At 63.3% G+C, this 56,280-nt stretch carries 57 protein-coding genes and 1 pseudogene (1 of these 58 only partly in view); 37 read left to right on the top strand and 21 right to left on the bottom strand.

Annotated elements, in window-relative coordinates; translation table 11 throughout:
* Nucleotides 1-595 precede the first annotated feature (595 nt).
* From DM450_RS24875 to DM450_RS24780, 20 genes are read left to right on the top strand one after another with little or no spacing between them, the layout of a single operon-like run.
* Nucleotides 596-916: a hypothetical protein gene (locus DM450_RS24875; protein ID WP_008831576.1), complete on the top strand. Its 321-nt coding sequence runs from the start codon at nt 596-598 to the stop codon at nt 914-916.
* A gap of 55 nt (nt 917-971) precedes the next feature.
* A complete protein-coding gene (gene traL / locus DM450_RS24870) occupies nt 972-1,262 on the top strand; it encodes a type IV conjugative transfer system protein TraL (protein WP_142640059.1) in 291 nt (96 codons plus the stop codon).
* 1 nt (nt 1,263) lies between these two features.
* Nucleotides 1,264-1,836 carry a type IV conjugative transfer system protein TraE gene (locus DM450_RS24865; RefSeq protein ID WP_142640057.1) on the top strand — a complete coding sequence of 191 codons (573 nt, stop codon included), beginning with the start codon at nt 1,264-1,266 and terminating at the stop codon, nt 1,834-1,836.
* The gene (locus DM450_RS24860) at nt 1,833-2,645 is read left to right on the top strand and encodes a type-F conjugative transfer system secretin TraK (RefSeq protein WP_142640055.1); all 813 of its coding nucleotides are present in this window, start codon (nt 1,833-1,835) and stop codon (nt 2,643-2,645) included. The genes DM450_RS24865 and DM450_RS24860 overlap by 4 nt, the downstream gene beginning before the upstream one ends.
* Before the next feature lie 3 nt (nt 2,646-2,648).
* On the top strand, nt 2,649-3,974 hold the full coding sequence (locus tag DM450_RS24855; RefSeq protein ID WP_142640053.1) for a TraB/VirB10 family protein: 1,326 nt from the start codon (nt 2,649-2,651) through the stop codon (nt 3,972-3,974).
* Nucleotides 3,961-4,881: a DsbC family protein gene (locus tag DM450_RS24850; protein WP_142640050.1), complete on the top strand. Its 921-nt coding sequence runs from the start codon at nt 3,961-3,963 to the stop codon at nt 4,879-4,881. The genes DM450_RS24855 and DM450_RS24850 overlap by 14 nt, the downstream gene beginning before the upstream one ends.
* Nucleotides 4,881-5,861: a TraV family lipoprotein gene (locus tag DM450_RS24845; protein WP_159832316.1), complete on the top strand. Its 981-nt coding sequence runs from the start codon at nt 4,881-4,883 to the stop codon at nt 5,859-5,861. Before DM450_RS24850 ends, DM450_RS24845 begins: the two co-directional genes overlap by 1 nt.
* 2 nt (nt 5,862-5,863) lie before the next feature.
* Complete coding sequence (traC, locus tag DM450_RS24840; protein WP_374705221.1) at nt 5,864-8,431, top strand: type IV secretion system protein TraC; 2,568 nt, start codon at nt 5,864-5,866, stop codon at nt 8,429-8,431.
* Nucleotides 8,432-8,436: 5 nt separating this feature from the next.
* Entirely contained in the window at nt 8,437-8,802 is a 366-nt protein-coding gene (locus tag DM450_RS24835) for a hypothetical protein (RefSeq protein WP_142640045.1), read from the top strand.
* On the top strand, nt 8,799-9,494 hold the full coding sequence (locus DM450_RS24830) for a type-F conjugative transfer system protein TrbI (protein WP_374705219.1): 696 nt from the start codon (nt 8,799-8,801) through the stop codon (nt 9,492-9,494). The genes DM450_RS24835 and DM450_RS24830 overlap by 4 nt, the downstream gene beginning before the upstream one ends.
* On the top strand, nt 9,475-10,026 hold the full coding sequence (locus DM450_RS24825) for a S26 family signal peptidase (protein WP_142640043.1): 552 nt from the start codon (nt 9,475-9,477) through the stop codon (nt 10,024-10,026). The genes DM450_RS24830 and DM450_RS24825 overlap by 20 nt, the downstream gene beginning before the upstream one ends.
* The gene (gene traW / locus DM450_RS24820; protein ID WP_142640041.1) at nt 10,023-10,661 is read left to right on the top strand and encodes a type-F conjugative transfer system protein TraW; all 639 of its coding nucleotides are present in this window, start codon (nt 10,023-10,025) and stop codon (nt 10,659-10,661) included. Before DM450_RS24825 ends, traW begins: the two co-directional genes overlap by 4 nt.
* Nucleotides 10,661-10,939 (top strand): hypothetical protein, encoded by a 279-nt coding sequence (locus DM450_RS24815; RefSeq protein WP_142640039.1) that lies wholly within the window; start codon nt 10,661-10,663, stop codon nt 10,937-10,939. The genes traW and DM450_RS24815 overlap by 1 nt, the downstream gene beginning before the upstream one ends.
* A complete protein-coding gene (gene traU, locus DM450_RS24810) occupies nt 10,936-11,952 on the top strand; it encodes a conjugal transfer pilus assembly protein TraU (protein ID WP_142640037.1) in 1,017 nt (338 codons plus the stop codon). The genes DM450_RS24815 and traU overlap by 4 nt, the downstream gene beginning before the upstream one ends.
* 12 nt (nt 11,953-11,964) lie before the next feature.
* Nucleotides 11,965-12,714 carry a type-F conjugative transfer system pilin assembly protein TrbC gene (gene trbC / locus DM450_RS24805; protein ID WP_306439321.1) on the top strand — a complete coding sequence of 250 codons (750 nt, stop codon included), beginning with the start codon at nt 11,965-11,967 and terminating at the stop codon, nt 12,712-12,714.
* A gap of 1 nt (nt 12,715) precedes the next feature.
* The gene (locus DM450_RS24800) at nt 12,716-14,587 is read left to right on the top strand and encodes a conjugal transfer protein TraN (RefSeq protein WP_142640035.1); all 1,872 of its coding nucleotides are present in this window, start codon (nt 12,716-12,718) and stop codon (nt 14,585-14,587) included.
* Nucleotides 14,565-14,975, top strand: a complete 411-nt coding sequence (locus DM450_RS24795; protein ID WP_142640033.1) for a hypothetical protein — start codon at nt 14,565-14,567, stop codon at nt 14,973-14,975. Before DM450_RS24800 ends, DM450_RS24795 begins: the two co-directional genes overlap by 23 nt.
* A complete protein-coding gene (locus tag DM450_RS24790) occupies nt 14,962-15,837 on the top strand; it encodes a conjugal transfer protein TraF (protein WP_236549634.1) in 876 nt (291 codons plus the stop codon). The genes DM450_RS24795 and DM450_RS24790 overlap by 14 nt, the downstream gene beginning before the upstream one ends.
* Nucleotides 15,837-17,327, top strand: a complete 1,491-nt coding sequence (locus DM450_RS24785; RefSeq protein ID WP_409529381.1) for a conjugal transfer protein TraH — start codon at nt 15,837-15,839, stop codon at nt 17,325-17,327. The genes DM450_RS24790 and DM450_RS24785 overlap by 1 nt, the downstream gene beginning before the upstream one ends.
* A 15-nt stretch (nt 17,328-17,342) precedes the next feature.
* Nucleotides 17,343-19,772 carry a conjugal transfer protein TraG N-terminal domain-containing protein gene (locus tag DM450_RS24780; protein WP_142640031.1) on the top strand — a complete coding sequence of 810 codons (2,430 nt, stop codon included), beginning with the start codon at nt 17,343-17,345 and terminating at the stop codon, nt 19,770-19,772.
* Between the two features lie 38 nt (nt 19,773-19,810).
* Here the strand turns inward: DM450_RS24780 and DM450_RS24775 are convergent, their stop codons facing one another.
* On the bottom strand, nt 19,811-21,160 hold the full coding sequence (locus tag DM450_RS24775; RefSeq protein WP_013039775.1) for an IS1380-like element ISSp1 family transposase: 1,350 nt from the start codon (nt 21,158-21,160) through the stop codon (nt 19,811-19,813).
* 201 nt (nt 21,161-21,361) lie between these two features.
* On the opposite strand from DM450_RS24775, the gene DM450_RS24770 reads away from it, so the two are divergent.
* Nucleotides 21,362-22,444 carry an IS630 family transposase gene (locus DM450_RS24770; protein WP_142632508.1) on the top strand — a complete coding sequence of 361 codons (1,083 nt, stop codon included), beginning with the start codon at nt 21,362-21,364 and terminating at the stop codon, nt 22,442-22,444.
* 1 nt (nt 22,445) lies between these two features.
* The gene (locus DM450_RS24765) at nt 22,446-23,000 is read left to right on the top strand and encodes a hypothetical protein (RefSeq protein ID WP_142640029.1); all 555 of its coding nucleotides are present in this window, start codon (nt 22,446-22,448) and stop codon (nt 22,998-23,000) included.
* On the opposite strand, the gene DM450_RS24760 is transcribed toward DM450_RS24765, so the two are convergent.
* The 5 genes and pseudogenes from DM450_RS24760 to DM450_RS24735 form a co-directional block, all read right to left on the bottom strand.
* A complete protein-coding gene (locus tag DM450_RS24760) occupies nt 23,001-23,207 on the bottom strand; it encodes a hypothetical protein (RefSeq protein WP_133085199.1) in 207 nt (68 codons plus the stop codon).
* 530 nt (nt 23,208-23,737) lie between these two features.
* Nucleotides 23,738-24,466 carry an IS21-like element ISSsp4 family helper ATPase IstB gene (gene istB / locus DM450_RS24750; RefSeq protein WP_013831348.1) on the bottom strand — a complete coding sequence of 243 codons (729 nt, stop codon included), beginning with the start codon at nt 24,464-24,466 and terminating at the stop codon, nt 23,738-23,740.
* Nucleotides 24,453-25,967: an IS21 family transposase gene (gene istA, locus DM450_RS24745; RefSeq protein WP_142632652.1), complete on the bottom strand. Its 1,515-nt coding sequence runs from the start codon at nt 25,965-25,967 to the stop codon at nt 24,453-24,455. The genes istB and istA overlap by 14 nt, the downstream gene beginning before the upstream one ends.
* A gap of 76 nt (nt 25,968-26,043) precedes the next feature.
* The gene (locus DM450_RS24740; RefSeq protein ID WP_185928877.1) at nt 26,044-26,796 is read right to left on the bottom strand and encodes a serine hydrolase; all 753 of its coding nucleotides are present in this window, start codon (nt 26,794-26,796) and stop codon (nt 26,044-26,046) included.
* A gap of 767 nt (nt 26,797-27,563) precedes the next feature.
* A pseudogene (locus DM450_RS24735) lies at nt 27,564-27,719 on the bottom strand (Tn3 family transposase); the annotation flags it as partial.
* 797 nt (nt 27,720-28,516) lie between these two features.
* Between DM450_RS24735 and DM450_RS24725 the strand changes: the two are divergent.
* The 9 genes from DM450_RS24725 (at nt 28,517) to DM450_RS24685 (ending at nt 38,582) form a co-directional block, all read left to right on the top strand.
* Nucleotides 28,517-28,774 carry an EF-hand domain-containing protein gene (locus DM450_RS24725; RefSeq protein WP_133085133.1) on the top strand — a complete coding sequence of 86 codons (258 nt, stop codon included), beginning with the start codon at nt 28,517-28,519 and terminating at the stop codon, nt 28,772-28,774.
* A 119-nt stretch (nt 28,775-28,893) separates the two neighbouring features.
* A complete protein-coding gene (locus DM450_RS24720) occupies nt 28,894-29,616 on the top strand; it encodes a response regulator (protein WP_133085132.1) in 723 nt (240 codons plus the stop codon).
* 2 nt (nt 29,617-29,618) lie between these two features.
* On the top strand, nt 29,619-30,965 hold the full coding sequence (locus DM450_RS24715; protein ID WP_133085131.1) for an ATP-binding protein: 1,347 nt from the start codon (nt 29,619-29,621) through the stop codon (nt 30,963-30,965).
* A gap of 104 nt (nt 30,966-31,069) precedes the next feature.
* Nucleotides 31,070-31,621 carry an RcnB family protein gene (locus DM450_RS24710; RefSeq protein WP_133085130.1) on the top strand — a complete coding sequence of 184 codons (552 nt, stop codon included), beginning with the start codon at nt 31,070-31,072 and terminating at the stop codon, nt 31,619-31,621.
* A gap of 124 nt (nt 31,622-31,745) precedes the next feature.
* Nucleotides 31,746-32,519 (top strand): hypothetical protein, encoded by a 774-nt coding sequence (locus DM450_RS24705; protein ID WP_133085129.1) that lies wholly within the window; start codon nt 31,746-31,748, stop codon nt 32,517-32,519.
* A 121-nt stretch (nt 32,520-32,640) separates the two neighbouring features.
* Entirely contained in the window at nt 32,641-33,732 is a 1,092-nt protein-coding gene (locus DM450_RS24700) for an efflux RND transporter periplasmic adaptor subunit (protein WP_159832413.1), read from the top strand.
* A complete protein-coding gene (locus tag DM450_RS24695; RefSeq protein ID WP_133085127.1) occupies nt 33,729-36,842 on the top strand; it encodes an efflux RND transporter permease subunit in 3,114 nt (1,037 codons plus the stop codon). The genes DM450_RS24700 and DM450_RS24695 overlap by 4 nt, the downstream gene beginning before the upstream one ends.
* Entirely contained in the window at nt 36,839-38,200 is a 1,362-nt protein-coding gene (locus tag DM450_RS24690) for a TolC family outer membrane protein (protein WP_133085126.1), read from the top strand. The genes DM450_RS24695 and DM450_RS24690 overlap by 4 nt, the downstream gene beginning before the upstream one ends.
* A gap of 37 nt (nt 38,201-38,237) precedes the next feature.
* Nucleotides 38,238-38,582, top strand: coding sequence for a hypothetical protein (locus DM450_RS24685; RefSeq protein ID WP_133085125.1), 345 nt, complete (start codon nt 38,238-38,240; stop codon nt 38,580-38,582).
* Between the two features lie 449 nt (nt 38,583-39,031).
* On the opposite strand, the gene DM450_RS24680 is transcribed toward DM450_RS24685, so the two are convergent.
* Entirely contained in the window at nt 39,032-39,949 is a 918-nt protein-coding gene (locus tag DM450_RS24680) for a recombinase family protein (RefSeq protein WP_133085124.1), read from the bottom strand.
* Between the two features lie 469 nt (nt 39,950-40,418).
* Between DM450_RS24680 and DM450_RS26030 the strand changes: the two genes are divergently transcribed.
* A complete protein-coding gene (locus tag DM450_RS26030; RefSeq protein ID WP_185928876.1) occupies nt 40,419-41,024 on the top strand; it encodes a hypothetical protein in 606 nt (201 codons plus the stop codon).
* On the opposite strand, the gene DM450_RS24670 is transcribed toward DM450_RS26030, so the two are convergent.
* Nucleotides 40,912-42,063, bottom strand: coding sequence for a tyrosine-type recombinase/integrase (locus tag DM450_RS24670; RefSeq protein ID WP_142640073.1), 1,152 nt, complete (start codon nt 42,061-42,063; stop codon nt 40,912-40,914). The two genes, DM450_RS26030 and DM450_RS24670, sit on opposite strands and share 113 nt — an antisense overlap.
* A gap of 117 nt (nt 42,064-42,180) precedes the next feature.
* Here DM450_RS24670 and DM450_RS24665 point away from each other — a divergent pair, with 117 nt between their 5' ends.
* On the top strand, nt 42,181-42,636 hold the full coding sequence (locus DM450_RS24665; RefSeq protein ID WP_260610735.1) for a hypothetical protein: 456 nt from the start codon (nt 42,181-42,183) through the stop codon (nt 42,634-42,636).
* 37 nt (nt 42,637-42,673) lie between these two features.
* Here the strand turns inward: DM450_RS24665 and DM450_RS24660 are convergent, their stop codons facing one another.
* Nucleotides 42,674-43,822: a tyrosine-type recombinase/integrase gene (locus DM450_RS24660; RefSeq protein WP_142640025.1), complete on the bottom strand. Its 1,149-nt coding sequence runs from the start codon at nt 43,820-43,822 to the stop codon at nt 42,674-42,676.
* A gap of 213 nt (nt 43,823-44,035) precedes the next feature.
* On the opposite strand from DM450_RS24660, the gene DM450_RS24655 reads away from it, so the two are divergent.
* Entirely contained in the window at nt 44,036-45,019 is a 984-nt protein-coding gene (locus DM450_RS24655) for a hypothetical protein (protein ID WP_142640023.1), read from the top strand.
* Here DM450_RS24655 and DM450_RS24650 read toward each other — a convergent pair.
* The 3 genes from DM450_RS24650 to DM450_RS24640 are packed head-to-tail and all read right to left on the bottom strand — an operon-like array spanning nt 44,958 to nt 48,495.
* The gene (locus DM450_RS24650) at nt 44,958-46,013 is read right to left on the bottom strand and encodes a hypothetical protein (protein WP_142640020.1); all 1,056 of its coding nucleotides are present in this window, start codon (nt 46,011-46,013) and stop codon (nt 44,958-44,960) included. The genes DM450_RS24655 and DM450_RS24650 overlap by 62 nt on opposite strands.
* Complete coding sequence (locus tag DM450_RS24645) at nt 46,013-46,840, bottom strand: TniB family NTP-binding protein (protein ID WP_142640018.1); 828 nt, start codon at nt 46,838-46,840, stop codon at nt 46,013-46,015. The genes DM450_RS24650 and DM450_RS24645 overlap by 1 nt, the downstream gene beginning before the upstream one ends.
* A complete protein-coding gene (locus DM450_RS24640) occupies nt 46,828-48,495 on the bottom strand; it encodes a Mu transposase C-terminal domain-containing protein (RefSeq protein WP_260610733.1) in 1,668 nt (555 codons plus the stop codon). Before DM450_RS24640 ends, DM450_RS24645 begins: the two co-directional genes overlap by 13 nt.
* A 45-nt stretch (nt 48,496-48,540) precedes the next feature.
* On the opposite strand from DM450_RS24640, the gene DM450_RS24635 reads away from it, so the two are divergent.
* The 3 genes from DM450_RS24635 (at nt 48,541) to DM450_RS24625 (ending at nt 50,669) form a co-directional block, all read left to right on the top strand.
* Nucleotides 48,541-49,179, top strand: coding sequence for a helix-turn-helix domain-containing protein (locus tag DM450_RS24635; RefSeq protein ID WP_185928875.1), 639 nt, complete (start codon nt 48,541-48,543; stop codon nt 49,177-49,179).
* A 447-nt stretch (nt 49,180-49,626) separates the two neighbouring features.
* Entirely contained in the window at nt 49,627-50,298 is a 672-nt protein-coding gene (locus tag DM450_RS24630) for a ParA family protein (RefSeq protein WP_142640016.1), read from the top strand.
* Entirely contained in the window at nt 50,295-50,669 is a 375-nt protein-coding gene (locus DM450_RS24625) for a hypothetical protein (RefSeq protein ID WP_142640014.1), read from the top strand. The genes DM450_RS24630 and DM450_RS24625 overlap by 4 nt, the downstream gene beginning before the upstream one ends.
* Nucleotides 50,670-50,764: 95 nt before the next feature.
* Here DM450_RS24625 and DM450_RS24620 read toward each other — a convergent pair whose 3' ends face one another.
* From DM450_RS24620 to mobF, 9 genes are all read right to left on the bottom strand, one after another.
* Nucleotides 50,765-51,481 (bottom strand): sigma factor-like helix-turn-helix DNA-binding protein, encoded by a 717-nt coding sequence (locus tag DM450_RS24620; RefSeq protein WP_142640012.1) that lies wholly within the window; start codon nt 51,479-51,481, stop codon nt 50,765-50,767.
* Nucleotides 51,478-51,777 (bottom strand): hypothetical protein, encoded by a 300-nt coding sequence (locus DM450_RS24615; protein WP_142640010.1) that lies wholly within the window; start codon nt 51,775-51,777, stop codon nt 51,478-51,480. Before DM450_RS24615 ends, DM450_RS24620 begins: the two co-directional genes overlap by 4 nt.
* 143 nt (nt 51,778-51,920) lie before the next feature.
* Nucleotides 51,921-52,121, bottom strand: a complete 201-nt coding sequence (locus DM450_RS24610; protein WP_142640008.1) for a DUF5818 domain-containing protein — start codon at nt 52,119-52,121, stop codon at nt 51,921-51,923.
* Nucleotides 52,114-52,383 carry a hypothetical protein gene (locus DM450_RS24605; protein ID WP_142640006.1) on the bottom strand — a complete coding sequence of 90 codons (270 nt, stop codon included), beginning with the start codon at nt 52,381-52,383 and terminating at the stop codon, nt 52,114-52,116. The genes DM450_RS24610 and DM450_RS24605 overlap by 8 nt, the downstream gene beginning before the upstream one ends.
* Before the next feature lie 81 nt (nt 52,384-52,464).
* Entirely contained in the window at nt 52,465-53,352 is an 888-nt protein-coding gene (locus DM450_RS24600; RefSeq protein WP_142640004.1) for a CsgG/HfaB family protein, read from the bottom strand.
* 16 nt (nt 53,353-53,368) lie between these two features.
* The gene (locus tag DM450_RS24595) at nt 53,369-54,082 is read right to left on the bottom strand and encodes a hypothetical protein (protein WP_159832154.1); all 714 of its coding nucleotides are present in this window, start codon (nt 54,080-54,082) and stop codon (nt 53,369-53,371) included.
* Nucleotides 54,033-54,491 carry a hypothetical protein gene (locus DM450_RS24590; RefSeq protein WP_142639999.1) on the bottom strand — a complete coding sequence of 153 codons (459 nt, stop codon included), beginning with the start codon at nt 54,489-54,491 and terminating at the stop codon, nt 54,033-54,035. Before DM450_RS24590 ends, DM450_RS24595 begins: the two co-directional genes overlap by 50 nt.
* A 61-nt stretch (nt 54,492-54,552) precedes the next feature.
* Nucleotides 54,553-54,957 (bottom strand): thermonuclease family protein, encoded by a 405-nt coding sequence (locus tag DM450_RS24585; protein ID WP_142639997.1) that lies wholly within the window; start codon nt 54,955-54,957, stop codon nt 54,553-54,555.
* 391 nt (nt 54,958-55,348) lie between these two features.
* Nucleotides 55,349-56,280, bottom strand: the final stretch of a protein-coding gene (gene mobF / locus DM450_RS24580) for a MobF family relaxase (protein ID WP_142639995.1). The gene runs 2,509 nt beyond the window's last position; 932 of the gene's 3,441 nt are visible here — the last part of the coding sequence; its start codon lies off the right edge, out of view — the gene reads right to left on this strand; its stop codon occupies nt 55,349-55,351.

Here is a 56,280-nt window from a genome sequence, read left to right as displayed (position 1 = left end):
ATGAATGCTTGAGAGAACTGTTAGAGTGCAGGCGTATGCACTCCGTGGTTAGACGGAAGTAGTATTCCGACACATCCATTCGATATGTGTTCTGTTCATTTGACATAATTACTTACCGATCCCCGCTCGAATCAGCCATCCAGCTGCTCCCCAACCTTGTACGATAGGATAGATTGCAAAATTTCCAACGATCCATGTGGGTTATGAAGATTATGCTCAACAGTGAAGCACTTATGCGAGCGTGATAGCCCTGAAATGTAGGTTGTCCCCCATTTGGGACAGCAGTCCCGCTGGTAGGACCGTGGTCCCTGCAACAGGACAGCGGTCCCGTTGGTAGGACGGCGGTCCCGGATACGGGACAGCGGTCCCGCTTGTAGGACAGGGGTCCCGGATGCAGGACGGCGGTCCCGCGCGTGGGACAGCGGTCCCGTGAATGGGACCAAAGGGCCGATTCGGGGCGACATTTCCAGCTCGTCGGAAAAGAACGTCCAGTCCCCAAGCATGTTCCTGCTTTTCCGGCTTGTCGGTGTGGTGAGGTGTTCGCCAGCCTTCCTTTGGGCGCGCTGAAATGCGCTCGATTGAAGGAGACTCATATATGAAGACCCTGCTCAACCGCGGCGTGAGCCGTGAAGCCACCGCAGCTGCAGTCATCGGCCTTGCCGCAGCTGCCGTTGCTTTCGCCGGCCCGGCATTCGCCGGCGCCGACACCACCTTCGACACCGCGCTGACGCAGTTCACCGGCTTCCTCGAAGGTTCGGGCGGCAAGATCATCACGGTGCTCTCGCTCGCGGGTGGTATCGTCGGTCTCGCCTCGGGCCGTTTCAGTCTCGGCCAGGTCGCGATCCCGGTCGGCGTCGGCGTCGGCGCCGGCACCGGCATCCCGATCGTCACCTCGACCGTCACCGCCACGATCTGACCCGACTGCCGGCGAAGTAGCAGCTTCGCCGGCACCTTTTGGAAGGTGGCGTGGCATGGCAGCCGACAAGTATGTGATCCCCTTTCATCTCGACGATCCCGAGTTGATCGGCTTCTGGACGCTTGATGAGTTCCTCGCGATGGTCCTCCCCTTCATCTGGGGAATCCTGTCCCAACACATCGTCTTCGGGATTGGCTTTGCCTTCCTGGGGTGGTGGGCTTTGCGGAAAGCCAAGGCAGGCCGGGCAACATCGTGGTTGATCCATCTTGCCTACTGGCATTTGCCAGGCGGGTTTCCGTCGCTGCGGGCCACGCCGCCTTCCTACCTCCGACTGATGGTGGGCTGACATGGAATTTTCGTATCAGCACGCGCAGAGCCAACGCATCCTGCGCCAGCGCAACATGCTGGGGGTCACGGCCCTCGTACTGGCAGGCGTCGTCGCCTTGCTTCTCCTCTTCTCAGTCACGCGCAGCCGCGAGATCGTGCTCCAGCCCGTCCTGCGTTCGCCGCTGACGCTGTCGAGCGCGGGCGTCTCGCGCGAGTATCTCGAGCTGATGACACGCGACACCGCGATCCTGACGCTCGATCGCTCGCCCGGCAGCCTCGACTACTGGATGAAGTCGGTGCTCGAGATCGTATCGCCGCGCGCGCAGGGCAAGATCAAGGCGGACCTCCTCGAGATCGTCAACGAGCAGCGCGGCTCGAGCATCTCGCAATATTTCCAGATCCAGTCGATGGAGATCGACACCCAGAACCTGCGGTCCACCGTCACCGGCAAACTGAACACGGTGGTCGGCCAGAAGGTGGTCTCCAGCGACATTCGCACCTTCCAGTTCACCTGGGAATATTCGGGGCTCTCGCTGAAGCTGATCGGCTTCGGGATGGTCCAGCCAGAAAAGAAGAAAGGCGGGCTGTCATGACACCCACCCAATACCTGATCGGCTCGGCCATCGCCGGCGCCGCGCTGTGCTCGCGCATGTGCATTGTGAGCCGCATGACGGGCGCGCTGCTCATTGCCGCTTCGGCAATGGGCATTTCGGCGCCTGCTCTGGCGCTGGGCGACCAGACGCTGATGGCCTCGGACGGCAGCCAGGTCGAATGCAGCGCCTCGGCGCGCGACCTGACCCGGATCAGCCTTGTCGAAGACGAGTTTGCGTCGGTCTCGAAGATCAACACGGGCAACCCGGCAGATGATTTCAGCGTGGTCAACGAGCCAGTTCGCGGCGACATCTACCTGTCGGTGCCCGATGGTTTCGCGCGCCCTGCCCTGTCGTTCTTCGCGACCTCCAAGCGCGGCTACGTCTACAAGTTCATCTGCAGGATCGCAGGCGATCAGGCAGTGCAGGTGTTCATCTCGAACCCGGCGATCGCCAAGGCCGATGCCGCCGAGGCCGGGCCGCGAGGCGTGCAGCAAGCCAGCTCGCAGGATCGCGCGATCGAGCTGGTCCAGGCGATGTACGGCGGTCAGATCGTCGATGGGTACGAGATGCGCCAGCGCTCGCTTCGCCCGGTCTACGTGGGCGACCTCAAGGTCCAGATGATCGCGGAATATCGCGGCTCGGAAATGACCGGCCGGGTTCTGCGCATCGAGAACAAGGGGACGCAGGAAGCGACCCTGACAGAGGCCAGCGTTGCGCCGGCCTCCTCGCTTGCGGTTTCGATCGCCGAGCCCCGCCTCGCGCCCGGCAAGGTCACGACCGCCTACCTCGTCTCTCGCACCGGGAACTGAGCCATGGACTTGAAGGGTATCTTTTCGCGCTCGCGCAAATCCCTCGACGGCCCCGAGGGCGGTGAGGGCGTATCGCCGGTAGCCAATGAGCTGGACGGCAACACCGAAACCCGCCGCAGGCAGCGCATGCTTCTGAGCGGCGTGGCGGTGGTCGGTGTGGTGGCCGCCAGCATGTGGATCTTCTCGGACAACGGGAAGGTCGCAGGGCAGTCGGATGACAAGATCGAGGACGTCCAGGTCTCGACCAAGGATCTGATCAACCGCAATCTCTCTGAGCAGGAGTGGATGGCGCAGTCGGAAAACCGTTTCCAGAGCCAGGAGAACCAGCTCAAGTCGGTGGGCGGCACCAACGCCAAGGTCGCGCAGCTGTCCGAGCAGATCGAGGCGCTGCGCGCGCAGAACCAGTCGATGACCGCTGATGGCCAGCGCGTCGTCAGTGCCTACCAGACCGAGAATGAGCAGCTGCGCCGCCAGATCAATGAGCGGGCTACGCCAGTTGCGCCAGCACCGGGCCCTGCCGCCCTCTATGGCCCGGGCTCCCCGACCTATCAGCGTCCTGGCGCTGGTGGCGACGCTGGACCGGACGTGCCCCCCGTTCGGTCCAGCGAAGTCAAAATGGTCTCCTTCACCGGGGGCGAGACAGGCAACGCCAAGAAGGTCGAGAAGGGCAACACGGTCTATACCGACAGCCCGAACTACCTTCCGCCCAATAGCTTCGCGACCGCCAAGGTCATCGTAGGGGTCGATGCGGCAGCTGGCGTGCAGAGCCAGACCGATCCCCTGCCCGTCGTGCTGCGTGTCACCGGCCCCGCGCGATCGGTCCTTCAGAACGGCAAGCTGCTGACCACCAAGATTCAGGGTTGCCTCATCAACGGCGCCGCGCGCGGTGAGCTGTCGAGCGAGAAGGTCTACGTCAAGCTGCAGAAGATGACCTGCCCGCAGCCCGGTGGCCGCTATGCGGTGTCCGAGGTCAAGGGCTTCATCGCCTTTGGCGGCAAGACGGGCGTTCGCGGCCGCGTCGTGAGCCGCGAGGGCAGCCTCGTCAGCCAAGCATTTATCGCCGGTCTCGTCGGCGGCTTCGGTCGCGGCTTCGCCGCCAATTCCAACAATGCGCTCAACCAGCCCAACGTCATCGTCGATGGCAAGCGGCAGGATCTGTCGATGGGCGACATTGCCAAAGGCGGACTTGGCGAGGGCGTTTCGCAGACCGGCGACATGGTCAGCAAGTACCTGATCGAGCGCGCCGAGCAGTATCAGCCCGTCATCGAAATGCCCACCGGCGTCGATGTCGAAATCGTCTTCCTGGAGGGTGTCTATGTCCGCAACTGAACATCTTGATGGCAGCGCCGAGAGCGCCGTTCCTGACGTGGAGACGGAGCTGAAGCGACCGCTCATGCGTAACGCCTTCCTCTATTTCACCTGCGCGCTGGCCTTTGCCGGTGGCGGGATCGCGACGCTGGCCTATGCGCGCGATTTCATGGCGCCGCCGAGCAAGACCGTCGCCGAGCTGCTGAAAGCGCGCCTGCCCAAGACCAAGGTCACGAGCGTCAATTGCGACAAGGTCGATGGCCTGTGCGAAGTGACTGCCGGCAGCAACCTGTTCTACATTGATCGCACCGCACGCTATCTGGTGATCGGCCGCGTCTACGACATGGAGACGCGCCAGGATCTGACCGCGACGCGGCTCCTCGAGATGAACCCGGACATGCTGCTGGGCGGTTCGGCCAAGGCCAACGCGGCGGGCGCTGACGACAGCGAGCCGGCGCTGGCGGCACGGCCTGCCGCTGCAGCCAAGGCTGCGGCGGCGCCGATCCAGAAGCTGCCGCTGGGTGAGCTGCCCAAGGAAGGGGCGATCGTCTGGGGCAATTCCTCGGGCAAGACCGTTACCGTGTTCAGCGATTTTCGCTGCAGCTACTGCCGCGCGCTGAGCAACACGCTTGCCTCGATGAACGTGCGCGTGGTCGAGCGGCCGATCTCGGTGCTGGGAAGCCGCGACATCGCCGACAAGGTCTACTGCGCCAAGGACAAGGCCAAGGCGCTTCACGCGGCATACTCCGGCCAGGACATCAAGGGCACCGGCCCCTGCAACACGGCGGGTCTCGATGCCAACGAGGCGTTTGCCCGTAAGCACGGCCTGGGCGGTACACCCGTCATCGTGCGCGATGATGGCAGCGTGCTCGAGGGCTATAGGCCCAAGGAGTTTCTCGAGAACTGGCTCAAGGGAGGCCAGTCGTGATGCGGGGGCGTCTTGCCCTTGCGGGCCTCTTGCTGGGTAGCGCAAGCCTCTCGGGCTGCATGTCGCTGAGTGGCAACGTGAAGGGCGATTTCGCCTGCCGCGCGCCTGACGGGATCTGCGCGCCGAGCGGCAACATCGACGATCGGGCGCTGGCCATGATCTCGGGCGATGAAGGCGATCACATGATCGCGCCTGCCGGACCCTATGTGGAACCGCCAAGCGAAGGGCGAGGCTACCAGAAGGCCAGCTCTCCGGTTCGCACGCGCGAACGGGTGCTGCGCATCGTCTTCCCCGCGCAGATCGACGCCTCCGGGCGGCTTCACGAGCAGACGGCGGTTCACGCCGTCGTCGAGCGCGGCGAATGGTCCGAGGCGCTTGCCGGCAATGCGGTGGCCGGTACGGCCGAGGAAGTCGCCGCGGCCGCTGGTCGCGACACGCTTCTGGCCGCTGTCGAGCGCGCCGAGCCGCCGATGATCGAGACGCTCGCAGTCGATCCCGATCTTCCCACCCCCGAGGCCGTCGCCATGGCGCGCGCGCAGGGCAATGGCGGGGAAGTCCAGTCGAGCGATCCGGTCGGCGACATCAAGGATCAGGTCGCCCGCAATCTTACCGCGCCGCGTCGCACGCGCGCGGCGTCCTCCACTCCCAAGCCCCAGCGTCAGGTTGCGCCTAAGCCCCAGGCCAAACCTGTCGCGCAGGCGCCGGCCTCCCAACCGGCGCCTGCCACCCCCCTCACATCCGCGTCTCCTGCTCCGGTCGGCAATGACGGGGTCGCCAGTAGCGTGGCGCAGACGGGACCGATGATCTCGGTGCCACAGCATGCGAGCGCGAAAGGCAAGGCTGCGATTGCGGCCGTTGAAGCTGATCCGGCCATTCGCGGTGCGCTTGGGCGAGCGGAGCCCGAAGCCAGGGCCGCAGCGAAGGAAGCCAGTCCCCTGCCGGTGATGCGGGCCGGGTCGTTTCCGGGGGTGCAGCCATGAATATGTTCAGCAAGATCATGGGCGCAATCCTGGGCGACAATTCGAAGCCAGAGGCAGGGCGCCCTGACACCACGGTCCCTCGCCTCGTCCATTGGCTGCCCTACCGCAGCTACGATCCCAAGACGCACCTGTTCTACAATAGCGCGTCGCGGGGTTTCGTCCTCGAGGCGACGCCGATGATGGGCGCGAACGAGCGCACCTCGGAGATCATGACGCAGTTTCTCTCCGAAGGCGTGCCAACGCCGGGAATGCTGCAGTTCCATGGCTGGATGAGCCCGCGCGTGGGTGAGCGCCTGTCGCAGTGGTATCTGCCGCGCTTCATGGCCGGCAGCGTCTACGAGCGCATGGCCAAGCATCGCACCGAGTACCTGCTCGATGGGGTCTGGAACTCGCTGTCCTCGGCCGCGCCTTTCCATCTGCGCAATCATCGCCTCGCGATTTCCTATGCCACCCCGGAAACGAGCCGGGTGACGAACGAGGAAATCGTCTCGGTCCTCGAAAGCCTGACCTCCTCGCTGGAATCCATCGGCATCCATGCGCGCCCGATGGACCCGCAGGCGCTGATCGCGTGGATCGACGACATCACGTCTCCGACGACCGCGCCCGGTGACGACAACATCATCTACAACCCGTTCGATCCGATCGCGGACCAGGCGGTGCGGCACGATCTGGAAATGAAGATCGAGCCCGACCGTATCCTCCTGCGCACCGAGCGGTTCCGCCCGACGGGCAAGATGGTCGACGAGGCACCGGAGATCGGCGAGATCTATCCCGACGTCTTCGACGTGCGCTCGTTCTCGGTGCGTAACCTGCCGCAGCGCTGGGCGCCGTGGGACATGGCAAAGCTGATCGGCGATATGTTCGCTGACAAGCTGCGCATGCCCTGCCCGGTTTCGACGAACCTGTGCCTCGATTTCCCCGATGCGGAAAGCGAGAGCCTGCGGGCCTCGCGCAAGTTCATGCGCACCACCAGCCTTGCCGATTCCAAGTCGGCGCGGATGCTGCCGCAGCTGAAAGACCAGTCGCGCGAGTGGGAGTTCGTCAAGGATGAGCTTCGGCAGGGCCGCAAGCTGATCCAGGCGTTCTACTCGGTGACGTCCTTCTCGCCCAAGGGCAAGGGCGATGCCAACGAGCGCGTCCTGAAGTCCGTGTACCGCGCCGCGGGATGGGATCTGCTCGACGATCGCTACCTGCAGATCCAGGGGCTGCTCGCGGCGATGCCGATGACGATGGCCAACGGCCTGTCGTTCGACCTGAAAAACATGAAGCGCTTCCGCTCGGTCCTGACGACGACGGCGTCCAGCCTCGCGCCGATCCAGGGCGAGTATCTCGGCGCCAATGTGCCGCACATGATGCTGATCGGGCGTCGCGGCCAGCCCTTCTTCTGGTCGCCGTTCGAGAACAATTCGGGCAACCACAATGTCGCGGTGTTTGGCAAGTCCGGTTCGGGCAAGTCCGTCGCGCTGCAGGAACTGTGCTCCGCCTTGTGCGGTGCCGGGGCCAAGGTGGTGGTGATCGACGATGGCCGCTCCTTCGAGCACTCGGCCAAGCTGCAGGGCGGCGCTTTCGTCGAGTTCACCATGTCCTCGGGCTTCTGCATCAACCCCTTCTCGATGATCGACATGGAAATGGCCGAGCGGGATGAGGACTACCTCATGGACTGCTTCGCGATGCTCAAGTCCATCGTCAACCAGATGGCGCGTCACGTCGACAAGCTCAACGATACCGAGCGCGGCCTGATCGACGGCGCGGTCAACGAGGTCTGGAGCGCCAAGGGCCGCCAGGGCTCCATCGACGATGTGATCGCGGCGCTGACGGAAACCGGCAATCCGCTCGGCGTGGATCTCGGCATCGCCATGCGTCCCTTCTCATCGTCGGGCACTTACGGCCGCTTCTTCCAGGGCGAGGTTTCCTTCCAGTTGAAGGCGAACCTGACTGTCTTCGAGCTGTCGGACCTGTCCTCGCGCGAGGAACTGCGCTCGGTGGTTCTGACCGCGATCATGTTCATGGCATCGCAGATGATGCGCCGCGTGGACCGCTCGATCCCTAAGGCGCTGCTGCTCGATGAAGCCTGGCAGATGCTGAAAGGCGGGTCGATGGCCGACTTCATTGAAGCCTATGCCCGTACCTGCCGCAAATACGGGGCCTCGCTGGTGACGGCGACACAGAGCCTCAACGACTATTACAAGTCCGACGGATCGCGCGCGGCGCTGGAGAACAGCGACTGGTCGGTCATCCTCGCCCAGAAGGAGGAGACCATCAACGACTTCAAACGGCTCGGCCGCTTCGACATGGATGACCATACCGATGCGCTGGTGCGGTCGCTGAAGCGCAGCGGCATCGAGTATTCGGATGTCTTCATCAAGGGGCCGGACATGCAGGCGACCGGAAGGCTCGTCCTCGATGCCTACTCGGCCACCGTCTTCTCCTCCTCGCCCAAGACCTTCGCCGCGATCCACGATCTGCTCGGCCAGGGCCTGTCGATGGATGAGGCGATCGAGCGGGTCGCCTTCCCCAACAATCCTGAAAAGTGGGGCGGTGACGACGCTGTCCCGATCGCAGCGGAGTAAGCGTGATGGCGAGCATCGGGGTGCAGCGTAAGGCCCGTCAGGATCGACAGGACGGGCAGGACCGGGGGACCGACCCGAGGTTCCTCCTCTACGTCCTGCTCCACACCATCGGCTTTCTCGCCGTCACCCTGCTGATGACCTGGGGGGCGTTCGTTCTCTTCTTCGTCGCGATCGGCGGCTTCAGCCTCGATGGGATGATGCACCAGCTCGCCAACCTCACGAGCCGCTACGTCGCGGCCGAGGCTTCGCGCACTGCCGATTTCAAGGTTCTCGTCGCCGTGCTGCACCTCGTTGTGGCCGGTGTGATCATCTTCTTTCGCCGGCACGCCATCGTGCCGCGCGACACTTTGAGCCTGGAGCAAGGCGCATGAGCGAACCGACCTGGAATAGTGAAGCTGGCCCCGAGAGCGAGGCTCTTGCCGCCACCGCACCGACATCCGCACCTGCGCCAGTTATCGCCGCTCCCGCAGCGCCGGCAATGGCCGCCGCGCAGCCGCGCAAGACGGTGTTTGCCGGCTATACCGCGAGCCAGCTGATCCTTGGTGTCGCGGTGGTCGCGATGCTGATCTGGGGCATGTGGGTGACGCGCACGATCATCACCCCGCCGCAGAAGATCGTAAAGGCCAATCTCTCGAGCATCGTCGGCGACTATGTGCAGGCACAGGCGCGCAGCGCCAGCCCTCCCCAGGAGGTCGAGGCCGAGATGCGCAAGTTCATGACGTCGCTCGATGGGGAGCTGCAGCGCCGCAGCGCTTCGGGACAGGTGATCCTTGTCGGCGAGGCGGTGCTCTCGAAGGGCGTCGAGGACATCACTCCTGACGTGATGAAGGCGGTCTATGCCTCGGGCGTGAAGCGGCCGACGCCCGCCTCTGCAGAACAGTTGATGCAGAGCGGCAGCGAAGGTCCGATCCCGCAGGTGCCGATCAATCCGCCCGCGCCTCAGGCTGCTGCTGGAGCAAGCCCATTCGGGCCGATGCCGGACCCCGCTTCGGCCGCCGCAGCGGCGGCGCCGATGGCTGATGCCTCGAGCTTTGGAGGGCCTTATGGCGCAGGCGGTCAGTGAGCCCTTCCCGGTCGAGACAAAGTCCCGCCGCTGGCGGCCCAACATGCGGCTATGGGGTCCGATCGGTCTCCTGATCGTAGGCAGCGCCGCCTATTCCGCGATCTGCGAGTGGCGTGACAGTCACGGTCTTCTCATCAACACTTCGCAATCGCTGCCCAATTGGGCTTTCGTGATCCACAAGACCGCCAGGCCGGAGCGCGGCCAGTACGTTTTCTTCGTGCCGCCCGCTCATCCACTGGTCGTGCGCCACTTCGGCGCGAAGAAGCAGCTGTTCGGCAAGATCGTCTACGGCATGCCGGGAGACATCGTCAGCCATCGCGGCGCCGCGGTGCTGGTGAACGGCAAGGTCGTGGCGCGCATGAAGCCCCGCACCCGCTTTGGTGAGCCGCTTGCTGCCGGACCTGTGGGTGTGATCCCGCCGCAGTGCTACTTCGTTGGCACGCCGCACAAGGACGGCTTCGACAGCCGCTATGCCGCAATCGGCTATGCGTGCGCGAAGAAGATCGTCGGTGTCGGGGAGGCGATCCTGTGAAGCGCCTCCTCGAAAACAGCGCCCTTGTCATCCTGTGCTCGCTGACCTTGTCGTCTGCAGGGCAGGCCAGCGATCACGGCGTTGTCGGCCAGACTTTCCCGGTCATCGAAACGGATCTTCTCTCGGTGATCGAGCAGCGCCTTACCAGGTTGCAGGCATCGGGCGGGATTGACCGGATGAATGCCGAGTTCGCCCGCCGCGCCGAGGCCAAGGTTCGTCGGCCGACGCCGGTTGCCGGGATCACGCCGGCAACGCAGGCGCGGGTCTGGGCCTTCGATCCGACGATCGTCATCGAGAAGGACGTAAAGGATCAGAAGGGCAACTACGTCGCTCGCGCCGGCCAGACGGTGAATCCTCTGGACTTCGTGGCGATGCATCAGGCCCTCGTCTTCGTCGATGGTGACGACAAGGCGCAGATGGAATGGGCGACCAGCCAGTATTCCGACCTCAAGGCCAAGATCATCCTCGTGTCCGGCTCGCCGATCGAGGAGATGACCGCCCGCAAACGGCGGTTCTATTTCGATCAGGAAGGCCGCCTGACCGGCAAGTTCGGGGTGCGCCATACACCCGCTGTCGCCGAGCAGGACGGCAAGATCATCAAGGTTTCCGAAATCAAGCTGAAGGGGGCGAGCTGATGCCGCTGTGGCTCGACATGCTGAAGACGCCAATGGCCGCGCCAGAAACTCCTCGGCTCAAGGCCATGCGCCGTACCTTTCAGGTGCTGTGCATCCTGTGCGCGCTGGGTGTCACGTTCATTTCGCCGCTGACAACCCTGCTGGGCAGGCTCGCGCCTGTGGGCATTGCAGCGCTGCTGGTTTCAACGGCCGTCTACACCGCGCTGTACGTTGCACGAAAGAACCGGGCCGATCAGGCATGGCTCGATGCCGCGACCTCGCAGGAGCCGGTGTCGTGAAGGCGCTGCGCTGCCTTGTCGCGATCTTCGCGCTCCTCTTCGCCTCTGCGCTGGTCGCACCTTCCGCGCAGGCGCAGTCACGCTGCACCGGCAAGTTCGTGAATCCGATCACTGACGTCTGTTGGTCCTGCCTCTTCCCGCTGTCGATCGGGGGCCTCAGCATCTGGCCAAGCACTCGTCCGGACACCAATAACCCGAGCCTGCCAATCTGCGCCTGTGGCAGCCCGATCCCGCGCATCGGGATCGCCGCGGGTTTCTGGGAGCCGGTTCGCCTTGCGGACGTCTCGGTGAAGCCCTGGTGCTTCGTGAACCTTGGCGGAATGAAGATCGCCCCGGGCTTCGACATTGGCCAGGGCCAGTTCACGGGGCCCTCGCAGGTCGGTGGTCAGGCGCAGAACACGTCCAAGTGGCACGTCCACTGGTACGTCTATCCCCTGCTCTACTGGATGGAGATCCTGACGGACTTCCTCTGCTTCGAGCAGGCGTCCTTCGACATCGCCTACATGACCGAGGTCGATCCGCTCTGGCAGGACGATACGCTGACCACGATCATCAATCCCGAGGTCGTGATCTTCGCCAATCCGATCGCCAAGGCGGCCTGCGCCGGCGACTGTATCGCGGCCACTGCGCGCCTCCCCCTCGATGTGACGTTCTGGTGCGCCGGGTGCCAAGGCTCGATGTACCCGATGAATGGCAACATCTCCTCGTCGATCGGCCATGTTCAGGCTTCCCGCCTCGCCCTTTCGCGCTTCGCCTTCAAGATGCACCGGCAGGGTCTCGCGTGGGGCACCATGGGCAGCAAGGGCCTGTGCGACAAGTATCTGATGCCGGTGCTCAAGAAGCAGCAATACCGGATTCAGATGACCAACCCGATTCCGACGGTCAGCGGCAAGATGGGCTGCTCGCCGATCGGGGCCTCGACGCTCCCGCCGCAGACCGGCCGTGCCTACCCCGTCCAGGGCGAGGACATGGGCTACCTCGTCTGGAGAAAACGCAACTGTTGTGTGCTTTAGGAGACATATCCGATGCGACGCAGAACCATGGTCCTGGGCGCGATTGCGAGCCTCACCGCCATCGGCGGCATCCAGGCCATCGCTCAGAACATCGACGGCCTCGACCTTGATGCGGTGCGCAAACGTGCGGCCGCGATGCAGGAGGATGCCCAGACCTTTGCCGATCACGTCAAGGGTCGCGGCGATGCCTTCCGGGAAGAAGCGCTTGCCGTCCAGCAGCAGGGCACCGACAGCCTGACCGATCTGGCCAAGGCGGATCTGCCGATGAACGGCGATGGCCCGTTCGACTTCGACGAAATCATCCAGGGCGCTTCGCAGAACGTGGCGGGGACCAAGGGTGATGCGCCGCAGTTCATCGTCTTTGCCAGCCTCTCGATGCCGCCCAAGGCGCTGCGCCAGTTGATCGCGGATACGTCGAAGGCCGGAGGCATCATCGTCTTCCGCGGCTTCCCGAACAATTCCCTGAAAGCGTTCACCTCCGGGCTCGCCAAGGTGGTCACCGAGAAGGACCAGCTTTCCAATGTCGGGATCGATCCGCGCCTCTTCCGCGCCTTTGATGTAACGGCGGTCCCAACGTATGTCGCGGTGTCCTCCGAGTTCGATCTGTGTGCCGGCCTCAACTGCAAGACGGTGGTACCCCCGCACGATCGCATGACCGGCAACGTCTCGGTCAATTACGTGCTCGAGTCCTTCGTAGACGGTCATGGTCCTGGCGCTGGTGTGGCTTCTGTGGCGCTGCGCAACATGGGCAAGGCCAGCTGAGATGCGGCGGCTCGCCCTTTCCCTGATCCTCCCGATCGCTTTCGCCGGCGCCGGGGCGGTGCTCGCCCAGAGCACGGTTCAGGAGGCGAAGGAGGACGGCAAGAGCTTTGCGACGGACATGCGCGCCAATGACGCATTGGTGCCCAGCGAAACCATGCGTGACCAGGTGCCGGGCTATCAGGGGACCGATTTACCCCAAAGCGGCTACTTCGACGATCCTGACAAGCTGGTGGCCGATGCCGGCGCGCAGGCCAGCAGCAACGAGGCATTCGTGGTCTCGACCGATCGCAACAACACGCGGCCGCAGTTCGACGCCCAGGAGATCCTCGACACGACACGGCGCGCGACGGAGATCGAGGCGAACCCGGACACCTACCTGCAGGGTGAGCAGTTGGGCGGCCAGGCCGGCAGCTGCACGCCCCTGCCCCCCGGTGGCGGCAATGTCAGCTATTACGAGGCGACGTGCAACTACGGGTCCAAACTCGACGAGGTGCCGCGCACTTGCACGTCGACGCTCAACGTTTCAGTCGAGAACCGCACGCTGTGGTACTACCATATGTCCACGATTGGCCCCTACGTCGACCCCGACAGCATGGCCGATGAGATCGCTGCGGGAACCTGCAAGGCGGTCGGGACGGCATCGTACTGCGGCACGATGGCCGAGTATGGGTCGACCGCGGCGGGTAGCTGCAACAAGGATTTTGGCAACCAGCTGCTTCAGGTGATGGAGTGCTCGGTGCAGGCCAGCGTTAAGGGCAACACTATCTTCTCCGGAACATATCCGGTGATTTCGCGCACAACCGGGCAGCATTGGTTCAGGGTCGATAACGCGGCGCCCGTCATTTCGACAAACAAGGTCAACGGCTGCACGGCGCTCGAGAACAATGCGCAATGCGTGGCGCAAAGCGCTGAGGTCTGCACCGACAGCGACCCGCAAACCCGCATCATCAACGGCGTGCCGGTAACGCAGCCCTGCTGGGCGTGGCAGACGAATTATACCTGCAACGAGATCACGCAGGGCAACGACTGCGGCGAGCTCGATGACAAGCCCGAATGCAGCTACGTCCGCGACGAGTGCATCGATGACGAGGACGATCCCGATTACACCCCTGGCGCCTGCAAGGTCAGCCAGAAGGTGTATCGCTGCCCGGTCCCGACGACGCCGGGGAACGATCCCAAGCAATATGTCTGCGGCAACGAGGTCTACTGCATCAACGGAGATTGCGAGACGATCGAGCGCGAGGCTTCGACCGAGTTCAAGGATGCGCTGGTTGCGCTGCATGCGCTGGGCCAGGCCGGGGAGGAGTTCGACGAAGAGAACTTCACCGTCTTCTCCGGGACACGCGAAACCTGCCACAAGCCGGTTTTCGGTCTGGTCAATTGCTGCGCCGGCAAGACCTCGGGCTTACTGACCGCTGGCGCCGGTGCTGCTGCCATTGCCGGTGGCCCGACCGCGATCGCCGCGCTCGCAACCCCGTTCCTCACCATGTTCCTGTGCTCGAGCGAGGAGAAGATGCTCGACATCAAGGATCGCATGGGTTTCTGCCACAAGGTCGGCACTTATTGCTCCTCGAGCGTCCTCGGGATCTGCAAGACCAAGCGCACGGCCTATTGCTGCTTTGAAAGCAAGCTCTCGCGCATCCTTCAGGAGCAGGGCCGCCCCCAGCTGAACAAGCCATGGGGCAAGCCCAAGAAGGAGCAGTGCGAGGGTTTCACCATCGACGAGTTTTCGCGCCTCGATCTGTCCGTCATGGACTTTACCGAGGTTTATTCCGAGTTCGTGGACGCCGCCAAGCTGCCAGACGAAGTCAGCACGCTCAGCGAAATCCAGGACAAGATCCAGGACTACTATGACATCCACACCAGCCAATGACGCCGGCGGCGCTGGCACCTGCGTGCCATGCCTGATCGATATGAGCGTGCTCGACCTTGCGATCTTCATGCGGGTCCACCGCGTCAGCAAGGCAGCGGTTGCCGGCGAGGTTTCCGCCACGCTCGGCCACTGGTTCGATTGCCACTTCGATGCCTTCGAGATCGAGCAGCGGTTCCGCGCAATGATCGAGAAGGGCTGGCTCGTTCGCCGGACGGGCGGTGTTCGTCCGACGCTCGACGGGCGACGGCACGGCCGCACGCACCTGCGCGGTCTGGTTCGGATGATGGATCAGGGCACGAGCATGCTCGACGTGGCCCGAATGATGTCCGTCCTGGGCATCGCGATGCAGGAACTCGATGGGGAGCACTCAGTCGATGATGACCAATGAGCGTAACGCACTGGAGATCCGCCCAAGTGGCAGCGCTGACAGGTGGCCCGGGCGCATTGCCCGCCTTGGTGCGATACTGTTGGCTGTGGCCCCCGCCCTGCCCCTGCCGGTGCTCGCCGCCCCGCAGGATACAGGGCTCGAGGCAAGCGAGGACAACGATGACTTCTACTGCCGCGAGCGCAAGCTGGGGCAATGGTTCTATTGTGAAAAGCCCAAGCCGAAACCGAGCGAACAGAAGACGGCCGAACCGGCGCAGTCCGCCAGCGAGCGGATCGCTGCGATCGCAAAGCAACTGGACGAGCTGAAGGCGCGCGCCATCCTCGAGCCGAGCGAGGAGAACGTCATCGCCTATGTGCGCTTCCAGCGCGAACAGCTTGATCGCGCCTCGACGTTTTCCGACACCTGGCAGCGCGCCCTGTGGCAGAACCCGGACATCGACTACACGCTGCAGCGGCCTGTCTCGACGGTCGCCAAGCGGGCGTGGACAGATAACCGCACCGCCGATCGCGGCCAGGTGCTCGCGCACCTCGGCCAGCGCTATGGCATGTTCTACTTCTTCGCGCAGAGCTGCGGCGCCTGCGAAATCTTCGCGCCGATCCTGCGTTCGGTTGCGGACTCTCATGGCCTGGCTGTGATGGCCGTCTCGATGGATGGCGGCCCGAGCAAGGACTTCCCGAATTACGTGGTCGATTCCGGTCAACGCGCACGAATGGGCGTGCCGGGTAACGCGACGCCGGCGCTTGTCCTCTTCGATACGGCCACCAAAAAGACCGTCCCGATCGGCTTCGGCATCCTCTCGGCCGACGAGATCATGGACCGGATCTTCATGCTCACCAACACCAAGGTCGGGAGTGACTACTAATGGACGAGCTTCCCCCCTCCCCTCGCGCCAAGCGCCTGGCCTCCCCCCGCTTCCGCGCCTTTCGTCGGCGGCTCGCCGCCGCTGCCCTGAGCCTCGGGGCCGCCAGCATGGTGCCGATCGGCATCGCGCGCGCGGACGTCGCCAGTTCGATGAACTCGTTCTTCAACGATGCCGGCGGCGCTGCCAACGTGACCGGCCCGACCGCCTATCAGGGCCAGTCGGCGGGCTACTACTCGCTCGGCAACGCATGGACCCGTTTCCCGCAAAAGAGCGTGTCGCCGTTCAACCTCCAGCTGCCGAGCGCCCGCGCTGGTTGCGGCGGCATCGATCTGTTCACCGGCTCGTTCTCGTTCATCAACGCCTCCGAAATGGTGGCGATGCTGAAAGCGACCGCCAACAATGCCCTCGGGTTCGCATTCAAGCTGGCGATCGACAGCGTCTCGCCCGAGATCGGCAAGATCATGGGCGAGTTCCAGCAGGCCGCCCAGCAGATGAACCAGATGAACATCTCGTCGTGCGAGGCGGCGCAGGGCCTCGTCGGTGCGGTCTGGCCCAAGATGCAGGGCGCGCGCTCAACCATTTGCACCGCCGTGGGCAACAGCCAGGGCGTGTTTTCGGATTGGGCGCGTTCGCGCCAGGGCTGCGGTGCCGACGGCCAGATCGACGACGTGCTCTCGGGTAACAACGACCCGAACATGAACGAGCATATCCCGGGCGAGCCGCGCAACTACACCTGGGAGGCCCTGAAGCGGTCCCAGAAGTTCGGTGCCTTCGACGCCGAGTTTTCCGAATACCTGATGACCGTCGTCGGCACGATCATCGTCAACAAGGCCGAGGGCAGCAATCCCGCCTCGATCCAGTATATCGGCCCCGCCGAGGATGCGGTGGTCACGGCGCTCCTCGATGGCACGCAGACCGGCAACACGGCCAAAATCCTGACGTGTACGGACGATGACAAGTGCCTGCAGGTGTCGGAGCAGAACCTCTCGGTTCCGACGAATGTCGCCCTGCGTCCTCGCATCAAGGCCATGATCACCTCGATGCGCGACAAGATCCGCACCGATGCTGCGTTGTCGTCGGCCGAGCAGCAGCTTTTGTCTCTGACCACCGTACCGCTTTATAAGCTGCTCGCGGTCGAGGCGATGGCCCACGGCAGTTTCACCGACAGTGAGTCCGACGCTCTCGCGGAGATCGTGGCCGTCAATCTCCTGAGTTCGATGATCGAGAACATGCTTGACCGGGTTACGCTGTCGCAGGTCCATTTTCAGCCAGCGGATCAGGCAACCGCCGAGACCTGGCGCAAGCAACTCGGCGAGGCGCGGTCGAAGTATGCCGAACGCGATCTGAAGGTGAAAAACACGCTGAACATCTCGATTGCGCTCATCAACAAATCGATCGCGCTGGAATCGACGCTGCAGAATGCCATGTCGCCGGGGATGGCGGCCGCGCTGAATTTCTCGCGTGGTCTCAACGTTCACGGGCTCAACTAAGCGGGAGGTAGGGCCATGGTCGAGGTTTTCACGATCGGCGGCGGGGAATACATCGTCAACACCTTCAACGCCGTTGCGGCCTGGACGGGCGGTGGCGGCTATGGATCGCTGATCAAGGTGGTGATGGTCATCGGCCTGATCCACGCCCTTCTCTCAGTGGCTTTCACGCTCAATTTCCGGGTGTGGCTCAACTGGTTCCTCGGTTCGACCCTGATCTATTCCTGCCTGATGGTCCCGACCGTCGACGTGAAGGTCACGGATAGGATCAACCCTTCCCTCGCGCCGGCGACGGTCGCCAATGTCCCTCTCGGGCTGGGCGTGATCGCCAGCTTCTCGAGCCAGGTGGGCGACTGGCTTACCCGGACGGCGGAGACGGTGTTCGTGATGCCGAGCCAGCTCAATTATTCCAACAACGGCATGATTTACGGTTCGCGGCTGTTCGATGCGACCCGCAATTTCCAGATCCGCGATGCCGAGTTCGCGACCAACCTGCAGAACCACTACAAGAACTGCGTGTTCGGCGACGTGCTGTTGAACTTCAAATCGCTGACGGATCTTGCGAGCAGCACCGACCTTTGGGCGTCGATCGGGCCCGGCTCGCCTGCGCGATCGCAGGTCTGGCTTCAGAAAGAGGCTGGCGGGTCCGTCAGCAGCACCATCATCACCTGTCAGGCGGCCTATCAGGCGCTGACAGGGCAATGGAACACCATCATCGATGCTTCGACGCCGCTTTGGGGGCGTCAGACCTACACAAACCTCAGCGAGACGGCCGCGGCCGCGAAGCTACGGCAAGACGTTCCCATCGTGAACCAGACCTTCACCGGATCGTCGAGCGATTACACATCTGCGATGCGGCAGACCTCGGCGATCAACGCCTTCATGCAGGCTCGCGATGCCATGGGAGGAAGTGCCGGCAGCGCGTCGATGGATGCCTTTGCTGCGACGCGCGCCGACATCCAGGCGCGCAACACCTACAACTCGATCGCCATGCAGGCGATGTCGTGGGTGCCGATCCTCAATATCGTGCTGACCGTCGTCTTCTACGCGATGTTCCCGGTGATCTTCCCGCTGTTCTTGATGCCCCAGACCGGGGTCCAGGCGCTCAAGGGGTATGTGACAGGGTTCTTCTATCTCGCCGCCTGGGGACCGCTCTACGTCATCCTCCACATGATCTGCATGACGCGCGGAGAAAGCGCATCCAATGCCGTGGCTGAAGGCGGGATCACGCTTTCGAGCTATGCTGGAATCGGGGCCGTGAACGCCGAGACGGCGACGATCGCCGGCTTCATGCTCATGAGCGTGCCGTTCATTGCGGCGGGTCTGGCGCGCGGTGCAATGAGCATTTCCGGGCAGGCGACCTCGATCCTGGCGCCGGCGCAGAACGCGGCCGAGGCGGCGGCCGTCGAGCAGACCACCGGCAATTATTCCTACGGGAATACCAGCTTTGCGAACCTCACGTCGAATATGCGGCAAAGCAACCAGTGGTCCGATGCACCGACGTTTTCGACGGGGGCGTCCGCCTTCACCGTCAGAAATGATAACGGCTCCACCGATACGCACACGGCGGACGGGTCAATCGTCACGGATGTAAGCGGCGGCATGTCAAAGTTGGCATTCTCTTCGACGCTCAACAGTTCTCGTGTGGCTGAGATGCGTCAGCAACTCAGTGCAGTGCAGCGGGAAATGCATAGCGATGAGGTTAGTGCGGGCCATGTTGTTACTGCAGCGCATACCAATAGGTCTGGCACAAATACTTCAGTCGAAAACGCGCATGGATATGAAAATGCAAGTGGCACCCAATCGGGTGACAATCATGAAAAGTTCGATCGAACTACTCATGGTGCGCACGACGGAATCGAAACCCGTTCAGGCGTCTCTGACACTCTTAAAGTTGATAATGGTGTGTACCGAGGGTCTGGACAAATTGATTCGATAAAAGGTGGCGTGAACGCAACCCTTGGCGGCGGTGGCGGCAAGGGCAAAGGCGCTGCGGCAGGCGGAGGCCAAGGTGCCGGCGCAGGCAAAAAGGGTATCATTGACAAGATTGCGGGTTCGCTGCCTGGCGTCAGCGGAGAAGCCTCTTGGGTTGCTAATCAGAGTTGGGATCTGAAGCACGGTACAGGCCGAGCGCTCGTTAGCGAAGACGGATCTAGTGCCACAGACGGCATACGAAACGATCGAAACAACGGTGAAAACTACGCTGTAACAAGCGGCTCGTACAGCCGCGGCGGTCAGTTTGCACGTTCAGCAAGTTCAAACTCACGCTTTGTAGGAAGCGAAGATTCCCTCACCGACGCGTATTCGCATGAGACTAGCCTCTCTTATTCACGACGCTCGGTTTCGGGCCCGCTCTGGGCATTTGCTGCGGCTGGCTGTATTGCGCGGACGACCGGCATCGCTGGCGTTTGTTTCACCGCATTCGGATTGATGGGCTTTTCGGGTTGAAGGGCTGGGCTCGGAGTTCTGCGGCGCTGCCGCATGGGCTACGTCGGCGCAGGCTTCAGCCGGAGAACGAGGGCGCGGAACAGGTCGGCATCCGGACAGGCGGAAGCGAAGGCAATGCGGATGCGGCTAGCACTTTCTACGACGCGCGCAGCGACCTTGAGCAGCCGCAGGCGCAAGGTGGTAAACTCCGCGCTTGCCAGAGCAGCGGTCCTGGGCATCGCCTGCTGGATGCGCCATAGCAGCCAGTATGCGGCAGTGTGCAGTATCAGGCGCATCTGATTGGCATTGGCCGAGCGGCACGAGGTTCGGTCGCTGGCGAGCTGGGACTTGTGGCGCTTGATCAGGTTCTCGGCCTGACCACGCGCGCAGTAGAGCGTGTCGTAGATGTGCTCGGCCGATCCTGTTGCCAACGAGGTGACGACATAGCGGATGTCCATGCCCAGCGTGCTGGCCTCGATCCGTGCAACGACGCGACGCTGGCACTTCCAGGTCTTTGCCCCATAGCGGGTCTCGGCATAGTTGCGCAGGACGGGACACTGACGCTGGGCGCGCTTGACCGCGCAGGCATCGGCGACCGCAACAATGGCGGGATCGGCGCGCAGCGCTGAATTGGTGGGCAGGCCGAACACGTAATCGACGCGGGCCGCATCGCAGTAGGCCATGACCTCGGGTCGACCATAGTGCCCGTCGCCGCGGATAGTGATGTGGGTATCGGGCCAATTACGGCGCAGGTGACGCACCAGGCGTCGGATGTGCCCCGCCGCCTCCTTTCCAGAAGGCGTCTTGCCTGTGCGCAGCAGCATGGCCACCGGCCTGCCGGTCGCGGTGTCGTAGATATGGATCGGTAGGAAGCAGCGCTCCCCATGATGCCCGTTCCAGAACGAGAGCTGTTGATAGCCATGCACGACGTCGCACGTGTCGTCGATATCCAGCGTGACCGCTGTCGGAGGGGCGGGATAGCTGGCGCAGTAGATGTCGATCATCGCGGCCATCATGCTGGCCAGTTCGCGCGTAGTCGGTGCATTTTCCCACCGGCTCATCGTCGGTTGGCTGGCCAGCCCCGCGCCCGATTCCGGCAGCTTGCCGAGCGCCAGGCGGAAGCCTGGATCGTCGCGCAGAGCATCGAGATCATCGGCATCCTCATAGCCGCACGCAATCGCGAACACACGGGCACGCAGAATGTCATCCAGGCGATGGATCACCCGCGCTGGATCGCGCGGATCGGCAATACAAGCCGCCAGGCGCTGGCAAATCCCCATCGCGCGCTCGGCCTGTGCAAGCAGTAGAACACCGCCATCCGAGGTAAGCCGGCCACCGTCGAACGCAGCTGTGATTTTCTTGCGGCCGACTGCTGGGAATCCAAATGAGCTTGCGATATCATCGTTCATGGCGGGTGTGGCCCGTGGCATTTTCTGCCCTGCGGCAGGTTCGGCTTAGACACCCAGTTCCTAATTCAGATCAGAGGCTTACGCCACTCCCGCCAACCCTTCAGGACACTTTTGGTGAATAAGGCGGGCTAGTGGATTGACCGGAACGAAAGAGTCCAGTTGGGGATTCCCACTGGCTTGCTGGCGTGTCAGTCTCGGAGGATGCGTGATGGGATCAGCTTCATCGTTTCGGCCTCCGACCGTCAACGCCTGCACGACATCGTGTCGGCGCCCTTGAGTCCACAGAAACATGTCTGGCGCGCCCGTATCGTTCTTTTGAGCAGCGACGGCCTGGGCACCTCGGCGATTATGACGGCAACAGGAAAGTCGAAGACCTGCGTGTGGCGCTGGCAGGAGCGTTTCATGCACGAAGGCGTCGATGGCCTGCTCCGCGACAAGTCCCGTCCGCCCGGCAAGGCGCCGGTATTGCCCAAGCGCGTGGCCGAAATTGTCCGGCTTACGCAGGAACCGCCGCCGCATGAGGCAACCCACTGGACGGCGCGCGCGATGGCCAAAGCGGTCGGGCTTGCCGTTTCGACAGTGCAGTCGATCTGGAAGGCGCATGGGCTTGCTCCGCATCGCTGGCGCAGCTTCAAGCTGTCGAACGATCCGGCTTTCGCCGAAAAGCTCACCGAGATCGTCGGCCTCTATGTCGATCCCCCCGCCCATGCGGTGGTCCTGTCGATCGACGAGAAATCGCAGATACAGGCGCTCGACCGCACCCAGCCCGGTCTGCCGATGAAGAAGGGCCGCGCCGGCACCCTGACCCATGACTACAAGCGCCACGGCACGACCACGCTGTTCGCTGCGCTCAATGTGCTCGACGGAACCGTGATAGGGCAGAACATGCAGCGCCACCGCCACCAGGAGTTCATCCGCTTCCTCAATCGGATCGAGCGTGAAGTACCCAAGGGCAAGGCGATCCACGTGATCCTCGACAACTATGCCGCACACAAGAAGGACAAGGTCCAGGAGTGGCTCGCCCGCCATCCGCGCTGGACTTTCCACTTCACGCCGACATCTTCCTCATGGCTCAATGCCGTCGAGGGCTTCTTCGCAAAGCTGACCAGGCGGCGCCTTAAGCACGGCGTCTTCCACTCCGTCGTCGACCTCCAGGCTGCCATCAACCGGTTCATCCGGGAGTACAACGCCGACAACCCCAAGCCCTTCATCTGGAAGGCCAATCCGGACGAAATCATCGCGGCTCGAAATCGAGGGTTCCAAACGTTGGAGTCAATCCACTAGGATGCGGCAGCTTCAAGAGCTGGCCGAGCAACTTACTAATGACATCAGCTATGCTGAAAGTCATAATATGCAATTCAGTGAGAATTTGAGCCAGGAACTTGCTGAGTGGTATCGGCAGGAAGCGAACCGTATGCCCCCTGGCATTGCTCCTGAACTTCATCAGACAACCTTTACAGCGCAGGAACGCCAGGTCCGGGATGCAATGATTTCCAAGTTCCTTGATGAGCGGAGCCAGGCGATATGGGAAATGGTTGGTCCGGAGATGGAGGCATCCCGATTGAATGATATCAATCCTTCTGCAGTCAACCCGGATGATGCGGATGTTCGCGCACGCTACCATCCGCAAGGTGTTGGAGGTGTAACGCCCCTATCCGGCCCTGCGGGGCCGGGGGATGTTGCCGCTAAGGTTGAAGGCGGAAAGCAAGAATTGGAGGCCATTGGAGAAGCCAAACGGGTGATGAGAGCTGGCTATGTCAGTAAGGGGGCGGCCGTCCAAAGCGCCGTGAATCAAGATTTGGACAAAGGCTTCTTTAACGACCCGAAACTGAGGGAATAGCTATATGAAGAGCCACCCGAGGACAAAAAAACCAACCATGAGGCCATATGCAATTACATATCCAATCTGGCCACCAAGAGTTTCGTTGCCATCCTCATCCGTGTAAGGCGTGATCACACGATCAAAGCTGTTCAGTTCATAAGTGACTAACGGCCCCTGCTCCCGGTCCGAGGTGGCAACGTACACGTTCCAATCAATCTTACTCATGGCTTGGACCTCCAAACCATGAATCGCATAAAGGTGTGAAATTGGCAACCTCGAGGGATGAAGCCGCCTCCGCAGAAGTGTTCAATGATCGGATAAGCTACTGCACGTTGGGGTTTTCGTGGCTAATTGTATCGGCGCTAGGGCTATTACCCATAGCAGAAGCCTCTTTGCATCGCTCGCCTTCGATCACATCATCGGTCGTCATCGCCTTTTTTGTCGCAGTGGGCAGCGGTGCTATCTTGCGACGCAGGTACACATGGGTTGGGGTGGCGCTGCACATCTACAGCCAGATAGCGATCTGGCTTTCCCTCTTTTGCGTGTCAACCGGCGCGCAAAACTGACCCCCTATCGGCGCCCAATATTGACCCCACCTTTCGGTAGTCTGGCGGTTATCCCGGTAGTCGATAGGAGGGGCCCACGGACGACGACGCGCACCGTCAGGTGTGCTGGCGGCGGCGTCCGTGGGAGGTCCCTGTTGACCCACCGGGTTAACCGCCGGGGATGGGGGTCCGGGGGAAGGGGTTTTCGGCTCAGTTCCGGTTTTTGAACCGCCAGCTGTCATTGCCCGTCTCGATGATGTCGCAGTGGTGCGTGATGCGATCGAGAAGAGCGGTGGTCATCTTGGGGTCGTGGAAGACGCTCGGCCATTCGCCGAAGGCGAGATTGGTCGTGATAATGACCGAGGTCTTTTCGTAGAGCTTGCTGATCAGGTGGAAGAGCATCTGGCCACCGGACCGGGCGAACGGCAGGTAGCCGAGCTCGTCAAGCACCACGAGATCAAGCCGCGAGAGTTGGGTGGCAAGGCTGCCGGCCTTGCCCAGGCGAGCCTCTTCCTCAAGCCGGTTCACCAGATCGACCGTATTGAAGTATCGGCCTCTGGCACCGGCGCGCACCACTGCGGCGGTGATGGCGAGAGCCAGATGAGTCTTGCCCGTGCCTGTTCCGCCGATCAGCACGATATTGCGCCGTTCCGGCAGGAACGAGCCCGTATGAAGCGAGCGGATCAGTCCTTCGTTGATCGGCGTGCCATCGAACATGAACCCATCCAGGTCCTTGATCGCCGGAAGCTTGGCTGCGGTCATGCGATAACGGATCGATGCCGCATCCCGGTGCGCCGTCTCCGCACGCAACAGGTCGCCCAACATCTCCATGACCGTTCTGTCTCGGCGGATGCCGTTGGTGACGGCATCATCGAAGGCCGCCACCATGCCCTTGAGCCCCAGCCCCTTGAGGGCGGCCATGATCTCATGCCGCTGCATCGAGGTCTCGCACGGTATCGTAGCGGCCGCAGTTCGCCTCTGGCGGATGCTTGAGCTTCAGGTTGACGACGACGTCCATAGCCTGGGCATCATGAGGCTCGCGGCGACGGGACAGGATGTTGAGGATGATCTCGTCGCTGATAGTACCGGCGCTGAGTGCCTCGCGCACTGCGGCCTCGACAGCCTCCAGGCCATCTTCGGGGACAGCGGCGAGGACGCGTACAAAGCGCCGGTCGGCATCGTCGCCCTTGCCCAACTTACGCCGCAATTGGGCCAGTGCAGGTGGGAGAGCCCAGTCCTGGAAGGGAGCACCATTGCGCAACGCACCGGGCTTGCGGGCGAGGATGGGCAGGTAGTGCCATGGATCGAAGATTGTCTGGTTCCGGCCGAAGACCCGTTCGTGTTCGGCCACGACAGCGCCGTCGCAGCGGATCACGATGCGCGTTGCATAGGCCCGCACCTGCACAGCCTGATGGGCCGCCTTTGCCATCACCGAGTACCGATTGCGATCGAAGCTCACGAGGCACGTCGAACTGGCTACGTGTTCGCTCTCGAAGAACCCGTCGAAGGGAACCGGTAGCGGTTGCAGCATCGGCCGCTCCACCTCCAGCGCCTGCGCGATCGTCATGCCTTCCTGGTCAGGATGCTGGTTGCGTTCCGCCCAGCGCCGGCACTCGGCTTCCAGCCAGATGTTCAGTTCCTCGAGGCTGGCAAAGCGCAGGCGCGGCTTGAACAGGCGCTCCCTACTGGTCTGAACCTGGTTCTCGACCTGACCCTTCTCCCACCCTGCGGCAGGACTACAGGCCACCGGCTCAACGCGATAGTGGTCCGTCATGATCAGAAACCGCCGGTTGAACAGGCGTTCCTTGCCGGTGAACACCGTCGTCACCGCCGTCTTCATATTGTCGTAGATGCCGCGCGTCGGAATCCCACCGAAGAAGGCAAAGGCGCGGGCATGTGCGTCGAACACCATCTCTTGCGTCTCGCGAGGATAGGCACGGACAAATGGTGCCCGTGACCAGCAAAACCGCATATGCGCGACCTTCACGCGCATTGGCTTGCCGGCGATCTCGACGTCCTCATGGCTCCAGTCGAACTGGTAAGCCTCGCCGGGCCGGTACATCAACGGGATGAACGCCTTGGTCATATCGCCGGCGTCAACGCGACGCTCACGCTTCCAGCGTGCAGCATAGCGCCGCACAGCGTCATAAGAGCCGCCAAACCCTTCGCGCTGAAGCAGATCATGGATCCGCGTCATGCGAAGCCGGTCACGCCGGGGCAGCCCTTCGTTCTCTTCAAGCAGTTCTTCCAGGCGAGTGCTGAAAGGGCCGGTCTGCGGCCGATGCTGTTCCTTGCGCTCGTAACTGGCATCCGCGTTCGGCGCCCGGATCGCCTTGCGCACCGTGTTGCGCGACAGCCGCAAATCCCGCGCTATCGCCTTGATCGGCTTACCGTCCCGGTGCTCCCGACGGATCCTCGTAATCGTCTCCACAACCAACATCCCTGTACCCGCCGTCCGGAACCGAAACGGCGGCGCTTCTCACAATGAGATGAAGGGGGTCAATTTTAGACGCCGATCACCCCGCTAAGGGGGTCAATTTTGCACGCCGCTCCACAACATAGGCGTCGAACGCCGCACGGCGCCGCGCGAGCGGAACCTGAGCTCGGGCGCGAAAGAATGCGTCGCCGAGAGAGTATTCCTGGTGCCAGGTCAGGCCGGCGATGCGGCTCTGCATCAGTCGCTCGCCCGGGCCGAACCGAACACCGGCTATGTTGTTGGCATCAATGAACGCTCGCACCGACCCGGGCCCGCCGATTGCCCGCAATATGAAGTCATTACAGGTGTTGTCGCTCTGCTGCAGTGCACGGCTCATAAGGGCACCAAGAGTGGTGCGGTATCGCCCGGCGGTGCGGATCTCATTCGCTATAGGCTGATGAAAGAGGGTCAGGTCTGATGGTGTCAGCACAACGGGCGTGTCCAGCTTTATTCTGCCACGGTCAGCTGCGTCGAGTGCAGCAAGCGCTACCCAAAACTTGCTCACGCTCTGCTGCGGAAAGAAGGTGCGACCGTCAAATTCGGCGACTGCGCCCGTCTGCACGTCCTCGACCGCAATGCCGATGTCACCGTCAAAGCCTTGTCCCAGAGCGGTGATCTGTTGTCCCAGCGCAGCCGATGCATCGGAACTGAGAAGCGGCGGCTGCGCGTATGTCCTATCGACTTTCGCGGCGCCCCGGGAGCAGGCCGTCTGGGCCACCACCAAACTGGCTCCCACTACCAACAGGAGAGCCTGCTTTCCAGTCCGCATAGCGGGCAGGTTTCCGTTCTTCAAGCATTCCCCCTCTGAAATCGGTGTCTTGAGTGGCCTGTCTGAAGGGCGCGAAAACGTCATGTAATTCCTTGGAAAAAATCGACAGACGGGACGCCATCCGGGACACGTTGAAGCCGTTTGCGATAAAGCTGCCGCGGCCCCTCTACGCAGCATCCCTATTGGCAGTACCGATTATGAATTTTGTGTGGAGGCGCTATGCACAGCGCACCGGCCCGCCGATATTTACAAGGACGGCGGCCAAATTCACCCTCTATAACGCGGCAATCCCTAGCCCGGGACGCGCGGCCGTAAGTGCGATCCGCCGGTAGATCCCGGTCACACCCTGGCGCGTGCAGGGCGTAGTGCCGATGGTGAAGGTAATACGCAGGAGCGCCCCGTTTTCATCGGTCTCACCCCAGAGGGCATCGGCGATTTCCTTGGCACGCTCGCAGCGGCGATCGACCCCGCCCCTGCGAAACAATACCCTTCACTGATCGCGCTTACCAAGCGCCAGACGGCGATCCGCCGCATGGTGTCAGCCGACATCAGGCCGAGGCGCGGCAGGTTGATGAATTCCTCGATTGCGCGGATCGTCTCGTACCATCTCGAGAAGGCCGATTGCTGATCGGATTTCGCCAGCGCCGCGTGCAACCCGGCGCTGTGCTGGCTGATCTGTTCCCGGATCAACGCGCGCGCGTCGTCGCCGACAAGACGATCGACTGACTTCTATGCAGTCATCGCCCCGCCCCCGACATGGGGTCGGTTCCGGCTGAGGGCGGACTGACACCCTAAGCACTGGCGTCCTTGGGCCAAAGGTACTCGCCGGTGAGCAGGGTGTGTGCCCATCCGAGCGGCGAAATGTGAGCGAGAAGGTGGGCGGGCGTATCGAGTCCTTTCCGGCGTCGGACGTCGACGGCATCGCCAAGGTGCAAGGTGTTCCAGTAACCGCCTGACTGCAGAGTTCGTCGCTGCTGGATTGATCCGACTCATTCGAAGGTGAGCGCTACTTCGCCAATCGCCCCTATCACGTCGTGCAGACGCCTGAAGAAGACACCGGTCAAGCCGGCTACATCTTTACAACGCAGGTCGCCTACCGACCAACGTTAGTCGTTCGCGGGCCCAGAAAGGCCGATGATGCCGAAAGCTGCCGGTCATTTGCGTGACCTCATGTTCAGATTCCAGCTCGTTCCTTGATAGCTCGGCGAACGCTGCAATCCTGCGATCTCGGGTTTGCTACCGGCTACATTGACGATGCTGGGGATCAACGTTTAATGGTAGCGATCTCGCGTGGCCTTCTCGAGGATGGGGTCAAGGAGTGATACCGAGCGCGGGCAGCACCAGCACGTCGATCATCCCGACATGCTTGGTGCCAGTTCCGCCAGCGTCAGGTCGCCACGGATCGCCTCGACCGCCACCTTCGCCTTGAAATCCGCGCTGTAGCGCTTCCTCGTCGTGGTCATTCACGTACCAATCCTTCAGGTCGGGAGTAGCATAACACCCTGCCCAGAAAACCGGGACCACCTCACTCAGCGGGTGGCAGATCAATGGGCCGCCTTCCTTGAATACAGCTTGAGCGAACTTCCGTCGGTCTGGTGCGAAATTTTTCGCAAAGATCGCGAAACACGCCTTCAACGCCCGGCTGCACAAACTGTTACAAGGACGAACATTCGTGCCCAATGCGCAGTGAACCGCGCGGCTATTGGATACTCAGCTCGATTACGGGCTCATCTGGAGTGACACGATGAAACTGAAACTGACATTGCTGATACTGGGAGCGAGCCTGCCGTTCGCCGCCGCCCATGCGCAGGACCCCGCTGCAGCCGACAAGGCTCGCGACGCCTTCATGAAGGTCGACACCAACTCCGACGGCGCCCTCGACCTCGCGGAATGGAAGGCCGCCGGACGACGCGAGCGGGGCTTCACGATGATCGACGCCAACAAGGACGGCAAGGTCACGCCCGAGGAACTGCGCGCCGCCATGGCCAAGTACGGCAAATAAGCCCACGTGCCACCCGCCACCGAGATGCAGAGCATGATCCGGTTGAACCGACCGGATCATGCTCTAGCATGAAGGACTTACGACGCCGGCTCGGCTGAACTCCACAAGGTCAGGACCCCATGGAATCCGAAGGAACGATCGCCATCATCGAGGACGACGTCGCCATTCGCGACCTGGTCGCCGAAGTCCTCAGGGCCAACGGCTTCGTGGTGGAAGGCTATGGCGATGCCGCCGCCTTCTTCCGCCAGGCGGACGTGCCCTCGCTCGACTGCCTGATCCTCGACCTGATGCTGCCGGGCGAAAGCGGGCTTTCGATCTGCCAGACGCTGCGCGTCAAGGTTCCGCAGTTGCCGATCCTGATGGTCACTGCCAAGGGCGACGACATCGACCGCATCATCGGCCTCGAATGCGGTGCCGACGATTACCTGCCCAAGCCTTTCAACTCGCGCGAACTGCTGGCGCGCTTGCGCGCGATCCTGCGCCGGACCAAGGCGCCCGGGCAGGCGGTCGAGAGCCCCGGGGCGGAGCTCTATCGCTTCGCCGGCTGGACTCTCGCCGTGGATTCGCGCGACCTGATCGACCCGGACGGTCGCCCCGTCACGCTCAGCACAGGCGAGTTCGACCTGCTCCATGCGCTCGTGATGCATCCCCGCCGCGTGCTGAGCCGCGACCTGCTGCTCGACATGACGCGCGGTCGCATGGCGACACCCTACGACCGGGCGATCGACGTGCAGCTCAGCCGGTTGCGCCGCAAGTTGGGTGACGATCCGCGCGAACCCGTGATGATCCGCACCGTGCGTGGCGACGGCTATCTGTTCGCGCCCAGCGTGCTGAAGATCTGACGATGCGCTGGCTGCGTCCGGTCGACGGCCTGCGGGTACGGGTGGGCCTGATCGTCCTCGTCCACCTGATCGTAGTCGGCCTGACGATCACGATCATTTCCAGCAAGCAGAACCAGCCGGACGCCGAGCTGTTCCGTCTGGTGCCGGCCGAAGACGCCCGGGCCATCGCTCTCGCCGTCGAAGCGACCCCGCCTGCCGCGCGCGAAGCGGTGCTGCGCGGGCTGAGCGTGAACACCACGCTGGTCATGCTGGGTGACGGCCTGCCGCGCGGGGACAACACCCACCCCGATCTGCGGGAAGCCAATGCCGCCTATCGCGCGGCCCTGCAGGGGCGCCCGTTCCACGTCGACTTTCCGCCCGATGCGCGGCTGACCGACCTGGGCCGGGGCCGCCAGTACTCCGCGAGCCCGATCCGCTTGCGTGTGCGCTTGAACGACGGCACCGTCCTTATCATCGAGCGCACCACGCCGCCAGCGATCGCCGGCTTCGTGATGAGCCTTAACGCCATCCTGATCGGCGTCTCGGCGGCGAGCGTGCTTGTCGTCGTCCTGATCGCGGGGCTGACCACGCGCCCGCTCTCCCGCCTGGCCCGCGCGCTCCAGAACGACGAGGCCAGCCTGTCCGCCCCGGACCTTCCGGTGACCGGCGCGCACGAAATCCAGCAACTCTCGATCGCCTTTAACGACATGCGCCGCCGCCTGCGCGACTTGGTGGAAGAACGGACCGGCTTCCTCGCGGCGGTCGCGCATGATTATCGCACCTATCTCACCCGGTTGGAGCTTCGCGCCGACTACATCGGCGACCCGCGCCAGCGCGCGCTGGCGATGGCCGACCTCGGCGAGATGAGCGCCCTGCTCGACGATACCCTGACGTTCGCACGCGTTTCCGCGACCCCGCCGCGCCCGGTCCACGAGACGACCGACATCGCCGCCATGATCGGCTCGGTTCTGGAAGCACGCGCGCTCCAGGGCGAGGACGTCACCGCCACGTCGCCGCCGCCGACCGGTCTTGCCGTGCGCATCGACCCGCTGGCGATGCAGCGCATCCTCGCGAACCTCGTCGACAATGCGGTGCGGTATGGCGGGCAGGCCCGCCTGTCCGTCCGCGAACGCCAGGGCCGCATCGAGATCCGCGTGGACGACGATGGACCGGGCGTGCCCGAAGCGGACCTCAAGGACCTGACCCGCCCGTTCCACCGGCTCGACCATTCGCGCGCGCGCCACACCGGCGGGGCCGGGCTCGGGCTTGCGATCGTCGATGCGCTCGCCCAGCAGAATGGCGGGACGCTGACGCTCGGCAATCGCGACGGGGGCGGCTTCAGCGCCTCGGTGGACTTGCCCGCCGCCTGACCGGCGCCCGGAGACGGCGGGCGTTACACGGTGTTACCATCCGCAGATCACCTTGTTGCGCAGCGACGGCAATCTTCTCCAGGTAGCCAACCGGAGAAGTCCCGATGCCAAGATCGTCCTGGTCCATTGCCATGAAGCACGCGGCGTTGCGGGCAGGCAGCCTCGCCGTCCTGACAGTGTCGATGCTGGCCCTCTCGCCCGCCACCGCCGATGACCATCGCCCGCCGCCGCACGGCCACACCCCGCCGCCGGGGCACGGTCATCCGCCGCCGCCCGGGCATGGCCATCCGCCGCCGGTATACGTCCGCCCGCCGGTGACCGTGGTGCGGCCCGCTCCACCGGTGCGCTGGTATCCGGGCAATCCCGGCTGGTGGCACGGGCATCCCGATTTCGTCGGCTATGTCGGTGTCCGGCGCGGATACTATTTCGCGCCCGGCTATGGCTATTACCCCGTCGCCAGCGCCTATTATGGCCGCGTCTGGGTCGTGGGAGCCGTCCTGCCGGTGGAACTGCGGCGCTATTACGTCGTCAACCCGGCCTATTACGGACTGGCCGTGGCGCCCGCAGGACACGCCTGGATCTACGCTAACGGCAGCATCGTGCTGGCATCGCGCACCACCGGCGTGATCGTGCGAACCGTTCCGCGAGTCTGGTAGACCTGTTCGGTTTCGGCGCGCCTTCCACCCCCCGCCCCCGCCTCGGGCGCGCCGGTGCGGCGCGGCAGCCTTCCCCCAGGGCATGTCGCGCCGCACACCCCCCTCTTCACAATGGTGTCACCTCATGAAGCATGTCGTTTCCGCGGCCATCCTGACGCTGGCCGCAAACCCCGCCCTCGCGGCCTCGCCGCCGAGCCTCTATCCGGTAAGCGTAGGCCACGAGACCGCCCGCTTCACGCGCGGCGTGCCGACCGTAGACCTGCAGACCCCCGACGGCGCGGTCCAGATAACCCCGCGCCCCATCGAGAACGGCGCCCTCGTCTTCGACATCGCGGTCTACAACCGGGGCAACGCTCCCGCCAATATCGGCGTCGAGAACGTCAGCGTCTCGCTCGGATACCAGCCGATCGCCGTGCAGAGCCGCGATGCGCTGGCCGAGGCTGCCGAAAGCAAGGCTCGCCGCGCCCGGATCGGCACCGTGCTCGTCGCAGGCACGCTGGCTGCGGTCTCTGCCTCGTCGAGCGGCGAGCGCTACGCCTATCACGGCCATGTCGCGACCCCGCGCGGCGTGGTCTCGCGCACCATCGTGTGGGAGGACAACAGCGCCGGGCAGGCGGGCGCGGCGATGGCGATCTCCGGCGGCGCAATGGCCATGGGCTCGATCCAGCAGCGGCTCGACTACACGATGCAGCAGATCGACGGACAGATCCTGCAGACCACCACGGTCGACCCCGAGGCCAGCTTCGGCGGCCGGATCGTGACCGCCGCCCTGCCGCGCTCCGCAGCAGGGCAAGACGTGCGCGTCACGGTGCGCTGGAACGGCCGCGACTATCCTTTCGCATTCCGCCTGCTCGCCCCCGGCGAGGTGCCGCCGCCGTTCGAGCACGCCGGGAGGTAGCGGCTCCGGGGCGTTACAAGCTGTTACAAGGCACTCATCGCCTTGTTGCCCGCCCTCGCCATTTGCCCCGCCTCACATGGCAATTTCCCTGTCTTTACAGGGTTTCAAGCAAGGGATCACAATGGCGCGTCTTGCCCTGGTTGTGCCGCTGGCGGCGCTTCTGCTCTCCGCATGTCACGAGGCTCCCCCGGCCAAGGACGAACGGCGGGCGGTCTCCGTCCAGCAGCTCACCGCAAACTCCGGCCAAAGCGCGATCACGTATGCCGGTGAGATCCGTTCCGCCTTCGAGAGCCAGCTGGGCTTCCAGGTGGCCGGACGGATCGTCGAGCGCGCGGTCAGCGCCGGTGACAGCGTGCGCGCCGGACAGGTGCTGTTCCGCCTCGATGGCAGCGACTATGCCCGCGCGCTCGACAGCGCGGCCGCGCAGACCGGCGCGGCCCAGTCGGCGGCGGCGACGCAACGCGCCGATCTCGCCCGCTCGCGCGACCTGCTCGCCCAGGGCTTCATCTCGCAGGCCGAGTTCGACCAGCAGAAGGCCGCCACCGATCAGGCACAGGCGCAGCTACGCGCCGCCGGTGCCCAGCGCGGCACCGCCGCCGCGCAAGTCGGCCGCACCGTCCTGACCGCGCCGCGTGGCGGCGTGATCACGCAAGTGGAGGGCGAGGTGGGACAGGTCGTGGGTGCCGGACAGGCGGTGCTGACGTTCGCCGATCCCTCGCGTCCCGAAGTCGCCGTCTCGCTTTCCGAGGGCGGGCTCGGCCCGGTCCAGCGCGCGAAGCGGCTCAGCGTCACCCTGTGGAGCGATCCCTCGCGCAAGTACGCGGTGAAGCTGCGCAGCATCGCGGGCGCCGCCGATCCCGCGACCCGCACTTTCGCCGCGCGCTTCTCCATCATCGCCCCCGGCGAGACGCTGCGGATGGGCGAAACCGCCGAACTGCGCATCGAGGACGAGCGTGTGGCAAGCGGCATCCTCGTGCCCCTCACCGCGATCGCCCAAGGCCACGACGCCCAAGGCTACGACAAGGCGCAGGCCTGGGTCGTCGACCGGCGCACGATGACGGTCCAACCCCGCACAGTGAAGGTGGGACAGGCGAGCGGCGACAAGCTGACGGTCCTCTCCGGCCTGCGCCCGGGCGAGACGATCGTCACCGCCGGCATCCACCTGCTGCGTGCCGGCGAGAAGGTCCGCATAGCCGAGGTGCCTGCCTCGTGACCGGCTTCAACCTCTCGCGCTGGGCGCTCGGCCACCAGCAACTCGTCGGTTTCCTGCTCGCCGTCGCCTCGGTGGCGGGGCTGCTCTCGTACCTTTCGCTCGGGCGCAAGGAAGACCCGGAGTTCACCGTCAAGACCATGATGATCACCGTCGGCTGGCCGGGCGCGACCGCCGACCAGATGGCCGAACAAGTCATCAAGCCGATCGAGACGGTGCTGACCGAGAACATCCCCGACATCGACTACGTCAAGAGCAAGGCCCGTCCCGGACAGGCGACGCTCAACGTCACGCTGATCTCCACCGTCAAGGGCAGCGCGGTGCCGGATATCTGGTACACCGTGCGCAAGACCGTGACGGACCACCGCGCGGACCTGCCCGACGATGTCGTCGGCCCCGCGTTCAACGACGAGTTCGGGACGACTTACGGCAACATCTACGCGATCACCGGCCCCGGCTTCTCCTATCCCACGCTCAAGCGCTACGCCGAAACGCTGCGCGACCGCATCCAGGCCCTGCCCGACGTCGCCAAGACCGACATGATCGGCGAGCAGGACGAGGCGGTCTACGTCACCTACGACAGCGCGCGACTGGCGATGCTGGGCATCTCGTCGCAGGCCATCGCCGACGCGCTCGACGGCACCAACGCCGTCTCGGCCTCGGGCACGGTCGAGGCGGGCGCCGAGCGCGTGCGCCTGCAGGTGGCGGGCGCCTACGGCTCGCTGGAGGCGATCGCGGCGACGCCGATCTTCGCCAACGGCAAGAGCGTGCGCCTCGATGCGATCGCCAAAGTCGAGCGCACGACCAAGGACCCCGCCACCTTCAGGATGCGGTTCGGCGGCGAGGATGCGGTGGGCGTGGGCATCAGCCTGCGCGACGACGGCAATGTCGCGCGGCTGGGCAAGAACCTGAAGCAGACCGTGGCCTCGTACCAGGACGAACTGCCGGTCGGCGTCGAAATCCACACGGTGTCGGACCAGACGAAGGTCGTGGACGAATCCGTCGGCGAATTCACCCGCTCGCTGCTCGAGGCGGTGGTCATCGTGCTTGTCGTCAACTTCCTGTCGCTCGGCTGGCGGCCCGGCATCGTCGTCGCGCTGTGCATCCCGCTGGTGCTGGCGATGACCTTCGCCGGGATGAGCTGGATGGGCATCGACCTGCAACGCATTTCGCTGGGCGCGCTCATCATCGCACTGGGTCTGCTGGTGGACGATGCGATCATCGTGGTCGAGGCGGTCAGCACCCATCTGGAGGCGGGCTGGACCCGCACCCGCGCCGCGATCAGCGCCTACACCACCACCGCGATCCCGATGCTGGTCGGCACGCTGATTACCGTCGCGGGCTTCCTGCCGATCGCGATGTCGAAGGCGACGGCGAGCGAATACGTGATCTCGCTGTTCCAGGTCATCGCGCTGTCGCTGGTGCTGTCGTGGTTCGTCGCGGTGATCTTCACGCCGTTCCTCGCCTATCACCTGCTGCCCCAGCGTGCCGATGCGCGAGACGACGCGGGCGAGCCCGAGGAGCAGTACGAAGGCCGCTTCTACAGCTGGTTCCGCCGCGCGCTCGACCGCTGCCTCGATCGCCGCAAGACCGTCGTCGCCGCGGCCGCCGCACTGTTCGTGGGCTCCGTGTTCCTGTTCCAGTTCGGTGTGCCCCGCCAGTTCTTCCCGGCGTCCGACCGGCCCGAGCTGGTGGTCGACCTGCAGCTTTCCCAGAACGCCAGCTTCGCCCAGACGCAGGCCGTCGCCGCGCGCATGGAAAAGCTGCTGGCCAAGGATGAGCGCGTCACTTCGGTCACGAGTTACATCGGCGGCGGATCGCCGCGCTTCTACCTGCCGCTGAACGTCCAGACGCCCGACATCACGCTCGCCGAACTGGTCCTCCAGACGAAGGACGAGGAAGCCCGCGAGGAGGTGATCGCGCACGTGCAGGACCTGTTCGCCGCGCAGTTCCCCGAGGCGCGCGGGCGCGTCAGCAGGCTGGAGAACGGGCCTTCGGTGGGCCAGCCCGTGCAATACCGCCTCGCCGGGCCGGACCTCGATGCACTGGCGCCCTTTGCGCAGAAGCTGGAAGCGATCGTCCGCGCGGACAGCCATTCGCGCGACGTGAACAGCGACCTCGGCGAACCGCTCAAGGCGGTCCGCGTCGATCTCGACCAGGACAAGGTGCGTGCCCTCGGCCTCTCCACCGAGGCGGTGCAGAAGACCCTGCAGGCCGCGATCGCCGGGGCCGGCGTCACCACCTACCGCGACCGCGATCTGGCCCTCGATGTCGTCATGCGCCTCGACACGGCCGAGCGCACCGACCTCGGCCGCATCGCCAACCTGCCGATCGCCACGCAGAGCGGCCCGGTCGCCCTGTCGCAGCTGGGCCGGGTCACCGCGAGCAGCGAGCCCGCGCTGCTTTACCGGCGCAACCGGCAGGCGACGATCACCATCGCCGCCGACGTCGAGGGCGAGCAGGCCACCGACCTCACCAAGCGCCTCGAACCCCAGGTCGAGGCGCTGCGCCGGGACCTTCCCGCTGGCGCGTCGCTGGTGAACGGCGGCTCGCAGGAGCAGAGCAGCATCAACCAGCGCGCCACCATGGCCGCAGTGCCGGCCGCGATGATGGTGATCGTGGTCCTGCTGATGCTGCAACTCCAGAACGTCAAGCGGATGCTCGTGGTGCTGGCGACCGGACCGCTCGCGCTGATCGGCGTGGCGCTGATCATGGCGCTGTTCCGCATACCGTTCGGCTTCGTGGCGATGCTGGGCTCGCTGGCGCTGTTCGGCATGGTGCTGCGCAATTCGGTGATCCTGATCGCGCAGATCGACGCGCTGTCGGGCCACGGCCTCTCCATGCGCGAGGCCGTGCGCGAGGCGGCGGTCCATCGCCTGCGCCCGATCATGCTCACCGCGCTCGCCGCCATCCTCGCGATGATCCCGCTGACCCGCTCCACGTTCTGGGGGCCTATGGCCTGGGCGATCATGGGCGGGCTGATGGTCGCCACGATCCTTACCCTCGTGTTCCTCCCGGCGCTCTACGAACTCGTGTTCGACCGCGCGGGCAAGCGAGACACCACGCCGGAGACCCCGATGCACGACACCTCCCCCGAGGGCGCGAAGGCATGAGCCGCGTCCTGTTCCTCGCCACTGCCGCCATGCTTTCCTCGACGCCCGCCCATGCGACGGACCTTGTCGACGCCTGGCGCGCCGCAGCCCTGCACGACCCCGACCACCAGAGCGCCGAGGCCGAGCGCGATGCAGGGCAGGAAGCCGCCGTGCAGGCCCGCGCCCTCAAGCGACCGAGCGTGCAGGTCCAGGCCGGCTACCAGTACAACATGACCGAAACCAACGCCCAGCTGCCCGAAGACCTCACGCCGGTGTTCACCGGCCAGCGCAGCTCGGGACGCGCCTCGGTGGCGGTGCAGGCCGTCCAGCCGATCTACGACGCCGCCAAGGGTGCCCAGTCAACCCAGCTGCGCGAGAAGGCCGCGATCGCCGACGTCCAGTTCGAAGGCGAGCAGCAGGCGCTCATCCTGCGCGTGGCGGACGCCTACTTCTCGGTGCTTTCGGGCGAGGACAAGCTGACCTCCTACACCCGGCAGGTCGAGGCGGCGGAACAGCAGCGCAAGGGCGCGCAGGCCCGCTTCGACGCCGGACGCGCGCGGATCACCGACGTGCGCGAGGCGGAAGCCCAGCGCGACGCGGCGGAAGCGCAGCGGATCGGCGCCGAAGCGGAACTGGCCTATGCCCGCGCCGCCTTCTCCGAACTGACCGGCCTCGGCGCCGAGGGGCTCGAACGTCCCGCCGCCGACTTCGTCGCGCCGGTGCCGACCGGTTCGCTGCAGGACATCCAGGAACGCGCCGAGACCCGCGCGCCCGCCGTCAGGGCCGCCGAGCACAGCGCGCGCGCCGCCGGGGCGGAAATCGACCGCTACGGCCTGTCGGGCCGGCCGGTGATCGAGGGTGTCGCAGGCTACCAGGGACAATTCCGGATGGGCGGCGACGGCGGCAACGGCATCGTGCCCGACCGCATCCAGACCGCTTCCGCAGGCGTGCGCCTGACCGTCCCGCTCTATGCAGGCGGTGGCATCCAGTCGAAGGAACGCGAGGCGCAGGCGAACGCGACCAAGGCCTTGCGCGATCTCGACGCCGCGCGCCGCGATGCCCGCCTTCAGGCGCAGCAGGCGTGGCAGGCTGCCTCGACCGGCGCGCGCAGGGTCGCCGCGCTCAACACCGCGCTCAGGTCCGCCGACCTGCAGCAGAGCGCCGCTGCGACCGGGCGCGACGTCGGCATCCGCACCCAGAACGACGTGCTCAACGCACAGAGCCAGAGCTTCGCCACCGACCGCGACCGCGCGCAGGCCGTCTACGACTATATCCTGGCCCGGCTGAAGCTGGCAGCGTCCACCGGCGATCTGGGATTCGAGGAACTCGACGAGGCCGATCGCCTTATGACTTCGATCCGGCCAGAAACGCGGCCGTGACCGACCCGATTGCCTGACCGATAGGAAGCAGGCGGACATGCCAAATGCCCGCTGGCGAGTGCGGGCGGTTGCGCCGGGGATTGAAGGCATCCGAAGGGGTATCCGGGCCGACGTGGAAGGCGCCTTTTTTTTGGGGGGGGCGCCGAAGCGAGTGTTCACGGGCCTGATCGGCGCCATCCTCATGGAGCAGAGTGACGAATGGGCTGTCCAGCACGCCCCCTATATGACGCTTGAAACTATGGCTCCCGTCAGCGACAATCCCATCGCCATGCTCTCGGCTGTACCTAGCGCATCACCGGTTCATCCCGATGCCGAAATGGACGGTGGTGACGGAAATCTACACCACGCCGTAGGGCACGATCACCGGACTTTGCCAGCCTGATCTATGGCGGGCTTTGCACGCCGGTTCCCGCCGATGCGCCGCCTACGTTCATTGTCGTGGCGGCGGACGACGAGTAAATGGCGAACTCCTGTGCAATTCTATAAAGCTTGGCGGGAGGCAGTAGCGTCGGCCGAGCTTCACATCTATGAGCGCTTTCGCACGGGGTCTATCTGAACCCGAAGGGGACCACTAGCGCCCACTAGTGCGACGAACTAATCTAGTGGATGCAGTCTCGCGGTTTGACGGCGCGAGCCGACCAATAACCGAACGCGGGATGACCTTGGGGTGCGTATCCGCCAATGTCAGGTTTCGGCGAAACGCGTCATTCACGGTCGCGCTCGGGAACGACCGTGAAGTCCCAAATTACGTCAGGATCGGGCTGTTTGATCCGCTCGAGGCAGGCACCGGGCCGCTAACGGAATTCTGATCTCGTGCTCGCTCTCCTACGCTCATTCGCGAATTCCCCGGGCCGCCGATCTATCAGGAAGAATGCCTAGGCCTTGCGCCTGCGCAATGACTCGTCTCACGCCCTCAGGTGACCATTGCATCCCCCCTCGCGGCGTTGGCTCTCGCAAATCCTTACTTAACCAAGCCGCAATGCCGCGCAGCGTCGCGTCTGGCTCGCTCCTGAGCTTGTCCGCAACGAGTAGGGCAACGCGACTATCATTCGAAAGGCGCGGCGCCGTCTCAAGGATCACAGGATTTGCATAGCCTGCATCAACAAGCGTTCGGCACGCCTTCACCAGCGTGCGTTCAGAAAACGAACGCACCGGGGGCTTGATCGACCGAATGTGCCGCAACACCACCGCCCAGGGCAACTGCGGGCGCAGGCGCTCAACGAGCGGCAGCCAACCCCGCCGCCCATCGATCAGATCGTGGAGATGCTTTTCTCTCAGGGTGTGACGCAAGGCATCGATTGCTGACGGATCCCGGGCGCGCATTTTCGGATTTCCCGGCTTAGCGCCGCGGGCAACTGCCGCTTTGAGGCCAGCGCGCGTACGCTCCCTAATAAGCGCGCGTTCGAACTCTGCAAAGGCGCCCAGCATCTGTGTCATCAGCATGCCTTGCGGGCTGCTGGTGTCGATCGGATCGTTGATCGAGCGAAAATACGCCCCCTTCGCACGAAGCCCTTCAACCATTTCGAGCAAATGCGACAACGATCGTGCGAGGCGATCAATCCGCACAACCACAAGGGTGTCCCCCTGCCCTACCGCTGCGAGCGCGCTGGCTAGTTTAGGTCGGCTCCGGCTGCCACCGCTGGCCCGGTCCTCAAATATGGTTGCGCAGCCCACGCGCTGAAGCTCACCGAGCTGCGCAGACGTGTCCTGTTCGTCCGTCGATACGCGGGCGTAGCCAATAAGGGGCATCTGTCACAATCCATCTAACGAGGTCAACCGTTCGGTTGCCCCCGTAAGGTAGACGCGTAAGCTGCCTTTGACCATCACCCCTCAGTAGGACAGGCGTCTACCGCCCCGTTCATTTTAGCCGAGTGTACGGAACTTGAGAGAGGCCCCTGCCCCGGCCGGCCGTAGCCTGCGGATACCGCCAGGAAGTGCCCCTGAAAATGCCGGAACTCTGCCGCGCAGCACATTGGCGGCCGGCGGTATTCTTCCCTGAATCCGGCCGTATTCTTGCGGGGCTGGTAGCGAAAATTCAGCGGTGGCGGGGAGTCCGGTCGTATCCTGAAACCGACAAAAACCCCTCGCCTCATAGCCTGGTTTGTGCTGTCCGTGAAGGGCACTTATCGGACATGCTATCAGCCGTATAAGCGGAGTTTACCTTTTCGGCGGTTCCTATACTTTCATTCTCATGAACGCCTCGCCATCATCGTGGCACTTGGAAGTCGCGCGGATCGACGGCGCCTTGCCGTTGCTCTCCCGAACGGAAGCCATGCTCCTCGCCCGCATCTCGCTCCGCCGCCTGTGGAACCACCATGTCAGCGCCTATCCCTTTGAAAACCTTGGCCCTGATCACGATCCAGGGCTCGACGCCGCCGAGCTGGTGCGCAGCTACCACGTCGCCGAGCGCGATGCCTTTATCTCGTGGATCGCCCGGCGCGCCGCACCGCCCCTCGCCCATGCCGCCGCCACCGTGCTCGCCGCCAAGGGTGCGCCCGAAGTGTTCGCCCGCAGTTACGCAATCGCCGATTCCGCGGCCGAGCGGCTTGATGCGCTATTACCAACCGAGGATCCGCTCGCCGCGCTGGTCGAATTCGTCAGGCAGCTGAGTGTCGGACGCCAAAATAGAATGCAATGGCGTGCAGTTCTTCCGGTTTCACGCGCCACAATAAACTGCATTCAGCCCGTACCGCAACCGCTGGCAAAGCACCTTACTGTTCGGAAAACCGCTTCGCCAGCCTGGCGCTCGCCCCGCTCTTTGCGGCTAGCTTTGATCCGTAGCGCAACACCGTGCGCGCATCGCGCCAACGGTAGGCCTGCATGATCGCGGGGAGATCCTCGCCTGCCGCAAAATTGTCCTGTGCTACCCCGACCCGGATCGAGTGTGACGAGACCGCCTTAAGCCAGCGATCTCGTTCGGTTTCGCTCATTTCACCGAGCAGGCCCTTCTCCCAGGCCCGGCGGATGAGACGCTTGTAAATGAGTGTGATGCTGTTCGGGTGCAGGCGTTCTGTACCGATGCTATCGATCGAGCCGTCAAAGTGCGTCTTGACCCTTCGCAGCAGCGGCCCCTTGTCGATCCCACCCGCACCGCGCCAGCGCGCGATCGCCGCCATGGTCGCTGGAGAGAGGTAAGCCTCGGCTCCGACCTGCTTTCGGTCGGTCTTGCTCGAGGGGATGTGCAGCAGCCCGGCCCCCTCGCTGTCTGGCCCCTCGATATGGCCGATATCGATCGCCACCAGTTCAGAGCGCCGCGTGGCGGTGTCGTAAGCAATGCGAAGCAGCGCCGCGTCGCGCATCCCCAATTCGTCGCGGCGACAGGCCTTGAGCAGATGGACGAGGCACACGCCAGAGGCGGGACTGTCGAGATCAGCGATGTCGCCCTTGAACCGGATGGCGCGCGCCTGCCTCTGGCGCACGCCGAGATGATTGCGCGCAGCCTTGCGCTCGAACCTGACCAGCGGGTCGGCGGTCGGATCCGTCAGCCCCGCCATCCGGTAGGCCCACCCGACATGGACGAGGTAGCGCTCAATCGTCGCCATGGCGCGGGTTTTCAGATCCGACGGATCGATCCCGGCAAGCGCACGGATCCAGGCAGCTACGTCGGCGGGTTCGGCCGAACCCGGCGCAATCCGGCGCGAGTGGCACCATTTCCCCCACAGGCCGAGGTCCGAGCGGAACGCGCGCCGGGTATTGACCGACCAGCCCCGCATCGCTGCTTCGAGCAAGGCCTCGTCGATACGACCGCCAGAAATGGCCCCCGATCCAATCAGGGAGCGGACATCGGCGACGAGATCGGCCGGGGCAGCGCTCAACGGGACGATGGCGCTGCCTGTGGCGGGTCTGGGGCGCTGTTTCGGCATGTACGCGACGATAACCGGACGATTCTTCAATGTATAGGGGCACGATAAGCAGCCATTATCAACACTAGTATGCCATCCATGTGGACTGAAAGGTGGGTTTACGTCTATTATTGATCCGTGAACCGCCCTCTCCCGCCCCTCTGCGCGCTCGCCTGGACGCCCGATCTGGTGAGCGCACTCGCCGACGCCAGCGGTGCGATCGGGCGGCTTGATGCCCGGATTTCCGCGACTGCGCTCGCTCCGGCCTGGCGTCTGCGCGCCAGCTGGAACGGCTATGCCAAAGCGCTTAGCCTGCAGCATCTCGAAATCGAAGAAATCGATATTATTTCCTGGCAATGCGGTCTTCAGCTTGCCGGGCGGCCTCGCCTCGAAACGGCGGGTGATCCTTTCGGCGCCTTTGCCCCCTGGCTGACCCAACTCGCCGAGAAGGCCGGGCGGCACTGGCGCGAAGACTTGCCCTTCACCTTCGATCCCCCAGCAGACTGGGACGCAGCCCCTGCCCTCGTCCGCGCGCTGACGTTGCTCGACAGTTGTGATGCGCCAAAGTTGACGTCAATGTCGCAACACCTCTAACCGCTTCAGTGCCAAAATTGACGACATCGCAGGAAGCTCAGGCAGCGCCTCGCATCTTCCCAAGCACTCGCGCCGCCGCATTGCTCCCAACGGCGAGCTCGCGCGCGTAGCGCAGCGCGGTGGTGGGAGAAGACCACCGCAGCGCCAATGCTATTCCCGCGCCATCCTCCCCGGCCGCGAAAAGATCCTGGGTCAGCCCGACCCGGAACGAATGAGCGCTCAGACCGCGCACCGCGTCTCCCTCCATTCCAGGTTCGAACTCGACGTGGCCGAGATCTACAGCCTCGAGCACCCGTCGGCGAAGGAGGGCGACTACCCCTTGGCGGGTCAGCGGCTTGGCACCAATGTAGTGCCGCACGATCTGCTGTCCGGCAGCATCGGGCGGACTGGTCAGAACATTGATCCGCCTGAACACCGGGCCTTCGCTAAGGCCACTTGCCAATAACCAGGCCGACACGCGCGCCATGGTGTCGGGCGACAGCCAGGCCTTGGCCCCCTCCCCCAATTGGTCAGTCTTGGAGTAAGCGATATCGAGCCGGCCGCTGCCGTCGCCGACCTGCCGCAGATCAGCGACCTGGGTGCCAACCAACTCAGAGACCCGCAAGCCGGCGTCATAGGCAAGGCTGATCAGCGCCGCGTCACGCAAACCGATAGTGTCGGAGCCGCACGACGCGAGCAGCGCCTTGATCGTCACCCCTTCGGGAGCCCCCTGCCCTTCGGCCATCTCTTCACCAAGCCGGAGTGGCGCAGCCTGTCGCTGGCGTTGCCGCTTGTCGCGACGGATTCCCTTCAAGGTATCGCGCACCATTCCCGCCTGGGTCGGCAGCGCCTCCTTTTCGCCGAAGCCGAGGATACGGTGGACGCGGGCGATGCTGGCGATCCGACGCGCCAGCGTGGCGGGCTTCGCAGGGCGCCGCGTGTCCGAACCCTTGGCCAGCCAGTTTAGGTAGTGAACCAAGGTCTCCGGCTCGGCGGGGACCGCCATGACAACCGGCCGACGCCTTGTGCACCAAGCGAGGTAGCACTTGAGATCGGCGGTGATCGCCGCCTTGGTCGCCGGCGCCATCGCCTTGACCGCAGCCTCGAACCCGATCGCGCTGGCGCCGCGTGCATCGACCAGCGGCGCAAATCGCTGCAGCACCAGCTCGACCGCAGACGGGAACGGCGGATCAGGTGCGGCGAACATCGGTGTTTCCTGCGGGTTTCACCGGGTCTTTTTGGGCAAAATCGGTCGTTTCGGCAACATTGAACTTACCATAATGTACGATTATGGAAATTCCGGTAAATAGTATGTGCAATCGTGGGATACTGAATTGGCAATTTGGTAAACTCTGCGATTGACCATCGGGGGCGCTGGGGCTAGCTCGATCAGCGGTTCGCCGCCGCAGGAGAGAGCGCCTTGAACAGCCCTACCGGAGCCACACAAATCGCCTTCGGGATCGGCCAGGTCGATGCGCTGGCGCGTGTGCTCGTCGGCTCGCCTTCGCTCTATTCCGCACAAATGCGCCGTTCGCTCGCGCTGCGCACACTTGCGCGCGCCTGGGCGCAGTACCGCGACGACCGCGCGATTACGCTTGGGCGTACGCTCGTCGGCGCCGAGTGCAGCGCCGAGCGCGATGCCTTCCTCGTCCTCCTCGAACGCGCCCTCCCCCCGCGTGAAAATGCGCTCCCCGAAGGCATCCGCCTCGTCCGCGCTGTCGCCATCGCGCCGATGGCAAGCGAGGCGGCCGAGACCGCGGCGATCGTCGCGGCAAGCAGCGACGATCTCGAAGCGGTGTTCGCCGCCCTGGATCGAACCGGATCCGAGCACGGCGCGTTGCCGGACGACCCGCTTGAGCGATTGCTCCACCTCGTCGAACAGTTCCGCTACTCGCGCGGTGACGAACGCGATCCACTCTCGGCCACCGCGCGCACGCCCTGCTGGGCGATCAACCTCGCCGCCACCGCACGCGGCGATGCCTTTGGCCTGAGCGAAAGCCCCCTGCCCTTCCCCGGTCTCGTCCGCCGCCGGCTCTTCCGTGCAGACCGTCATGCCGACGAGCAGCGGGACGATGCGGCGCGTTTCCTGCGCGAAGCCCTGCACGCCGCCGCGCGCGACATCGTCGAGGTGTCTCGTGCCGCCGAGATCTTCGCGCGCACATTTGCAAACCAGCGCAGCAACTCGCGGCTCTCACTCGCCTGGATGCTGCTGTTCGGGCTTGGCGGCATGACCGCCGCGCAACTGGCCCGCGCGCTCCCTGCGACCAAGGCGGGAGCCGGCAAGCTGCTGCGCCAGTTGGAGGCCCAGCGCCTCGTGCAGGGACAAGGCCCCTTTGCTCCCTTCATCTGCACCGTCCGGTTTCCCCCGGCACTGTCCGATTGGCGCTACCAAGCAGATCGCTAGGCTGGCAGGCTGCTATCGCGGGACGAGGAAACCGATCGAGGCACGCGAATACCACCGCCAGTTCCCTTTCCCTGTCCCGGCGCTGTTGCACCGCGCCGTATGCGGCGAACAGCGCAAAGATGTCACATGTCCATGTGGATTTGGGTTTGGAAGGCCTGCAGGTCCGCAGCCGCAACGCGCCTCGAACCGGTGGTTTGGTTCCCCCACCAGGTAGCGGCCGCTCTGGCAGCTTGGCCGCGATCATGCGCTCAAACCGACGCGCGCTGTAGGAACGCGAGCTGTGCGCCAGGGCCAGCATCGCGATCCGATCATGCGCGAAATGGTATTGATTGGCTGCAAACCGGACCTGATAGGCCGGGTATGGCGGGGCCAGCCCCTCCCAATTGCCGAGTGCGATCAGGTAATCAAGCACGGCGTTGTTTTGCGCACGCGCGTGCGCATTCGGCCTGATTTTCAATAGGAGCTTACGAGATCGTATGCCCGCATACGCCAAAAACGCCTGAAGCTGCCGTCCCCTGGCGTCCGACGGAATGGTCCGCATGTCGCTGAGCGGCAACCCATGCCTTCGGCATCGCCAACTCGCCCGCAAAATCCATTCCCGGCACACGATCAAAGGTTCACCTGCCCGCTGCGCCTCGTACCAACATTGCGCGCAAACGTAACGGCGATGCGGACCTGGCAGAAGCGCACCCGCCTCGCACCCGACAAACATCGCCATGATCTGCTCGGGATCAACTTCGACCGCCCAGGCAAGCCGCTTCACCATCTCGTCGCAGGCGGAATGCTGTGCAGGATCGAGACCGCCCTGCCCCCGCGCAAGATCCAGGCTCGCCAAGACCGGATCGATCTGCAGATGGCGGAAAAGCTGTGACCGGCGCACCTGGTGCGCGACGGTCAAACGGTTCAACCACGAGTCGAACGCTTCATGTCGGCGCGGCTTTATCGGGAACGCCAGCGTCTCGGGCTCGAGGTTTGGCGACCATTTACGAGCCATCAAGCCAGAGCCGGGAGCATCGCCGCCGCGGCACGTAAATCATCAAACTCGACCCGCTGGCGACCATCCTCTTTCGCAATCTTGCCACCCCAGTGCAGGAGGCGTTTGAAATTCCCGGTTACACCACGACTGTGCCGCCAGATAAACTCGGCCGTGTCAGGCTCAAAAAATCGATCCGGTTCAATCATATGCATACCGCGAGCGAGGGCCTGAATCAGCTGCTGCGATGGCTCTCCCGGTGGCCAGAGCTTCAGTTTCAGGATGATGGAACGATAGGCAAGTTCAACATCCTCGGCAAAAATATCCGCCGCGACATCAAGGCCTGCAACCACCATCGGCACATTACCCTCGCTCATCAGGAACCGAAAGGCATCAAGCGTATCGCGTCGCGCCTTGCCGCCAGCAGTGAGGATCGCGTGAACGTTGTCGACCGCCACCAACCTGGTGCGCTGCCGACCGAGCAATTCGACAACTTTCAGATCGGCGATGCGATGGATGCTGGTGGTGATCGGCCAGCCCTGCTTCCAGAGCAGCGTCAAATTGATCTTCAGCGAGGTTGGGCTTGCGGGGATCACTGTCCGCAGCATCGGCGTATACCTTGCATCGTTCCAGCCAGGAGGTTGGGGAAAATTTAGGTCAATGCGCCGTTTCGCCTCCCGCAAAATCGAGGTTTTCCCCATACCTGATTGGCCAACGAGGATGATGACAGGCGGCCGCTCATCCGGTTCATCATGCGCGACCCCAACCAGCGTATTGACAGCCTGACGCGCCTCTTTGAAGTCAATCCAGAACGGCAATTTCGGCTGCGCAGGATCTATTCCCTCCATTGGAGCCACCCTTCATCATGGAGGTCAGCCACCGACACCCAGCTGGATTCTGGTGAAACCTCGGGTTCTGCCGGCGGTCTGGCGTGCGAAATGCCTTCGCGTTCTTGCCGCTTGCGTTCCTCTCGCAATCGCCGTGTCCGGCCCTTGGCATTGAGGACTTCCTGCCGATTGGCATGCACTAATCGGGCAATTTCTGCTTGCCCGCCAGCAAGTTGATACGCCGTTCCTGCCTGGCGCCGGGCAGCGACAACGACATCCCACTCGGGCTTTGTCACGTTGGGGTAGGATCCCACCACCCCTGCCGAGAGGAGCACGCCATCGATCTCGGGGTAGACCGCCTGAATGGTCCTCTCGTCATAATGGATCATGATCTTGAGACCCAGGCGCCGTGCAAAGCTTTCATGCCAATACCGGATGTGATCGATCTTCACGCCGCCTGATTGCACCGTCCGCTCCACCCACGGCAAAAATCGACGCGTCAGCTGCTCGACATCGACGCCGGGGGGCATCAGCGGTCCGTGGCTCTGGGCGCCCATGGCCCACATTTGCGCAGGTGCAATTTGGCCCAGGCCGTCATGCGGCGTGTGGTGATAGCGGCAAATCTCCCGAAGGAGCCACCGATCAAACTCATCAAGCGTCATCGCGGCTTCCGCTTCCGAATCGTACCCGTCTCGCGCCGTGACATTGCCTCCAGTCGCCCCCGGCAACAGCCGCATTTTCCGGACCATGGTGCCGATCAATCGTTCGATGTGCGTGCCAAAGTGTGCGGGGCCACGCGGCCGCACGTCGGGATCAATTCCATAAGTCTGGCACGCGCTTCGAAATGCTTCCGCGCGATGGGCGCCGGCGTGATCGGCATGTAACTTCTTGAAAAAGCCATGCATCGGATAGTCGATGTCGAGACCCAGGCTGTCGAGAAGCGGTTGCTTCGGTAGCAAGGCATTGGCGATGGCCCGACCGCAGCGAAAAATCGAGGGTGCCCCAAAACTCACGTAGAAGCCCAGAATGCAGCGGCTCCAAACGTCGATGAGCAAAGTCACCCACGGTCGGCCCAGAGCGACACGGTGCACGCTGTCGACGAGCATGACGTCGGCCGGCGTGTGATCCATTTGCACGACATCGAGCAAGCCATCGCTCTGATATTCGCCCGGATGCGCCTCGTGAGCTGTCCGTCGCTTTGAACCCATGAAGCGCGCCTTCTGCGGCTCGCTGATTTCGTTGATCATCCGCTCGATCGTCCGAAAGCTCGGCACGATCCCCGGATCGAAGCCATAGTCGCCATCGTCCGCAATCAGCAAATAGCGAACCTGCTGAGCCGCCTCCCGAACGCTGAGCGGCACCTTTGTCAGGACAAGTTCCTCAAACAGGCCGTCGATCGCCTCGAGGATCTCCGCTGACACATGACGACTTCCCGGCTTTGGGCCTCGCGGCCATGAGGCCAAGCTCTCGGCAATCGGCTTATGGCGATAACGCCGTGCCAACTCGCGGATCCGGCGTGCACCCAGGCCGGTTTCGCTGGAGATCGCAGACACGGCCGCGGCGGTCAGCGGTTCATCCAGCGGCACGGATTTTCGGAAGATTTGATAGAGGTCCACACCCCGCTTCAGCGCGGTTTCCGATAGCTTGGCTGTTCTTGGCGGCTTGCGTTCGATCATCGGGAGAATCCCGGCGTTTTCTGGCCACCCTTACTGTCGCCTACTTTGACCGCGGCAGATAGCGCCATTTTTCATGTGACAAGCATTTCCGCCCTCGGAAGGCCATTTTATCACGTAGTCACAACAATATACTTTGAATGTCGTAAATTTTTTCGCGTCACACTGAGCGAGGCAGAGAACAGCTTCGTCGAGGGCGGTTCGGAAACCTACCTGGCTGCGGGCCGCGCTTTCAACCGCCCGCCCACACGCGGCGGCGCCTGGGCCGCCTCACTGGCTGTAGCGATGCGCCCGCAGCTGTTTGCACTAGGTGCAGCGCCGCTCGCGCTTGCCGGCTTGCTCCCGCGAGAAGCATTCCAGTCAATGCGCGAGAGATCGGTCCCGGCGATCCTCGCTGGGGCCTTGCTCAGCGCAGCCACCGCGGTGCGCACTGACATCATCGGCGCCCGCGCCGCCATTGATCTTGCCAAGGCGCGGCTCGCGAAGATCAAGCGCTCCTCCCGCGCCCACGACGCGTGGCTGCTGCTTGCGGGGGTCGGCCCCCTCACCCGCGCCGAGATCGCCCGTGCGCTGGACGTGACCAAGCGCACCGCCTCACAGGCCGCAGCCATTCTCGAGGAGGCCGGAATGATCGCGCCCACCGGGCGCTATGAGGGCCTTCGCATAGTAGCGGCGCATGAAAGTTAAGCCCTGGTCGCGTGATCGGAGCGCGGTCAAGCGAGCTTGGGCCGCGTATTTGCGCTCAAAGTTAGCTCCCACGGCCCCGGCCGCATAATCAACTGCTAACGGAACGCATTGGGCCTGCGGGTTAAACGGGCAGCGTCAGCTTGGGCATTACGATGGCAGGCCTTTTTTCAATGGAGGTTGCGCTTTGCACGCCCCCCTTCCCACGTCATGTGACTCCGTCTTAATGTTTTGCATTCGAACGCCCTTCATCTCGCCGTCTTTTGCCAATCAATTTATCGCAGTATCGTATACGTTTATTTAAGGTATACCTTTGCTAAACCTAAACCCGTTATCTTGCTTTCGGGTGCTATGGATTGACAAAGGCAATCGGCATGCGCTAGGCGTTACCACCAATCGGCTTATGCATTCAATGCGCGTCGACCGGTCATCAAAACGTAAGGTCTATATATGCCCGTCATCTCCATTATGACCACGAAAGGTGGAGCGGGAAAAACCACTGCTACGCTTCTCTTGGGTACGGGATTAGCTGAGCAAGGCGCAGATGTGTGCCTGATCGATGCCGATCCGAACCAACCGTTGGTCAGGTGGGCCGAGGAAGCAAACCTCCCATCAAATCTTTCGGTTGTGGGAAGCGTGACCGAGGAAAATATCATCGAAACAATCGAGGAGCAGTCTGCCAAGGTTAGTTTCGTCATTGTCGACCTTGAAGGTTCTGCGAACCTTTCAAGCGGCTACGCAATCAGTAGCAGCGACCTTATTTTAATCCCGCTACAGGCGTCCAAATTAGATGCAAACGAAGCGGCCAAAACGCTGAAGTTCATTCTGAGGCAGTCGAAAACCACCAACAAGAACATTCCGGCTAGAGTGCTATGGAGTAGGGCACCAGCAGCATATCAGACACGCAGTGGTCGAGATATGGGCACGCAGTTCGAAGAGGCGGGAATATCATTCCTAAACACCCGCGTCGTCGAGCGGGAGGCATTTAAAGGCGTTGTCAATTTCGGCGCGACGCTTGCTGACCTTACAGACGAACAAGTTCCGGGACTCGATAAAGCTCGTGTCAATGCGTCCGCGTTCGTGAAAGAAATTATCGAGGTATTGAGGGAAGCGCGCAAATGACTTCGGGAAAGATCAGCCTGGACCTTGATGAGTTCAAGCCTCAGCCGGTCAAGATCGACGCGGACTCAAGGGCCCAGATAAAGGAAGCCTCCGATAACGCGGGATTCACCGGCCGCCATGCGGTCGCCAAGACTAAGCCCGTATCTCAGCCCGTAAGCGCAGAGCAGGGCGAGGGGAGTGAGGTAAAGCGTCGCGGCCGAAAGAGGACGACGGGGCGGGATGTGCCGTTCACCGTTAAATTGCGTCGCGATACAAACAATCAGATTTATGATCTCGCAGACCAACTGGAATGTGCAGCAATCGCTGAGGTGATTGAAATGGCCTTGCAAGCGCTGACGGAAAAAATCACACGAGGTGAGCCAATTCGCTGATTGCAAACTCTCGGCCGATCGGCACGATCATATCATGAGCTAGGAAGGGCAAAGTTCGGCTGCAACTGCTTCCGCCACGTTCGAGCTTATATTGCTTATCGCCTTTCCGCCCACCATTCATAGGCAAACGCCATGGCGGGCATGGCGATGACGCCAGCGAGCAGCCCTACGAATCCACCATACCCGGCCCCAGCGATAATGGCCCCGGCACCGACAGGGAGCACGAAGACCCGCCCGGTGCCTATAAGACCATCGACACAGCCTGCACGATGCACAGCGCCGGGTTCTTGTGTGGGGCGGATCGGAGGCTGCGTCCATGTCCCCATCGGCGCCGCGAAGTTTGGAGGCTTGGGTTTTCGAGGTTTCGTATCCTTGCTCTTCTTCACCACAGCCACCGGCAATCCCCGAGCGTAATTCAAACGGTCTGCGAACCGGCTATTACGAATTTCGAGGTCGGGCATGCTCCAGCCCCGCGGCAGCGGATAGGCAGGGTCGGCTATAAGTTCCGGCTCAGCCGCAGCGATATACTTTGCCGCTCTCCGCATGCGCCGCAAAGCTTCACGGTGCATCATATCGATGCGGGTTCTAGTGATTCCGAAGTCGTCAGCGATTTCCGCCGCTCCGGTTTGCGGGACGCCGATACCGTAGCTGAGGCGGATCAACCGCTCCAGACGCGGGGATAGGGTTCGTAATAATGTGGTCACAAGCTGACGTCGCTCGAGGTCATCGTGAGGGGAGGGGCCAGCCTCAAAAAGAGCCTCTGCTATCCCTGTGACAAGATCGCTGTCGAGAAGATCGGCTGAGCGGGTCATATGAGCAGGCCAACAATGGTAAGCATGAAGGCAAGCGATCCCGCTATGATCTTACCAGAGGCCATGGCCTTGGCCGGCCCTGCATAGCGTACCTGGCTCCATGTCCGGTCGATGCCCGAGACGATTCCGAGGGTGCCGTCGACGATCAGGATCGAGCCAATGACGTAAAGCAGGATGGCGATGGCTTTGACCAGGCCGAGAAGGGACAGTGCGCCGATGACAAACAGAGAGCCGACTGTGATCGTGGCGTAGGCCTGAAGTTTCGAGGCTAGGTCGAGCAGGCCGATAAGGCGCAAGGGGCTTCTCCAGGGCAGGGGATAGCGCAGCAAGACCATGGGACGGCGGCACTGACGGCATCCCTCAATAGGAGAACCACGCCGCCACTCATGCACTGGATGGCCGCAGTATGGACATTTGGGAAGGTGTCGGGGACCGTGCATCAGTTTGTCACGGGGCCGAGGTAATCGATCTCGATTACGGCAGCGCCGCGCTTGCGGCCGACGATGCGCACAAGTTTATCATTTTTGGCAGTCGTGTCGATTTCGCCGATCAGCCGCCACCACATCCCATCCGTGTCCTTCAGCATCGGGCCGCGCTGCGATGTCTCTATGGTTCCGGTCAGTCCTATCGTTTCAATCATTGCCTCGGTTCTCCATTGGATCGCTAGGCATGCCATGGGAGGCGCTGAAGCAGGCCATCTCACAGTGGAGCATGGGTCGGCCGTGGCTGTGCAACTGCTTCCCGTTCATCATCACGGGCCGCGAAGCGAGCCGTTTGCAGCGGGTGTTGGAGCGATCAAGGAACCCACAGGGCATTGCCAGCGGTTCTTGGGGCGTGATGGCGGCGTCCTCGATCGTGGCGTTTAGCGGCTCCTCGCCGAACAGATCCGTCTGCGCGCTCATGATCCATGGCTCCAAGCTGGGGGAGGAAGGGCAGGGGGGCTCACTCTCCGTCGTGTTCCCCCTTCCATTCCCTCTCCCCTTCTACTGCGCGTGTGTTCCAGCTGCCTGTGCGTCGCCGGTGGAGGCTACAGGTGCCGCTACGGACGCCGCTGGAGGCGCAACACGGGCAGGGGCAGCTGACATCGCAACAGGTGGCGCGATGCGCCCCTGCGCGTCTCTGGTGAGCTTGCGGAAGGCGTCGAGCAACGCGAAGGACGTGATTTTGCCTATATCGGTGCTGGTGTAGCCGCCGCCAAGCGCACCGATACCTGAGCCCATCAGCGCGCCGCCGATGATCGATATGTCCTTTTTGCGGGCAGAGCCGGTGGCGACAACTTTCTGCAGTCCGGTTTTCACCTCCACGAGTGTTAGCATCGTCTGGCTCTCCAGCTTCTTCGACTTGAAGCCAATCCCGCCTGGAAACATGGTGCCTAACCCGCCCCCGCTGCCGCCGGCATTGCCGTCAGAATAGAGAACGCGGGCGGTGAGCAGGTATTCGGCAGCCAGCAATGTCGCTTGCGTATTGCCATTCGCGATGGTGCCTCCCGAAGCGAGCGCACGTTCGCGCTGAAGGGCATCAAAACCTTCGCCACGATCGAGCACCTGGAAGCAATTTGATTGTGCAGTTAGCAGCTTCAGCAGCGGCAATGGGTCGATCTTTTGCGAGCCACCGCCATTCTGTGCCTCAGCCATACGGATCATGGCGCGAAGCCCTGGAGGAATGTCATCCTCGCTCGGCGCTGCGGTGCGATCCTCGACTAGCGCAATGGTGCCGAGCGGGACGTCGCAGCGGGGAACTTCTGAAGTTTCATCGATGCCGATACCACCTTTACCCAATTTCTGGGCATTGGCGGGTGTAGCGGCCAGCGCTGCGAGTGTGAAAGCAAGGCCGGTGCTGAGGTGGGCAGCAGTGGTGAGCATGTGTCGCATAAGCCGGTCGTCCTGTTCAGTTGAGAGGGTTGGGTGAGCGGAAGTCGGAACTGGTGCGAAGATTGCCCCAGCGACTGCGGTGCAGGTCGATTACGCGCGTCCAGTGCGGGTCTATGCGCACGGGCGCGCTGACAGTCTGCGAGATTGTCGAAATTCCGAAATATCGTTGTGTCCCATGCCACTTGTCGCCTTCGACGATCCTGACACGGTAGGTTCCGGGCGGAACGGGTACGGCAACTTCTGCATTGCGCCGTGCATAGACCGAGATGACATGCGCCGATGTGTGGGGGTCGTAGAGCTGGACGATGGCGTTGCCATGTGCAGAGATAATGCGAAGCTGTGAGATCGCTGATTTGGGATCTACGGTCCGGTTGACGGTGACGCTGCCGGAGGTGGGGAAGGGCATCTCGGGATCGTTGTCAGGTAGCCACCCCGTTAGCTTGATGTCGCGCCAGGCCGGGATGGCGATGGCGATCAGTACGACCGCGCCTGCAATCGCCCATCCGATTTGGCCCGAAGATTTACGCCGCTTCGGCCGCCAGCGGTTCTTCTGATAATCAAAGCCTTGGTTTTTCGCGGCAAACCATGCTCCGTCCTGCTCGACGCGCGATTTGCGGTCGTTCCAAAGGGTGCCCCCGAGACCCCGGCGCTTGCGGTAGCGCTCGCGCATGTAGTCGCGGTCATTTATTCCCATGGCCGCCTCTGGATATCGCTTCGAAGCGATCCTCATGCTCTTGTAGCCATTTCGCGTCGCGTTGGATCTGTTCGGGATCGGTCGGTTCGATCGGCATGGTGGAGGCGATCAAGGCGATGAGACAGACAAAAGCGGCGCAGGGGATGAGCACGCCGAGCGCAACTTTCGCGCCATCGCGCCAGGTCGGCACGCGCATGGGGGTATGGGTGATGGTGGGGGTAGCGGTGGCTGCGGCCGTGGATGCGAGCGTCTCGAGGTCGGCTATGCACTCATCGAATGCCTTGACGCAGTCGGTGAGGGAGCGGCGCAGGGTAACGGGCATCTGTATCGTCTCTGGCTCGCGGAGGATGCCGTGTATCCGCCCCGAAACGCGGCGCAGGATGAGCGCATATTCGATCATAATATCGCGGGGGGTGAGTGGTGTGGGGGTTACATCCTCGCGCACGGAGTCCTCCTGTAAGAGCCGTTGAGGTGGGGAGGGGGGAGAAAACTGGTCAGCACGGCGATCATCTAACCGCCCTTGCTGCCGCTCGCGGGCACTCACGAGCTACCCGTGCGCCTTGATCCCACCGTGCAAAATAGGTGGCTTGCCCACCTTCGATCTGGTGGCACGACAGGCTCCGGCCCTGCGCGTAGACCATCGCCAGCGTGCGCCCGTAACGATCTGTGCCCACGCGTTCGATAGAGAGAGGCCCCGCCATGATCCGTTGCAGCGATGCCTTGCTCGCGGCGGCCCGCTGCCGATCGCAGATCGCGCCGGGTTTAGGCACGGGTCTGCACCGGCTGTTGCCCGGATCGTCGGGAGCGTCGACGCCAAGCAAGCGGATGCGCTCGCCATTGCATCTGATCGTATCGCCATCCGTCACGGTGCAGCCCGCCAGTGCGGCGGCGGCAATAAGTATCAGAGACATCGGGTGATCCTTTCCAACCAATAATCGGCGGGGTGACAATCGCCGGGGGTCTTTGTGTTGATGATGGAGCGTTCAATCCACGGCGCGGCCCTGACCACCGGCAGATCGATTGGCGCCTCAGCTTGTGTGACGCTCCCAGCTTGTCCGCTGCGGCCTGTCATTTGCGCTGCCAGGTATCGAAGGGCACGATCTCGGGCTCGTCGAGCAGGCCGCGCGCGCCCAGCTTTGTCCCCAGCTGGTCGATTTCTTGCGAGAACGCGGCATTTTCGAGCGTCATCCCGTCGCGGTTCCTGTGCCGGATGGCCGCCCTCGCGGGTTCGGGCAATGATGGCCTCAAGATGCCCGGCATCCATGTCGCTAGTGGCAAAATCGATCGGCAGGCGTTTACGGCTCATAGGTCGAGTCCCAGGCTCTTTTCCGGCAGCCCCGGAATCTGGCCGTCATCACGACCAGGCATCGGCGGAATGCCGGTAAGATCATCAACGGTGGTATCGACAACGCCGAGGCCATCGCCCTCGAGGTGATCCAGCAGTGCTTGCCTAAGCGGATCGACGTCGTCCTTGTCCTGCGTGGGGGCAGGGGGATCATCAGCGCCGGGATCGTAGATCAGATCGGCACTGGCATCGAAGGTGGAATAATCAGTTTCCGATGGCCCCATCGGGGGCAGGTCATCCAGGTCCATTGACTCTGGACCGGACATGCCGTTCTGGCCCTTCTCTATTTCGCTGAGCCCATCGGCCGCGTTCTCGTCGCCACCGGCGCCAGTTCCAGCGCCGCCTTCGTGTGCATCGGCTGCGGGCATTGGGGGCAAGTCGGCCAAATCGGCGGAGGCATCGCGGCCAAGGCCGTTTGACGCGCCACCGGCTCCGTTCTCACCCTCGAGTGCATCGAATGCGGCGGTAAGTGCAGCGTCTGCCGCCTCCTGCTTGGCATCAACACCGTCAATGTCCAGCTTCCCGGTGCTTTCGAGAGAGGAAGTCTTGTCGCCTGGATTGGAGTTAAGACGCCATTCCAGCTTCTGGCGATCGTCAACGATCATGGTCAGGGCGTCCCGCACGCGGGTCACAAGGACGTTGAAAAGGCGCTGGTTGGATAGGTTGTGCTCGTAGGAGAGCATGACCCCGATCCCCTTGTCTGCGGTGACACCCTGCGCCATGTGCATGTTTAGGGCGTAGGCGAGGCCGATCCTGCTGAGCATCGGATCACCACGCTCTAATGTTAGCCGTTCGTTATTCGCGGTTTCGACGGTGACGTTCCCCCCCTCAATGGACACGATCTTTGCCAGAGCAGCATTATCCAGTCCGCGATCCTTGTCGTTGGTGG

Source organism: Sphingomonas sp. IC081 (assembly GCF_006874585.1).
In the GTDB taxonomy this organism is placed as follows: Bacteria; Pseudomonadota; Alphaproteobacteria; order Sphingomonadales; family Sphingomonadaceae; genus Novosphingobium.
Note: the sequence above shows the minus strand (reverse complement) of the source record. Positions and strands in the feature narration are given on the sequence as shown.

Excerpts from the sequence above, each read along its gene's own strand:
- DM450_RS24875 (WP_008831576.1), top strand. The coding sequence starts at position 596 with ATGAAGACCCTGCTCAACCGCGGCGTGAGCCGTGAAGCCACCGCAGCT.
- traL (WP_142640059.1), top strand. The coding sequence starts at position 972 with ATGGCAGCCGACAAGTATGTGATCCCCTTTCATCTCGACGATCCCGAG.
- DM450_RS24865 (WP_142640057.1), top strand. The coding sequence starts at position 1,264 with ATGGAATTTTCGTATCAGCACGCGCAGAGCCAACGCATCCTGCGCCAG.
- DM450_RS24860 (WP_142640055.1), top strand. The coding sequence starts at position 1,833 with ATGACACCCACCCAATACCTGATCGGCTCGGCCATCGCCGGCGCCGCG.
- DM450_RS24855 (WP_142640053.1), top strand. The coding sequence starts at position 2,649 with ATGGACTTGAAGGGTATCTTTTCGCGCTCGCGCAAATCCCTCGACGGC.
- DM450_RS24850 (WP_142640050.1), top strand. The coding sequence starts at position 3,961 with ATGTCCGCAACTGAACATCTTGATGGCAGCGCCGAGAGCGCCGTTCCT.
- DM450_RS24845 (WP_159832316.1), top strand. The coding sequence starts at position 4,881 with ATGCGGGGGCGTCTTGCCCTTGCGGGCCTCTTGCTGGGTAGCGCAAGC.
- traC (WP_374705221.1), top strand. The coding sequence starts at position 5,864 with ATGTTCAGCAAGATCATGGGCGCAATCCTGGGCGACAATTCGAAGCCA.
- DM450_RS24835 (WP_142640045.1), top strand. The coding sequence starts at position 8,437 with ATGGCGAGCATCGGGGTGCAGCGTAAGGCCCGTCAGGATCGACAGGAC.
- DM450_RS24830 (WP_374705219.1), top strand. The coding sequence starts at position 8,799 with ATGAGCGAACCGACCTGGAATAGTGAAGCTGGCCCCGAGAGCGAGGCT.
- DM450_RS24825 (WP_142640043.1), top strand. The coding sequence starts at position 9,475 with ATGGCGCAGGCGGTCAGTGAGCCCTTCCCGGTCGAGACAAAGTCCCGC.
- DM450_RS24815 (WP_142640039.1), top strand. The coding sequence starts at position 10,661 with ATGCCGCTGTGGCTCGACATGCTGAAGACGCCAATGGCCGCGCCAGAA.
- trbC (WP_306439321.1), top strand. The coding sequence starts at position 11,965 with ATGCGACGCAGAACCATGGTCCTGGGCGCGATTGCGAGCCTCACCGCC.
- DM450_RS24800 (WP_142640035.1), top strand. The coding sequence starts at position 12,716 with ATGCGGCGGCTCGCCCTTTCCCTGATCCTCCCGATCGCTTTCGCCGGC.
- DM450_RS24795 (WP_142640033.1), top strand. The coding sequence starts at position 14,565 with ATGACATCCACACCAGCCAATGACGCCGGCGGCGCTGGCACCTGCGTG.
- DM450_RS24790 (WP_236549634.1), top strand. The coding sequence starts at position 14,962 with ATGATGACCAATGAGCGTAACGCACTGGAGATCCGCCCAAGTGGCAGC.
- DM450_RS24785 (WP_409529381.1), top strand. The coding sequence starts at position 15,837 with ATGGACGAGCTTCCCCCCTCCCCTCGCGCCAAGCGCCTGGCCTCCCCC.
- DM450_RS24780 (WP_142640031.1), top strand. The coding sequence starts at position 17,343 with ATGGTCGAGGTTTTCACGATCGGCGGCGGGGAATACATCGTCAACACC.
- DM450_RS24775 (WP_013039775.1), bottom strand. The coding sequence starts at position 21,160 with ATGAACGATGATATCGCAAGCTCATTTGGATTCCCAGCAGTCGGCCGC.
- DM450_RS24770 (WP_142632508.1), top strand. The coding sequence starts at position 21,362 with ATGCGTGATGGGATCAGCTTCATCGTTTCGGCCTCCGACCGTCAACGC.
- DM450_RS24765 (WP_142640029.1), top strand. The coding sequence starts at position 22,446 with ATGCGGCAGCTTCAAGAGCTGGCCGAGCAACTTACTAATGACATCAGC.
- DM450_RS24760 (WP_133085199.1), bottom strand. The coding sequence starts at position 23,207 with ATGAGTAAGATTGATTGGAACGTGTACGTTGCCACCTCGGACCGGGAG.
- istB (WP_013831348.1), bottom strand. The coding sequence starts at position 24,466 with ATGCAGCGGCATGAGATCATGGCCGCCCTCAAGGGGCTGGGGCTCAAG.
- istA (WP_142632652.1), bottom strand. The coding sequence starts at position 25,967 with ATGTTGGTTGTGGAGACGATTACGAGGATCCGTCGGGAGCACCGGGAC.
- DM450_RS24725 (WP_133085133.1), top strand. The coding sequence starts at position 28,517 with ATGAAACTGAAACTGACATTGCTGATACTGGGAGCGAGCCTGCCGTTC.
- DM450_RS24720 (WP_133085132.1), top strand. The coding sequence starts at position 28,894 with ATGGAATCCGAAGGAACGATCGCCATCATCGAGGACGACGTCGCCATT.
- DM450_RS24715 (WP_133085131.1), top strand. The coding sequence starts at position 29,619 with ATGCGCTGGCTGCGTCCGGTCGACGGCCTGCGGGTACGGGTGGGCCTG.
- DM450_RS24710 (WP_133085130.1), top strand. The coding sequence starts at position 31,070 with ATGCCAAGATCGTCCTGGTCCATTGCCATGAAGCACGCGGCGTTGCGG.
- DM450_RS24705 (WP_133085129.1), top strand. The coding sequence starts at position 31,746 with ATGAAGCATGTCGTTTCCGCGGCCATCCTGACGCTGGCCGCAAACCCC.
- DM450_RS24700 (WP_159832413.1), top strand. The coding sequence starts at position 32,641 with ATGGCGCGTCTTGCCCTGGTTGTGCCGCTGGCGGCGCTTCTGCTCTCC.
- DM450_RS24690 (WP_133085126.1), top strand. The coding sequence starts at position 36,839 with ATGAGCCGCGTCCTGTTCCTCGCCACTGCCGCCATGCTTTCCTCGACG.
- DM450_RS24685 (WP_133085125.1), top strand. The coding sequence starts at position 38,238 with ATGCCAAATGCCCGCTGGCGAGTGCGGGCGGTTGCGCCGGGGATTGAA.
- DM450_RS24680 (WP_133085124.1), bottom strand. The coding sequence starts at position 39,949 with ATGCCCCTTATTGGCTACGCCCGCGTATCGACGGACGAACAGGACACG.
- DM450_RS24670 (WP_142640073.1), bottom strand. The coding sequence starts at position 42,063 with ATGCCGAAACAGCGCCCCAGACCCGCCACAGGCAGCGCCATCGTCCCG.
- DM450_RS24660 (WP_142640025.1), bottom strand. The coding sequence starts at position 43,822 with ATGTTCGCCGCACCTGATCCGCCGTTCCCGTCTGCGGTCGAGCTGGTG.
- DM450_RS24650 (WP_142640020.1), bottom strand. The coding sequence starts at position 46,013 with ATGGCTCGTAAATGGTCGCCAAACCTCGAGCCCGAGACGCTGGCGTTC.
- DM450_RS24645 (WP_142640018.1), bottom strand. The coding sequence starts at position 46,840 with ATGGAGGGAATAGATCCTGCGCAGCCGAAATTGCCGTTCTGGATTGAC.
- DM450_RS24640 (WP_260610733.1), bottom strand. The coding sequence starts at position 48,495 with ATGATCGAACGCAAGCCGCCAAGAACAGCCAAGCTATCGGAAACCGCG.
- DM450_RS24630 (WP_142640016.1), top strand. The coding sequence starts at position 49,627 with ATGCCCGTCATCTCCATTATGACCACGAAAGGTGGAGCGGGAAAAACC.
- DM450_RS24625 (WP_142640014.1), top strand. The coding sequence starts at position 50,295 with ATGACTTCGGGAAAGATCAGCCTGGACCTTGATGAGTTCAAGCCTCAG.
- DM450_RS24620 (WP_142640012.1), bottom strand. The coding sequence starts at position 51,481 with ATGACCCGCTCAGCCGATCTTCTCGACAGCGATCTTGTCACAGGGATA.
- DM450_RS24610 (WP_142640008.1), bottom strand. The coding sequence starts at position 52,121 with ATGATTGAAACGATAGGACTGACCGGAACCATAGAGACATCGCAGCGC.
- DM450_RS24605 (WP_142640006.1), bottom strand. The coding sequence starts at position 52,383 with ATGAGCGCGCAGACGGATCTGTTCGGCGAGGAGCCGCTAAACGCCACG.
- DM450_RS24600 (WP_142640004.1), bottom strand. The coding sequence starts at position 53,352 with ATGCGACACATGCTCACCACTGCTGCCCACCTCAGCACCGGCCTTGCT.
- DM450_RS24595 (WP_159832154.1), bottom strand. The coding sequence starts at position 54,082 with ATGAGGATCGCTTCGAAGCGATATCCAGAGGCGGCCATGGGAATAAAT.
- DM450_RS24585 (WP_142639997.1), bottom strand. The coding sequence starts at position 54,957 with ATGTCTCTGATACTTATTGCCGCCGCCGCACTGGCGGGCTGCACCGTG.